Origin of the sequence: Hydrogenophaga sp., assembly GCF_031426985.1 — a bacterium.
Lineage (GTDB): Bacteria > Pseudomonadota > Gammaproteobacteria > Burkholderiales > Burkholderiaceae_C > Hydrogenophaga.
The window spans coordinates 1-56,062 of sequence record NZ_JASJOY010000022.1; the positions used below are offsets into that span (position 1 = coordinate 1).

Below are 56,062 nucleotides of genomic sequence, written 5' to 3' on the forward strand. Positions count from 1 at the left end.
CCGCGCGCGGCACGCAGATCGTGCTGGCCGACCCGCGCCGCACCGACCTGCACCGTCACGCCTGGCGCAGCCTGCAATTCAAGGCCGACACCGACGTGGCCCTGCTCAACGCGATGCTGCACGTGATCATCGAAGAGGGCCTGACCGACGCCGATTTCATTGCCCGACGCGTGGACAACTTCGACGCCATCCGCGAACAGGTGCAGCACACCACGCCCGAGGCCATGTCGCCGATCTGCGGCATCGACCCGCAGACCATCAGAGAGGTGGCGCGCGCCTACGCCACGAGCAAGGCGTCCATGATCCTCTGGGGCATGGGCGTGAGCCAGCACACCCACGGCACCGACAACGTGCGCTGCCTGATCGCGCTGGCCAGCCTCACCGGGCAGATCGGCCGCCCCGGCACCGGCCTGCACCCGCTGCGCGGGCAGAACAACGTGCAAGGAGCGAGCGACGCGGGGCTGATCCCCATGATGTACCCCAACTACCAGCGCGTGAACCACCCCGAGGTGCACGACTGGTTCGAGGCCTTCTGGGACATGGCGCTGGACCCGCAGCCCGGCCTGACCGTGGTGGAAATCCTGCACAAGGCGCATGCGCCGGCCGACGACCCGCAGAAGATCTGGGGCATGTACATCATGGGCGAGAACCCGGCCATGAGCGACCCCGACCTGAACCACGCCCGCGAAGGCCTGGCCGGCCTGCAGCACCTGGTGGTGCAGGACATCTTCATGACCGAAACCGCCTGGCTGGCCGACGTGGTGCTGCCCGCCAGCGCCTGGCCGGAAAAGACCGGCACTGTGACCAACACCGACCGCATGGTGCAGATGGGCCGCCGCGCGCTCGACCTGCCGGGCGATGCGAAGCCCGACCTCTGGATCATTCAGCAAATGGCACAACGCATGGGCCTGGCCTGGAACTACACCGGACCAGAGTCCGGTGTGGCGGCGGTCTACGAAGAGCTGCGACAGGCCATGCACGGCGTGATCGCCGGCATCAGCTGGGAGCGGCTGGAGCGCGAGGGCAGCGTGACCTACCCCTGCCTGAGCGCAGACGACCCGGGCCAGCCCATCGTCTTCAGCGACCATTTCGCCACGGCCGACGGGCGCGTGCAGCTGGTGCCCGCCGCCTTCAAACCCGCGGCGGAAACGCCCGATGCCGACTACCCCTGGGTGCTCATCACCGGCCGCCAGCTGGAGCACTGGCACACCGGCAGCATGACGCGCCGCAGCCAGGTGCTGGACGCGGTGGAGCCGGGCCCGACGGTGAGCCTGAACGGCGCCGAGCTGCAGCGCCTGGGCGTGCAGGCGGGCGATGTGGTGACGGTGCGCTCGCGCCGCGGCAACGTGGTGCTGCGCACGCGGCGCGACGACGGCACGCCGCCGGGCACGGTGTACATCCCCTTCGCCTACGCCGAGGCGGCCGCCAACCTGCTGACCAACCCGGCGCTGGACCCGTTCGGCAAGATCCCCGAGTTCAAGTACTGCGCGGTGCAGGTCAGCGCCGGGGGGGCGCTGCACGGCGGCGTGGGTTACGGCGGGGGTGAGAGTGGCAGCCGCACGCGCACGGTCAACCCGCCGCCGGGCGTGTCGTCCAGCTGAAGCGAGCCGCCGTGCAGGGCGGCCGTTGCGCGCGCGATGGCCAGGCCCAGACCGCTGCCGGTGATGTCGGTCGGGTTCAGCCGCACGAAACGCTCCACGGCGCGTGAGCGGTCCTGTGCGGGGATGCCGGGGCCGTTGTCCGCGATCTCCAGCAACACCCCGTCGGCCTCCCGCCGCAGGCTCACGTCGATCCGGGCGCCGGGCGGGGTGTAACGCAGGGCGTTGTCCAGCAGGTTGTCCAGCAGGGCGCGCAAGGCGACACGGTCGCCGACCAGGGGCGCGGCGTCGGCCTGCACCAGCCCCAGGTCGGTGTCGCGGGCATCGGCCGCGGCGGAAAACGCCACCACCGACTGGCGCACCAGGGCGTCCAGCCGGAGCGCTTCATGGGTGGACGCGCGCTGGTCGGGTTCCAGCCGGGCGAACTGCAGCAGCTGGGCCGTCAGGTGGATGGCGCGCTCGATGCCGGCGTCCAGATCGTCCAGGGCCGTCTGGCGCTCGGCCTCGTGCGCGCGGCGCGCCAGCTGGGCCTGCAGCTTGATGGCTGCCAGCGGCGTGTTCAGTTCGTGAGCGGCGTCGGCCAGGAACTGCCGCTGGCCGGCCAGCAGGTGGTCCAGGCGTGCGAGCAGCTGGTTCAGGGTGTGGGCCAGCGGGGCGACCTCGTCGGGCAGGTCGGAGAGGGCCACGGCGTGCAGCTCGGCCATCTCGCGCTGCCCGATGTCGCGCCGCAGCTGGTCCAGCGGTCGCAGGGCGCGCGAGACCGCTTCGTGGATCAGCACGCCCAGCAGCAGTACCAGCAGCCCCATCGGCAGCAGCAACCAGACCACCAGCGACGACACACCCTGGTTGCGGTCTTGGCGGGTCATGGCCACCTGCACGGTGCGCGTCTCGCGCGGCAGGGTGTACACGCGCCAGGTGTGCGTCCCCCAGACCACAAAATGGTAGCCCGGGGGCTGCAGTGGCGGGCCGTCGTCGAGCACCGACGCGTAGATCAGTTCACCCTTGGTGCTCCAGATCTGGCTGACGAACCGCCCCTCGTCGGGTTCGTCGTCCGCCGGCTCCATGACACTTTCTTCCGGCTCGGGCGGCGACAGCTCGTCGCCGGTGGTGTAGGTCGGTGGCGGGCTGGGCCGCGCGCGCCCCGCCGGGGCCGGCACGGGGGTCTCGTCGTGCCGCAAGACCGTGTGCGCAATCTGTTCGAGGCCGGTGTCCTGGACCTCGTGGAACCCCTGCAATGCCAGCCGGTAGGTCAGCACGCCGACCACCAGGGCCGTGACCAGCAGGGCCGAGATCTGCCACAGCAGCAGCCGCGAGCGGATCGAATTCACTGCACTTCCACCAGCTTGTAGCCCACGCCCCGGACGTTGCGGATCCAGGGCTCACCGAGCTTGCGGCGCAGGTGGTGCAGGTGCACCTCGATGGCGTTGCTGGACACCTCCTGGCCCCAGCCGTAGAGCTTGTTCTCCAGCTGCTCGATCGACAGCACCGCCCCGGGCTTGTGCATCAGCGCGTGCAGCAGGTCGAATTCACGCGGCGACAGGGCCAGGGGCTGACCGGCCAGCAGCGCCGCGCGTTCGATGGGGCGCAGTTCGAGGCGGCCGAGCTGCAGGCTGGGGTGGGCCTGGCCGGCCTGGCGCCGCGCCAGCGCGTGGATGCGCGCCACCAGCTCGTCCAGGTCAAAAGGTTTGGTGAGGTAGTCGTCGGCGCCCTGGTTCAGGCCCATGACGCGGTCGCTCACCGCGTCGCGCGCGGTGACCATGAGCACCGGGGTGTGCTGGCGCTGGCGGCGCATGCGTTGCAGGACCTGCAGGCCGTCGATGTCGGGCAGGCCGATGTCCAGCAGCACCACGTCGTAGCCGGCCGCTTCCAGCGCGCCCAGCGTGTGCTGTCCGGTGCGCACCCAGTCGACCGTGAACCCGGCCTGGGTGAGGGCCTTTTCCATGCCGGAGCCCAGCATGGCGTCGTCTTCGGCAAGCAGCAGTTTCATGGGCAGGGCAGAGAGCGGTGCGGTCTGCGATTGAAACAAAAAAGGCGGGAGTGATCCCGCCTTTTTGATCAGAAGAACCCTGGATCAGGACTTCTTTTCTTCGGCCTTGACTTCTTCCTTGACCTTCTCGGCCTTCTTGGCCTTCTTGGCGTGCTTCACAGCCTTCTTGGGGGCTTCGGCCTTGGCGGCCGGAGCGGCAGCGGTGGCGGCAACTGCGGCCGGAGCAGCAGCGGCGGCGGGCGTGGCAGCGGCCTTGGCGGGGGCAGCGGCCGGGGTCACGGCAGCGGTCGGGGTGCCGGCCGGGGTGGCGGCGCCAGCGGCGAACACGGTCAGGGAAGCGATCAGAGCGACGAGCAGCTTGTTCATTGGGGTTTCCTTTGGAATGTGTCCAGAGGCGGAGCCCCCGTGACCGGTCGCATTGTTCGCATCCAGACTTAGCGATCACTTAATGCCGGCATCCCAAAAAAAAGCGGACCGAAGTCCGCTGTTTTTTGGAGGCCTGCGCCGTTCAGCCGATGTGGCCGAAGCGGGTGCGCAGCGGATCGGGCTGGCCGCCGTTGCCGCCACCGGGCTTGCCGCCGCGGTTCTTGTTGTTGCCACCGCCGCCGCCACTGCGCTTGCCGGCGCGCATCGAGTCGATGCCCGTGCGCAGCGGGTCGGGCTGGCCGCCGGGCGCGGCCGCGCGGGGGCGCGGTTCGCGGATGCGCAGGCTGCCCAGGTGTGCGTTGGCGCCGGGTTGGCGTTCGGCGCGTTCGCCGTCTTCAAAGTCGCGTTCCGGGCGCGGACCACGGTCCTGGCGCGGCGGGCGGTCTTGGCGCTGGCCTTGGCCACCCTGGCCCTGGCCTTGGTTCGGACCCTGGGCTTGCTGGCCCTGGCCACCACCACCGCCACGGCGGCGGCGGTTGCGGTTGTTGGCGCCACCGCCTTCGCCGCGGTCGGCACGCGGGCCCTGGCCGTTGCCGCCACCGGCGTTGTCACGGCGCGGCGGGCGCTCCTGGCCTTCTTCGCCGCTGGCTTGCTGGCCGCCGCCCTGGGGGCGCTGACCACCACGGGCCTTGGGCTGGCTCTCGGTCGCCTTCTTCTCGCGGATGCGGGTCATCATTTCCTGGCGCGCGGCCTTGGCGGCGGCGGCCATCACGTCGCGGCTGGGCGGCTTGCCCGCGCCGCCCCAGATGGTCTGGCGGCCCATGGCGATGGGCTCGGCCTTCTCACCCGGCTCGGGCATGAATTCCTGGAAGATCTCGACCGGAATCTGCTGCTTGGTGAAGCGCTCGATGTCCATCATGAAGCCTTCTTCGTCCAGGCTCACGAGGTTGACGGCTTCACCGCTCTTGCCCGCGCGGCCGGTGCGGCCGATGCGGTGCACATAGTCTTCGCTGACGTTCGGGATCTCGTAGTTGACGACGTGCGGCAGCTCGTCGATGTCGATGCCGCGGGCCGCGATGTCGGTGGCCACCAGGGCGCGGATGTCGCCGCTCTTGAAGTCGGCCAGCGCCTGGGTGCGGGCACCCTGGCTCTTGTTGCCGTGCAGCGCCATGGCCTTGATGCCGTTCTTGGTCAGGAAGTCGGCCACGTTGTTGGCGCCGAACTTGGTGCGCGTGAACACCAGCACCTGGCTCCAGTTGTGCTGGTTGATGATGTGCACCAGCAGGGCCTTCTTCTTGCCGCGGCCCACGGGGTGGATGACCTGGGTGATGCGCTGCACCGTGGTGTTGCGCGGGGTCACCTGGATGCTCTGCGGGTCCTTGAGCAGGTTGTTGGCCAGGTCGCGGATCTCGTCGCTGAAGGTGGCCGAGAACAGCAGGCTCTGCTTGTCCTTGGGCACCAGGGCCAGCACCTTCTTGACGTCGTGGATGAAGCCCATGTCCAGCATGCGGTCGGCTTCGTCGAGCACCAGGATCTGCACCTGCGACAGGTCCAGGAAGCCCTGGCCCTGCAGGTCCAGCAGGCGGCCGGGCGTGGCCACCAGGATGTCGACGCCGCGCTTCATGGCGTTGATCTGCGGGTTCATGCCGACGCCGCCGAAAACGACGGTGGAGGTCAGCGAGAGGTGCTTGCCGTAGACACGCACCGACTCTTCGACCTGGGCCGCGAGTTCACGCGTGGGCGTGAGCACCAGGGCACGGATGGCGACGCCGCCGAAGCGGTTCTTGCCGCGCTCGCCCTGCGAGAGGCGGTGCAGCATGGGCAGGGTGAAGGCGGCGGTCTTGCCGGTGCCGGTCTGGGCACCGCCGAGCAGGTCGCGCCCGGCCAGCACGGCGGGGATCGCCTCGGCCTGGATGGGGGTGGGGGTTTCGTAACCGTGCTCGCGCACGGCTTGCACGATGGCCGGGGCCAGGTTCAGGTCTTCAAAGTTCATTGGCAGTTGGGGCGCCCGTCCAGGGCGCTGGGGGCATCGGCCACTCCCTCAGGCAAGGTGCCAAAGGGCCAGAACGGGCAGATGGATTCAAGGATGGGCGCCACTTGGTGTGCTGTGAACGCCCCAGCGTGATCGCTGGTGCCGGGCCGACTGGAGTGCCCGAACGGCCCGTATTGTCGCACGGCTTGCAGTCTGTCTGCTGGCGGCGGCCGCTCGCCGCCTGGCGGGGCCCGCTGGGCCAGGCCAATTTGATAATGAATGGCTGCCCCGATCGCCCCCCATGTCCGACGTCCTGCACTCGCCCCAGCTGATCCGTTCCGGTGTCGCGAACGACACGGGGCGGCTGCGCCCCACGCTGCAGCACACGCTGGAGGCGGCGCTGTCGATCTCCGACAGCATGATCGACGAGTTGCTGGCCGGCCTGGCCCCCGTTTGCGACCTGGACCGCCCGGGCCCGTTGCCGCTGGGCCTGGAGCTGGTGGACGTGGCGCGGGTCGAACGGCTGATCGCCAGCGCCGACGTCCTCAAGCGCGACTGGCACCAGCAACTGCGCCAGGTGCTCTACCACGGGCCCGGTGGGGGCGACGCGCCGGGGCAGGCCACGGTGCGTTTTGACGACCTGCGCCTGCTGGACGACCGGCAGATCAACGCCAGCATCGAATTCGCCACCGCCGAACAGGCCCTGCTCGCGCCCGCGGCCGAGCCGCTGCCGCGCCTGAACGCACTGGTGAGCAACCTCATGGGCTGGCTGACGGTGCAGCCCGACCTCAACCCGCTGCGGCCGCGCGCCTACGCGACGGCCCTGCGCGCGCTGATGCTGCGCCACGTGCCCGACGCGCAGCAGCGCAGCGCGCTGTTCGTGCCGATGGCCAGCCTCATGGGCGAGAGCCTGCGGCTGGTGTACCGCGAACTCATCCAGTGGCTGCTGGCGCACGGCGTTGAGCCGCTGCAGGCCAGCAACGTGCGCGAGGCGTCGGACCAGCCGCCCAGCCGGGCGGTGGGCCGCACGCTGCTGACGCTGGGCCGGCTGCGCCAGTTGCTGGCCGGGGACCTGAACGCGCCGGCCCCGGGCGGTCCGCTGTTCTTGCAAACGGTGCCGGCCTCCATGGCGGCGCTGGAAGACCTGGACATGATCGAGCCGCTGCTGCAGCGCCTGCGCCAGCGCCCGGCGCACGCCAGCGGCCAGTCCGACGGTTCCACCCCGGCCGAGCCACCCGAACTGCCGGTGGTCAGTGGCCAGCAGCTGGGGCGCCTGCTGGGCCAGGAGGTGGTGCGCCTGATGCTGGAGCACCTCACGCACGACGAACGCCTGCTGCCGGCCATCCGCCAGCAGATCGGCCTGCTGGAGCCGGCGCTGATCCGCCTGTCGCAGGCCGAGCCGCGTTTCTTCAGCGACCGCCTGCACCCGGCGCGCCAGTTGCTCGAAGCGCTGACCCAGCGCAGCCTGGGTTTTCAAAGCCATGCCGACGAGGGGTTTGCCGAGCTGCTGCATTCGCTGGACGTGGCGGTGCGTTCCATCAACCGGGTGCAGGTGTCGGACGAGACGTTTGCCCGCCTGCTGCGGCGCCTGCGCCAGCGCTGGGAACAGGACGACGCCCGCAAGCAGCAGCGCCGCGCCGACGCCGCGCGTGCCCTGATGCACGCCGAGCAGCGCCAGACCCTGGCCGAGCGGCTGGCGGCCGAGCACCGACGGCGCTGGCAGGGCAAGGAGGTGCCCGAGTTCGTGCAGCGCTTCCTGGTCGAGCCCTGGGCCCAGGCCCTGGCCGAGGCGCAGCTGACACCCGCGCCCGCCGGTGCGGCCGCCCAAGCGCTGGACGGTGTGGTCGACGAGCTGATCTGGAGCGTGCAGCCGGCGCTGATCCGCCGCGACGAGGACCGCCTGGGGCGCCTGGTGCCCCGCCTGGTGGCCCAGCTGCACCAGGGGCTCGATCGCATCGGTTACCCGGCCGAGTTGACCGGCACCTTCGTGGACGCGCTGCGGGCCTTGCACGAAAAGGCCTTTGACGTGCCCACGCTGACCCGGGTCCCGTTCGTTGACCTGACCGAGGTGGTGGTGCCCGAGGCCTCGCCGGCGGCGGACATGGGCACGGCACAGGATGATGGGAGCGACCCGCCGGCGGCCGTGACCGCGCCAGCGCATGCGCTCGAACCCCGGCCGGAAACCTTCTGGATCGCGGGACAGGCCGCGGAAGAGGCGGGCTTCGTGGACGCCGCGTCCGGCCCCATGCCGCTGGAGCCGCTGGTGCCCGCCGACCTGGGCCCCGGCGCCTGGGTGGACCTGCAGGTGCAGGGCGAGTGGGTGCGCGCCCAGCTGACCTGGACCAGCCCGCGCGGTGGGCTTTACATGTTCATCTCGTCCCGGGGCCTGGCGCATTCCATGACCCGGCGCACGCTGGACCGCCTGGCCGGGCGGGACGCGCTGCGCATCGTGTCCACCGGCGGGGTGGTCGAACACGCACTGGACGCCGTGGCCCAGCAGGCGCTGCGCAACACCCGCGAAACGCCGCCCGGCGATAATTGACGTTTTTGGCGCCGCCCCTCCCCGATCCGGGCGTCGGGCCGCCGGTCAGCCCCACGGGCTGCAGCGCCCCCTTTCACTCCCACAGACTTGCCATGGCCCAATACGTCTTCTCCATGAACCGTGTCACCAAGACCGTGCCGCCCAAGCGGCAGATCTTGAAGGACGTTTCCATCAGCTTCTTCCCCGGCGCCAAGATCGGCGTGCTGGGCCTCAACGGCTCGGGCAAGTCCACGCTGCTCAAGATCATGGCCGGCATCGACAAGGAGATCGAGGGCGAAGCGATTGCCATGCCGGGCATCCAGATCGGCTACCTGCCGCAGGAACCCCAGCTCAACCCCGACCAGAACGTGCGCCAGGCGGTGGAAGAGGGCATCGGCGGCGCGCTCAAGGCCAAGGCCCGCCTGGACGAGGTGTACGCCGCCTACGCCGAAGAAGACGCCGACTTCGATGCCCTGGCCGCCGAGCAGGCCGAGCTCGAAGCCATCATCGCCGCCAGCGGTTCGGAAAACTCCGACCTGCAGCTGGAACTGGCCGCCGACGCGCTGAACCTGCCGCCCTGGGACGCCACCATCAAGAACCTCTCGGGTGGTGAAAAGCGCCGCGTGGCGCTGTGCCGCCTGCTGCTCTCGCGCCCGGACATGCTGCTGCTCGACGAACCGACCAACCACTTGGACGCCGAATCGGTCGAGTGGCTGGAGCACTTCCTGCAGCGCTTCCCCGGCACCGTGGTCGCCATCACCCACGACCGCTACTTCCTGGACAACGCGGCCGAGTGGATTCTGGAACTCGACCGCGGCCACGGCATCCCGTGGAAGGGCAACTACTCCGACTGGCTGGACCAGAAGGAACGCCGCCTGGAAACCGAGCAGAAGTCCGAAGACGCCCGCACCAAGGCGATGAAGGAAGAACTCAAGTGGGTGCGCTCCAACGCCAAGGGCCGCCAGGCCAAGAGCAAGGCGCGTCTGGCACGCTTCGAGGAACTGAGCGACGTCGAATACCAGAAGCGCAACGAGACCAACGAAATCTTCATCCCGGTGGCCGAGCGCCTGGGCAACCAGGTGATCGAGTTCAACGGCGTGAGCAAGTCCTTCGGCGACCGCGTGCTGATCGACAACCTGAGCTTCTCGGTGCCCCCGGGCGCCATCGTCGGCATCATCGGCCCCAACGGTGCCGGCAAGTCGACCCTGTTCCGCATGATCCAGGGCGTCGAGACGCCGGACTCGGGCTCGGTGACCATTGGCCAGACCGCCAAGCTGGCGTTTGTGGACCAGAGCCGCGAGAGCCTGGACGGCAGCAAGACCGTGTGGCAAGACGTGTCCGGCGGGCTGGACAACATCACCGTGGGCAAGTTCGTCATGCCCTCGCGCGCGTACATCGGCCGCTTCAACTTCAAGGGCAACGACCAGCAGAAGCTGGTGGGCAACCTCTCCGGCGGTGAGCGCGGCCGCCTGCACCTGGCCAAGACCCTGGCCCAGGGCGGCAACGTGCTGATGCTCGACGAACCCTCGAACGACCTGGACGTCGAAACCCTGCGTGCGCTGGAAGAGGCGCTGCTGGAATTCGCCGGCTCGGCCATGGTGATCTCGCACGACCGCTGGTTCCTCGACCGCATCTGCACCCACATCCTGGCCTGCGAAGGCAACTCGCAGTGGTATTTCTTCGACGGCAACTTCTCCGAGTACGAGGCCGACAAGAAGAAGCGCCTGGGCGAAGAGGGCGCTCGTCCGAAGCGCGCGCGCTTCAAATCTATTTGATTGAACGCCCCCCGCGCCGCGCCTTGCGGCGCGTCACCCCCCACTGGGGGGCAATGCCTGCGGCCTGGCGAAGCCAGTTCCGCGGCATTCTCGACTGAAGACACCTCGATCCGGACACGCACATGGAACTCACTGACGACACCGTTTTGGCCGACACCCGCCGCTGGATCGAGAAAGCGGTGATCGGGTTGAATCTGTGCCCGTTCGCGCGTTCGGTGTACGTGAAGAACCAGGTGCGCATCGTGGTCAGCCGGGCGCGGCACCTGGATGCGTTCCTGGACGAGCTGGACCGCGAGCTGGACCTGCTGGTGAACACGCCGGCCGATCAAATCGACACCACGCTGCTGGTGCACCCCACGCTGTTCCCGGACTTCGAGGTCTTCAACGACTTCATGAACGTGGTCGACGACGTGGTGGCCGAGCACGAGCTCGAAGGCGTGATCCAGGTGGCCAACTTCCACCCCCAGTTCCTGTTCGAGGGTGAAGTGGCAGACGACCCCAGCCATTTCACCAACCGCGCACCATACCCCACGCTGCACCTGCTGCGTGAGGACAGCGTCGAGCGCGCCGTGGCCTCCGACGCGGGCGATGCCGAGCAGATCGTGGAGCGCAACATCGCCACGCTGCGCGGGCTGGGTGCCGAGGGCTGGGCGGCGCTGCTGAAGCCCTGAACTGCGGGCTTTTCTGCCCCTGATCGGGGCTTTGTCCCGGGTGGTCGCTGCCCATAATCGTCCGCAAGTCTCCTGTACTTGCCCGGTGAAACGCAGCCACACCCTCCATGAATGCCCGTGCCGAATCCCCTTTTGACGCCTGTCTGAAGGAGGCGCTCGTCCTCTCGGTCGAGTGGGTGCCGCGCTGGCTGGCGGCCCTGCACGACGCCTTGCAGCAGCGCGAGGCCGCCGCCGGCCACCTGCACGACAAACAGGCCTTTGCCCGGGCGCGCAGCGTGCTTGCTTCGCACCGCGCACTGCTGGGTGAACGCTTCCTGTCGTTTCTGGCCGATGCCCTGCACGGCGGCACGGGGCTCGCGCCCCACACACCCGCCACGGCGCGCCCCACCGGCGGCCGCAGCCTGGACAGCCTGAGCTTCGACGACCTGGAACTGATGGACGACCGGCAGGTGCAGGCCACCGTCGAACTGGCGCGGGTGCAGCAGGTGGTGAAGATGGCGGCCGACGAAGAACTGGTCGCCTTCTGTGCGCGCCTGAGCCGCGCCCAGGGCCACGACGTGGTGCGCCACCAGGCCAACCCGCTGCGGCCCGAAGCGGTGGTGGGGGCGCTCATGCGTGCGCTGGGCAGCCTGCACCTGGACGAAGCCGTGCGCGCGCGCTGGCTGCATGTGGGCGCCGTGTCGCTGGGCACCGAACTGCAGAAACTCTACCGCCGCCTGACCGACCAGCTCGACCGCTGGGGTGTGCAGCCGGCCGGTTATGTGGTGGTGCAAAACGTGCCGGGCCGGGCGGCCGTCCCCCTGCCCCCCCAACGCAGCGACAGCGTGCCCGCGGCAGCGCTGACCGGCACCGATGCCGTGCTCACGCTGGACCACCTGCACCAGCTGCTGGTGGGCAACCTGGAACAGAGCGGCCATGGCGTGTCCGATCAGGGCCCCTCGGGTTCGGGGAACGCCATGGTGCGCACGCTCGCGGCCGAGGTGGTCACGCTCATGCTGCGGCGCATCCACGAAGACATGCGCCTGCTCCCGGCGGTGCGCGAACGGGTGCAGGGCCTCAAACCCGCGCTGCTGCAGCTCGCCCGCACCGACCCGCGTTTTTTTGCCGATCGCCTCAACCCGGCGCGGCGCTTGCTGGACGTCATCACCGCCCGCGGCCTGGCCTTCACCAGCGAGCAGGATAGAGGCTTTGCCGACTACGCCCAGCAGCTGCAGGACACGGTGCAGGCGCTGCAGGCGCCCACCCAGAGCCTGCCCGAGCTCTTTCCGCAACTGCTGCTGCGCCTGACCCGCAACGACGTGGTGACGCTGGCGCCCGCGCGCAGCCTGGCCATGCAGACGCTGGTGAAGGTGGAGCAGCGCAACCTGCTGGCCGAACGCGTGGCGAGCGAAATGGCCTCGCGCAACGACTTTTCGCGCGCGCCGGGTGTGGTGCGGCGCTTCCTCAGCGGCCCCTGGGCGCAGGTGGTGGCGCAGGCGCGCATGCGCGCCGCGCAGCAAGAAGGCGCCTCGGCAGCCGACGCGCCCGCGCTGCGCTACATGGACCTGCTGCCCGACCTGTTGTGGTCCAGCCAGCTGGCGCTGGCCAGCTGCAACCGGCCGCGCCTGATCAAGGTCATTCCCGGCCTGCTGCGCACGCTGCGCGAAGGGCTGGACAGCATCGACTACCCGCGCCCGCAGACCGAGGCCTTCTTCCAGGCCCTGATGGGGCTGCACGAAGCGGCCTACAAGACGCAGCGCAACGAGGCCGGCAGCGACCCGGTGCCCAGCCGCCAGGGCGAGCTGTTGCCCGAGCCCTGGGTGCACCCGGGCGAGGTGCGCGACACCGGTTTCCTGGACGACCTGAGCATCGACACCCAGCCGGCCTTTCTGGACACCGAGCGCATGGACAGCGCCTGGCAGCGTTTGCACGCAGCCGACGAGCACCCGGAGGGACCGCTGCCCGTGGGCACCTGGGTGGACCTGCGCGAGGACGATCAGGCGCTGCGCTGCCAGCTGACCTGGGCCAGCCCGCACGGCACCCTGTTCCTGTTCAACGCCGCCAACGGTCGCAGCATCTCGCTGACCCTCAAAGGGCTGGAACGCCTGCAGGCGCTGGGCCGCCTGCGCGTGGTGGCCGACCACGGCGTGGTCGATGACGCGCTGGACGCGGTGGCGCGCGAGGCCCTGCGCAACTCCCGGCAGATCGCCTGCCCGGACTGATCGGGCGGCCGCGGTCGGCGGCCTGTGTCAGCCCTTGCGTTGCAGCTTGTTGCGCACCAGCGCGATGTTGTTGCGCAGCGCGTAGAGCTCGTCGGTGAAGGCCAGCGGCATCACCACCTTCTCCACCTTGGCCTCCATCTCGGCCAGTTCGTCCAGCAGCTGCTGCTCGCTCACACCGTCGGCGGCAGCGGTCTCGTGGCGCTGCTCGATGTCGCGCAGCTCGGCGTACCAGCGGAACACGCGCGAGCGGATGCGGAAGGTGTAGAGCGGCGGGATGATGCGCGAGAGCGGCAGCGCCAGGGCGATGATCAGGCCCATGGCCAGCCACATGCGCTCGATCAGGTTGGCCAGCCAGAACGGCAGGTAGCGCTGCAGGAAGGGCGGGCCGTTCTTGATGGCGCGCACCGCCTCGGGCGAGAGCGGCACCTCGCTGTGTTCCAGGCTGGGGTATTCGCGGGCCCGGTTGAACCAGCTGGCGCCGCCGTGCAGGCTGGTCGCCGTCTGCGCGAACAGCTGCAGGATCGCGGGGTGCGTCTTCGCGCTGGCCAGCAGGCTGGTGGTGGAGGCCACCAGGCGCACGTCGCGTTCGGGAATGTTTTTCGACAGCTCTACCACGCCCTGCGGCATGACCACCGGCGTGAGGTAACCAAAGCGGCGCGAATAGGCCTCGCTCTGCGCAAAGTCCATCAGCCGGATGCCGGGCGACTGCAGCAGCATCTGCACCATCAGCGACTCGGGCGCCGAGGCGAACACCACCGCATCGAGCTCGCCGTCGAGAAACCCCACCGTGGCCGGCGTCTGGGCCAGCTCGCTGAGCTGGAGCTGTTGGCGTTCCACGCGGTTGACGTCCAGCAGGGTGCCGAACAGGCGCGGCACGCCGCTGCCGGCGGTGCCCACGTTGACGCGCCAGTCCCGCAGGTCGGGCAGGCTGGCCACCGTGGGGGTGTGGTTCAGGCGCTGCGCGGCGTCTTCGCGGTAGAACAGCCACAGCGGTTCGACGAACAGGCTGCCGAGCGAGACGATGGATTCTTCGTCGTCGTAGCCGATGTCGGCGCTGCCGCCCTGCACGAAGCCCAGATCGGCCCGGCCGGTGCGCAGCAGTTCCAGGTTGTCGGAAGAGCCTTCGGTGGGCAGCAGTTCAACCGTGATGCCGTAGCGGCGCAGGGCGTCGGCGTAGCGTTTGCCGAACGCGTCGTAGGCGCTTTGTGCGGGGCCGGTGGCCAGCACCACACGTTTGGGCGGGTTGGGGTCCAGCCACCAGTAGGCCAGGCCCAGCAGGGCGATGGTCAGCAGCGCGAAGGGGCCAATGGACACCAGCAGGTCGCGCAGCGAGAGCAGGGTGTAGCGGATGTTGCGGGGCATGCCGCCACCTTAGCACGCACCTGCCTGCGGCCCGTCAGGCAGCGACCCGCGTCAGCGGCGGAGCGTGGGGGCGCCTGCGATCCGGCGCCGGGTCGCCCCAAGCCGGATCAGCCCCCCCCTGGGGGGCAGCGACCCGCGCCAGCGGCGGAGCGTGGGGGCTCAAGTCCTCACATGCGGAAGATGCGCACCGATTCCTGCATCACCTGCGCCTGGGCCTGCAGCGAGCTGGCGGCGGCGGCGAGTTCCTCGACCATGGCCGAGTTCTGCTGCGTGACCGAATCGAGCTGGCCGATGGCCTGGTTGATCTGCGACAGGCCCGACGACTGCTCGCGCGAGGCGCTGGTGATCTCGCTGATCAGGCCGTTGACCTGCTGCACCGCCTCGACCACGTGGCCCATGGTCTTGCCGGCGTTGTTCACGCGGGCACCTCCCTGGGCCACCTGGCTGGCGGATTCGTCGATCAGGGTCTTGATCTCTTTGGCGGCGGTGGACGTGCGCTGCGCCAGGCTGCGCACCTCGGCCGCCACCACCGCAAAGCCCCGGCCCTGCTCGCCCGCGCGGGCCGCTTCCACCGCGGCGTTGAGCGCGAGGATGTTGGTCTGGAACGAGATACCTTCGATGACCTGGATGATGTCGCCGATGCGGCTGGACGAGCGGCTGATGTCGTCCATGGTGCTGATCACGTCGGCCATGGCGGCGTTGCCTTCGCGGGCCACCGCGGCCGCGCGTTCGGACAGGCCGCTGGCTTCGCGCGCCGAGTTGCTGCTGTGTTCCACCGTGCTGGTCAGCTCCTCCATGGACGCGGCGGTTTCCTCCAGGCTGCTGGCCTGCGATTCGGTGCGGGCCGAGAGGTCCTGGTTGCCGCTGGCGATTTCATTGGACGCGACCTGCACGCCTTCGACTTCGCGCCGCACGTCGGAGACGACCGCCTGCAGGTTGACGTTGAGCTGGTTGAGCGCGCGCGCAAGTTCGCCGAACTCGCCGCCCCCCAGGGCGCCGATGCGGGCCGAGAGGTCGCCGGCGGCCATCTGGTTGGCGAAGTCCACGGCGCGCTCCAGCGGTGCCACCATCAGGCGGCGCATGAAGGCAGCGGTGGCGATGGCCAGCACCGCGGTGATGCCCCAGGCCGCCAGGTGCCAGACCTCGGCCATGCCTTCGGTGGCGCTTTCGATGAACTGGATCACAAACGCCATGGCCAGCGCGATGGCGCCGAGTTTCTTGCCCAGGGTGGGGCGCAGCCAGCGCTGCAGGTGGCCACGCCAGCCGGTGCGCACCAGGCGGGCATGGTGCAGGGCGATGGTCGGTCGGCCCGACTCGGCTTCGGTGCGCAGGCGGGTGTACAGCGCCTGGGCCTGTTCGATCTGTTCGCGGCTGGGCTTGGTGCGCACCGACAGGTAGCCGGTGACCTGTCCGTTCTGAACGATGGGGGTGGCGTTGGCCAGCACCCAGTAGTGGTCGCCGTTCTTGCGGCGGTTCTTCACCAGGGCCGACCAGGGCGAACCGCCTTGCAGCGTGGCCCACATGTCGCGGAAGGCTTCCGCGGGCATGTCGGGGTGGCGCACCAGGTTGTGCGGCTGCCCGAGCAGCTCTTCGCGGCTGTAGCCGCTGACGGCGATGAAGGCCGGGTTGCAGTAGGTGATGCGGCTGGTGAGGTCCGTGGTGGAGACCAGGGTGAGGCCATCCGGGACCACGAACTCTTGCTGGCTGACGGGCAGGTTGGTTCTCATGGTGGTTCCGGGAAAAGGGGTGTGTAGTCTTCGTCACCTGGACGACGTTCTTGAAGCCCAGGTCGGTCGGATCGACCAGCGGTGACGAAAGTCTAGGGAAGCCCCGGCGGGCCGACAGCGCGAAAAAAGCCCGGGCGGTGGTGCTGTTCGTGCGCCACCGCCCGGGCTGTACCACCCATGCCTGACGGCCGCGCCGTCCCTGCGTACCTTTGACTTCAGGGCCGCTTTTCGATCTGCAGCACCGTGTAGACGCCCAGCAACTTCTCGGCGGTGAAGCGGACCGGGTCACCCACCGCCAGCCCGGTCAGGCTGGCGGGATCGCGCACCTGGAACACCATGGTCATGGGCGGCATGTCCAGGTTCTTGATGTCGCCGTGCTGGAGGCTGACTTTGCCGGCCGCGGTGTCGATGCGGCGCACGTGCGCATCGGTCCAGGGCAGTTCGGCCGCGGCGGGGGCGCTCGGGGCCGCGGGCGTGTGCGCATGGTCGTGACCCGCGGTCGTCTGGGCCGTGGCTGGCGCGGCCAGCACCAGCAACGCGAGCATGGCACCGCACAGGGCGGTGTTCCGTGAAAGGAAAGGCATGGGAAGGCTCCGAAGGACAACGGGGCGTGATCAGCCGCGGTGGTAGGACTGGTAGACCCGGCTGCTGCCGTCGCGCTGCACCAGCAGCACGTCGTAGGGGTCTTTGCGGCCGCCGTACTCGGGGCCGTCCATGCCGGGGCTGCCCACCGGCATGCCCGGCACGGTGAGCCCGATGGCCGCGGGCTTTTCGGCCAGCAGGCGGCGGATCTCGCGCGTGTTCACATGGCCTTCGACCACGTAGCCGTCGATCAGGGCGGTGTGGCAGGAGCCGTACTTCACCGGCAGGCCCAGGCGCTGGCGCACCGCGGTGTTGCCGGTCTCGAAGACCTGGACCTGGAAGCCGTCGCGCTGGAGGTAGGCGATCCAGTCCTTGCAGCAGCCGCAGCTGGGATCTTTCCAGACCTGCAGCACGGGCAGTGCGGGGGTGGTGGGGGTGGCGGCGCGGGCCGTGAGCGCGGTGGCGCTCAGCAGCGAGGCAGCGCCGATCAGCAGGGAACGTCGTTGCATGGGGTGGTCCATTCAGAACAGAAGGGGCGGGGTTGGGGCGTGGTGCCTAGGAGGCCGGCCTCGACAGGGCCCAGGGTCCGGCAGGCCGTTCGAAGCCGCCGGGCCGCTGGAAGTTCCACCCGATCTCGCGCCGCTGGCCGGCGGGATTGGACCGCCTGCCCCGGCGCAGGGGCAGGGGGCTGGTGTTGCCAGGGCCGCTCAGTGCCCCAGGATCTTGGACAGGAAGTCCTTGCTGCGCTCGTTCTGGGGGTGGTTGAAGAACTCGTCGGGCGTGTTCTGCTCGACCACCTGGCCCTGGTCCATGAAGATCACACGGTCGGCCACGGCTTTGGCAAAGCCCATCTCGTGCGTCACGCACAGCATGGTCATGCCCTGGTCGGCCAGGCCGATCATCACGTCCAGCACCTCCTTGATCATTTCCGGGTCGAGCGCCGAGGTCGGCTCGTCGAACAGCATGATCTTGGGTGTGAGGCACAGCGCACGCGCGATCGCCACGCGCTGCTGCTGACCGCCGGAGAGCTGCAGCGGGTACTTGTTGGCGTGCTCGGCGATGCGCACGCGTTCGAGCTGGTGCATGGCCTTCTCGATCGCCTCGTTGCGCGGCATCTTGGCGACCCAGGTGGGCGAGAGGATCAGGTTCTCCAGCACGGTCAGGTGCGGGAACAGGTTGAACTGCTGGAACACCATGCCCACTTCGCGGCGCACGCGGTCCACGCCCTTGAGGTCGTCGCCGACCACGGTGCCGTCGACGGTGAGCTTGCCTTCCTGGTATTCCTCCAGCGCGTTGATGCAGCGGATCAGTGTGGACTTGCCCGAACCCGACGGGCCGCAGATCACGACCTTCTCGCCCTTGGCGAAGTCGAGGTTGATGTCGCGCAGCACGTGGTAGCCATTGCTGGCGTACCACTTGTTGACGTTTTCGAAGCGGATGATGGGAGCTTCTGGCTGGCTCATGGAGGGCTTTCGGTTGGAAGGTGTTCTGTGGTCAGCGGACTTTGCTGACGGCGGTGCGCTTTTCCACCCAGAGGGAGTAGCGCGACATGGCGAAACAGAACACGAAATAGATCAGCGTGATGAAGAAATAGGCTTCGAGCTTGAACGGGCGCCAGTCGGCGTCGGCGTTGAGCGCCAGGGCCAGCGCGCCGGTGAGTTCGTAGAGCGAGACGATGGTCACCAGCGAGGTGTCCTTGAACATGCCGATGAAGGTGTTCATGAGCGAGGGCACGACCATGGTCAGCGCCTGCGGCAGCACGATCTTGCGCTGTGCCTGCCAGTAGCTCAGGCCCAGGGTCGCGGCCGCCTCGGTCTGGCCCTTGGGCAGGGCCTGCAGACCGCCGCGCACCACCTCGGCCATGTAGGCGGCCGAGAACAGGGTGATCGCCACCAGCACGCGGATCAGCACGTCGATGCTCACGCCCTCGGGCATGAACAGGGGCAGCATGAACGAGGCCATGAACAGCACCGTGATCAGCGGCACGCCGCGGATCAGCTCCACGTACAGCGTGCACAGGGTCTTGATGGCGGGCATGTTGGAGCGGCGCCCCAGCGCCACCAGGATGGACAGCGGAAAGGCCAGGGTCATGCCGATCACGGTCAGCATCACGGTCAGCGGCAGGCCGCCCCACTGGTCGGTGTCCACCGGCGTCAGGCCGAACCAGCCGCCCTTCATGAGGACGAAGTAGAGCGCCAGCATGACGGCCCAGACGGCGGCGAGCCATCGGTTCCAGAAGCGCGGCATGCAGCTCATGGCGACCACGCCGAGCATGAGTGCGGTGGCGATCACCGGGCGCCAGTGTTCAGCCTGCGGGTAGCGGCCCATCACGATGAGGCGGCCTTTTTCCGTGACCACACCCCAGCAGGCGCCAACGCCCCGGGCGTTGTTGCAGGCTTCCAGGTTGGCGCCGAAGACGGCGTTGAACAGCACCCAGTCCATGCTTTTGGCCAAGGTCAGCAGCACGACCGAGAGCAGCAGCAGCGTCATGGCGCTGTTGGTGGGGCTGGAGAACAGGTTGGCCTTGAGCCAGGCCACGATGCCGGTGCGCTGGCCCGGCATCGGGCGTGCGGAAATGTTCTGATGGGTCTGTGACATGGCTATCTTTCCTGGATGGCTGCGCTGGCGTTGAACCAGTTCATCAGTGCCGAGGTGATGAGCGAGAGCGTGAGGTAGACCAGCATCACGATGGACAGGGCCTCGATGGCGCGGCCGGTCTGGTTGAGCGTGGTGTTCGCGATCGACACCAGCTCGGGGTAGCCCACGGCCACGGCGAGCGAGGAGTTCTTGGTCAGGTTCAGGTACTGGCTGGTCAGGGGCGGGATGATCACGCGCAGTGCCTGCGGCAGCACCACCAGGCGCATGGCCTGGCGCTTGTTCAGCCCGAGCGAAGCCGCGGCTTCGTGCTGCCCCAGCGAGACCGAGGCAATGCCCGAGCGCACGATCTCGGCAATGAACGACGCGGTGTACAGCACCAGACCGAGCAGCAGGGAACCGAATTCGGGGCTGAACACGCCGCCGTTTTCGATCTGGAAATCGCCCTTTGTGGGGATCTCCCATCCGGTGGGCGCTCCCCCCGCGAGCCAGCCGGCCACGGCCAGGCCGGCGATCAGGGCCAGCGACAGCCAGAGCACCGGTCGTTGCTGCCCGGTCTGGTCAAAGTGCCGCTGCGCCTTGCGGGCGTAGAGGTAGGCGCCGATCGTCCCCAGCACCAGTCCGACGAGCGCCAGCGTCTGCCCCAGTTGCCACACCGGCCAGGGGAAGGAAAAACCGTTCTTGCTCAGATAGAAGTGCCCGACCTGCCAGGCCTGTTCGAAGTTGGGCAGCAGTTCGGTGAACACGATGTACCAGATCAGCAGCTGCAGGTAGACCGGCACGTTGCGGAAAAACTCGACGTAGCCGTAGCAGAGCTTGCGCACCAGGAAGTTGGCCGAGAAGCGGCCAACGCCGATCAGCGTGCCGACGAGGGTGGCCAGCACGATGCCGATCACGGCCACCTTGAGCGTGTTGAGCAGGCCGATGGAAAACGCGGTCCAGTAGGTGCTCATCACCTCGTAGGGAATCAGCGTCTCGCTGATGTCGAAACCGAACGGCTGACCCATGAAGTCGTAGCCGCTCTGGATGCCGCGCTCGCGCATGTTGCGCAGCGTGTTGCGCACCAGCAGCCAGGCCAGGGTCACCACCGAAACGATGGCCACGATCTGGTAGATGACGCTGCGGCCTTCACGGCTGTGCCAGGAGATCGAGCGCCGCTTTCTGGGCGGCAGTGGCCGCGCGGGTATCAAGGGCAGATGGGACATGGGGTCGTTCCCGGAAGTCGTGGCTAAAAAAATGGCACAAGCGCCCTACGAAACCCGTTCATAGGTCGCTTGTGCCTGCTGCGGCAAGCGCCAGCGTTGGGGGGGATCAGCGCAGCGGGGCTGCGTACATCAGGCCACCCTTGTTCCACTGCGCGTTCTTGCCGCGCGGCAGGTTCAGCGCGGTCTTCGGACCGGCGTTGCGTTCAAAGACTTCACCGTAGTTGCCCACGGCCTTGATCGAGCGGGCCAGCCATTCCTTGTCCAGGCCCAGGTGCTTGCCCAGGTCTTCGGTGGCGCCCAGCATGCGGCCGACTTGCGGGTCGGTGCTCTTCTTCATCTCGTCCACGTTGGCCTGGGTGATGCCGTATTCCTCGGCTTCGATCAGGCCGTTGAGCACCCACTTGGAGATCGCGAAGAACTCGTCGTCACCGCGGCGCACCATCGGGCCCAGGGGCTCTTTGGAGATCAGGTCGGGCAGGATCACATGGGCCGTCGGGTCCTTGGCTTCCTTGGCGCGGATCGAGGCCAGGCCCGATGCGTCGGTGGTGTAGGCCTGGCAACGGCCCGAGAAATAGGCGCCGGTGGAGGCTTCAAGCTTTTCAAACACCACGGCCTTGATGTTCAGGCCATTGGCGCGCGAGAAGTCGGTCAGGTTCTTTTCGGTGGTGGTGCCGGACTGCACGCACACCGTGGCGCCCTTGAGCTGCTTGGCACTGGTGATCTTGCCCTTGTTGACCATGAAGCCCTGGCCGTCGTAGTAGTTCACGCCGACGAAGTTCAGGCCCAGCGATGCGTCGCGCGAGAGGGTGTTGGTGGTGTTGCGCGAGAGCACGTCCACTTCGCCGGACTGCAGGGCGGTGAAGCGCTGCTGGGCGGTCAGGGGCACCCACTTGACTTTGCCGGCATCGCCCAGCACCGCGGCGGCCACGGCCTTGCAGTAGTCCACGTCCATGCCGGTCCAGGCACCGCTGCTGTCGGCGGCGGAGAAGCCGGCCAGGCCCACGTTCACACCACACACCAGCTGTCCGCGCGCCTTGATGGCGTCCAGTGTCTTGCCGGCGTGTGCCGGGGCGGCCGCCAGGGTGGCCATGGCGGCCACGATGGAGGCGGTCAGTTTGAGAGATTTGAAGGACATGCGTTTCTCCTGTTGGTTGAGGGCTGTTGTTGGCGATGCCATGAGACGCTTCTGTGCACCAGAATGGGCTGCATCGGCGGGCAGCGCAGACTGTAGACGGCGCCCCCGGCGCGGGTCATCGGGGTTTACGTGGGAACTTCATGTGATTTATGCATGGGTACATCACCATCGATCCGCGTGCCCACGCCAGCATCCAAGCACGAGGCGTGCCACGGGCAGCTCGTCCCGGTCGCGACATCGGTGCTTTTCTTTTCGCAGCAGGCGCACGTATGCTTTTTCCAAGGTCGCCGCGGGTGGCCGTACAACGACACAGGAGACAGACCCATGCCAGCCGCCGACGCGCCACAGCGCCCCCACCACCGTTTCTGGCCCAAGCGGCTGCCGCATCGCATCACACCACCGGCCACCTCGCTGTGGTTCAACCTGGTGGTCAGCGCCACGCGCTATCCGGACAAGCCGGCCCTGGTCTTCTTCGACAGGTCCACCACCTACCGCGAGCTGCACGACCAGGCCGAGCGCCTGGCCGCGCATCTGCACGCGAACGGCGTGAAGGCCGGTGACCGCGTCATCCTGTTCATGCAGAACTGTCCGCAGTGGGTGGTGGCGCACTACGCCATCCTGCGGGCCAATGCGGTGGTGGTGCCGGTCAACCCGATGAACCGCGCCGAAGAGCTCAAGCACTACATCACCGACCCGGACGTGAAGCTCGCCATCAGCGCGGCCGATCTGGCGAGCGATCTGCTCCAGGCCAATGCCGAGCTGCCCGAGGCGCAGCGCCTGGCACACCTGGTGGTGGCGCATTACCACGACGCCATCGGCCCGCAGGCCGAAATGCCGGCTGCGTGGGAGCCCTGGCTGAAGACGCGCCACCCGCTGCCCGCCATGCCCGGCGGCACTGTGGCCGACTGGGCCGATGCGCTGGCCTGCAGCGCCGCGCCGCCGGTGCACGACCGCATGCCCGAAGACCTGAGCGTGCTGCCCTACACCAGCGGCACCACCGGCCTGCCCAAGGGCTGCGTGCACACCCACGCCAGCCTGATGCACAACGCCGTGGCCGGCCAGCTGTGGACCGGCGGCACGCACGAGAACGTGTCGCTGGTGGTGGTGCCCATGTTCCACATCACCGGCATGGTGGTGGGCATGCATTCGGGCGTCTACACCGGGGCCACGCTGGTCATCATGCCGCGCTGGGACCGCGAGCTCGCGGGGCGCCTGATCTCCAGCTGGAGGGTCACGCACTGGACCAACATCCCCACCATGGTGATCGACCTGCTGGCCAGCCCGCGCTTCGATCAATACGACCTCTCCAGCCTGGTCTTCATCGGCGGCGGCGGCGCCGCCATGCCGCAGGCGGTGGCGCAGCGCCTGTTCGAGCAGTTCGGCCTGCGGTATGCCGAAGGCTATGGCCTGACCGAGACCGCCGCGCCGTCGCACAACAACCCGGCCGACGCCCCCAAGCAGCAGTGCCTGGGCATCCCGTTCCTTAGCGTGGACGCGCGCGTGGTGGACCCCGAAACCCTGCAGGAAATGCCACAGGGCGAGGCCGGTGAAATCATCATCCGCGGCCCGCAGGTGTTCAGCGGCTACTGGAAGCGGCCCGACGCCACGGCGGCGGCCTTCATCGACTTCAACGGACAGAAATTCTTCCGCTCCGGCGACCTCGGGCGCGTGGACGAGGACGGCTATTTCTTCATCACCGACCGCCTCAAACGCATGATCAACGCCAGCGGCTTCAAGGTCTGGCCGGCCGAGGTGGAGGCGCTGATGTTCAAGCACCCGGCCATCGCCGAGGCCTGTGTCATCAGCACCCAGGACGGCTACCGTGGCGAGAGCGTCAAGGCGGTGGTGGTGCTGCGCGAGGCCGCCCGAGGCCAGACCACGGAGCAGGACATCGTGGACTGGTGCCGCGAACACATGGCGGTCTACAAGGCCCCGCGCATGGTGCAGTTCGTCGACGCGCTGCCCAAGAGCGGCAGCGGCAAGGTGATGTGGCGGCTGCTGCAGGAGCAGGAGGCCGCGCCCACCTGAGGGCGCAGGGCCCGCGGCACAATCGGCGCATGAAGCCGATTCCGCATCCCTTGTGGCGCCTCTGGCAACCGCGGAGCCAGCTGTTCTGGCTCGTGTTGCTGGTCAATGCCCTGTCGGCCGTGCTGGTCGCCTACCTGCGGGTCGCGCAGCCCGACGGCGCTGTGCGCTGGGCGGTCAGCCTGCTGGCGTTGACCGACACGCTGCTGGGCTGGTGGCTGCTGCGCCGGCTGTGGCTGGACGGCGCCACGCCGATCGCCGGCCCGAACACCTGAGCGCCGCGGTCGGCGGCGCGCTCAGTCGTCGACGCCGGGGGCCGGCACGATGTGCCGGTAGGCGTGCCAGGTGGCGTGGCCGATCACGGGGCCGACGATGAACAGGCCCAGGAAGGCCGGCAACATCGCCAGCACGATGCTGCCGGTGATCAGCGCACCCCAGAACAGCATCACGCCCGGGTTCTGCACGCAGGCGCGGATGCTGGTCAGGCCGGCCGAGACCGCATCGACCTGGCGGTCCATGATCATGGGGATGGAGATCACGCTGGTCACGAAGATCAGGCCGGCGAACACGCCACCGACCACCGTGTAGGTGATGAGAAACCCGATGTTCTCGGGATCGAACAGCATGGCCAGCAGGTTGGCCTTCTCGGGCATGGTGTTGAAGCTCACCGCGAACACCACCAGCGCCGCGCGGCCCCAGAGCATTTCCAGGATCAGCAGCACGCCGGCAAAGATGGCCATGGTGCTCCGGGTGGGCCGCCACGCCCCCAGCGAGGCGCGCAACGATGGGCGGTGCGTGTGCGTCTGCATGGCCTTGCTGGCGTCGTACAGGCCCAGGCACAGGAAGGGCCCCATGAGCAGAAAGCCCGCGCTCAGGGCCAGCAGGTACTGGGGCGCTCTCTGGAACAGGGCCAGCAGCGCGTGGCCCATGACGAAGAAGCACAGACCGTAGAACAGGCCGATGCGCGGGCAGCGTCGGAAGTCGGCCCAGCCGAGCCGGAGCCACTGGATCGGGTCCGAGAAGCGCAGCTGCGCCAGCGGCAGGGTGAAGAGGGACGACTCGCGTTCGGCCGAACGTTCATCGGCCGCGGGTGAGGGTGTGGTGTCGGTCGGCTCGGGCGGTGTTGCCTCTGTTGCCGCCGCGTGTAGGGCATCTGCCATGGTTGTCTCCGTTCGGGAAACAATATAACCATTGACAAATATCAAGCCGCATATGGTTTACCCCATGGGGTAGCAGGGTCTTGCCGGGCGGCGGCGCCAGATCGGCCGTTGCATCCGCCGTTTTCGGCGGCCCGTCAGTGGGGGTGCGCGCCGCGGTGCGGGCCGCTGTCGCGGTGCCCCGGGGCCTCCGCGCGTTCGCTCATTTCCCGGCGCATGTGCAGCGCCAGCGCCGCGTCCAGCGACTGGGTGTGTTTGGCGAACCAGGCCGCCAATTCGCCGGCCATTTCTCGCACCGGTTGCAGGTCGCCCGCGCGCGCCATGGCCAGGCCCTCGCGCAGCACGTTGAGCACCACCCGGTGCTGCAGGATGTGGTTGTCGGCCGACGCAAAACGCGTCTTGCGCATCCATTCGTCTTCGCGTCCGAAGTGGTGCACGGTGTGGTCGAGCACCGCCGACCAGGCCTGGGGCAGGGCGTCGTCGGGGGCGGTCTGGGCCATGGCCAGCAGGTCCACAAATTCGCGATGGACCTTGTCCATGGGTTCAAAGTCCAGCAGCAGGGCGTCGGACCATTCGACGGTGTTCACAGGGTTCATAGCGGCCTCCTTCGCAATGCGCACAGCTTGACAGTGCGGGGATGGCGCCGTTTTGATCCAGCGCAGAAACTGGGCCGCCTGGCCGGTGAGCCGGCGCCGGTGCGCCGCTACACTGCCGGCCCATGAGCCTGCACGCTTACCCACCCCCCTACGTGCCCCTGAGCGGGCTGGACGACGCCCTGGCCCGCACCGGGTTTGTCCTGTTGAGTGCCGCCGATGTGCGGGGCTGGCTGCGCACCGATGCGGCCGCCCTCGATGCCCTGCACGCCAGCTGGAACGATCTGCCGCCCGACGGATTCCTCAAGGACGGTGGGCGCTACCGGCGCCGGCGCCACAGCTGCTTCGTGGTGGAGGGCGCCGAAGTGCAGCTGGCCCCGCACCGCGCGCACTGGCAGCCGCTGGAATACAACGCGCTGCACGGCGGCATGCAGCGCTGGTTCGAGCCCATGGACGGGGCGGTCGTGGCGTCGCCGCTGTGGCGCACCCTGCTGGGCACCTTGGGCCAGGCGGTGTCGGCCCTGCAAGGCGCGCGGCCCTGGTTTGTGGAGGCCCATCCCTTTCGCATCGACACCACCGACGGCATCGGCCGGCCCACGCCCGAAGGCGCGCACCGCGACGGGGTGGACCTGGTCGCCGTGTTCATGCTCGGGCGCCACGGCATCAAGGGCGGCGAGAGCCGCGTGTTCGAGGCCAACGGCCCCAGCGGCCAGCGCTTCACGCTCAGCGAACCCTGGTCGCTGCTGCTGCTGGACGACGCGCGCGTGATCCACGAGACCACGCCCATCCAGCCGCTGGTGGCCGGCGAGCTGGGCTGGCGCGACACCCTGGTGCTGACCTACCGGCGCGGCGGCTTCCAGGGCGACTGACGGCCGCGTGCCCGGACCCGGCGCGGGGCCGGTGCAAGGTCTTTTCGCGCGGGGGCACGCGCCTGCGGCGCAGCCGGGACAATGGCCCGCACCGCTGGCGCATGGGGCGCCAGTGCCCCCGTTTCCTGCCTGAAAGCCCCCGCCCATGTTGTCCTGGTTCACCGCGGTGCCGTTCGCCGCTGCCGCCGTGCTCGGCCTGTCTTTTGTCGGCATGGCGGGCGCTGGGTGGTGGATGGTGGTGTGCGCCCTGATGCTGGTGGGCGCGGTGATCGCCGCGGTGCACCACGCCGAGGTGGTGGCGCACCGGGTGGGTGAGCCGTTCGGCACCCTGGTGCTGGCAGTGGCCATCACCGTGATCGAGGTGGCGCTGATCGTCTCGATGATGCTGACTGGCGGCCCGGACAAGGCCACCCTGCCGCGCGACACCATCTATTCGGCCGTCATGATCATCTGCACCGGCGTGGTCGGCCTGTGCCTGCTGGTGGGGGGGCTGCGTCACCACGAACAGAACTTCCGCCTCGACGGCTCCAACTCCGCGCTGGCGGCCCTGGTGGCCCTGGCCGGGCTGTCGCTGGTCATGCCCACCTTCACCACCAGCGCCGGGGTGGGGCTGTACACGGTGTCGCAACTGGTGTTCGTGGGCCTGTCGTCCGTGGCCCTGTGGCTGGTGTTCGTGTTCGTGCAGACCGTGCGCCACCGCGACTATTTCCTGCCGCCCTCCGACGCCTCGAACGAGGCCGAGCACGCCCACCCGCCCGGCAACGCGCAGGCCTGGGCCAGCTTTGGCCTGCTGCTGCTGGCACTGGTGTCGGTGGTGGGGCTGGCCAAGCAGCTCTCGCCCAGCATCGAGGCGGGCGTGGCCGCGCTGGGGGCCCCCAAGGCCGTCATCGGCATCGCCATCGCGCTGCTGGTGCTGCTGCCCGAGACCTGGGCCGCCGTCCGCGCCGCGCGCGCCAACCGCCTGCAGACCAGCATGAACCTGGCGCTGGGTTCGGCGCTGGCCAGCATCGGGCTGACCATCCCGGCGGTGGTGACGGCTTCGGTGCTGCTGGGCCTGCCCCTGGTGCTGGGCCTCACGCCCAAGGACCTGGTGCTGCTGGTGCTGACCTTCATGGTCAGCACGCTCACCCTGGCCACCGGCCGCACCAACGTCATGCTGGGTGCCGTGCACCTGGTGCTGTTCGCGGCCTTCCTGTTCCTGTCGCTGGTGCCCTGACGCCGGGGGCCGGTGTCAGGTGTCGATCACCGCGGCGCGCCGGCCTGCGGCGCGCTCGTCCGCGTGGCGGCGGATGTGTGCCGGCAGACGCGCGAGCAGCCAGCGCAGCGCCATCGGCACGATGACCAGGTCGTCGACCATGCCCAGCACGGGGATCATGTCCGGGATCAGGTCGATGGGCGAGAGCAGGTAGAGCACGATGGCTGCCGCGCCGGCCTTGAGCCAGCCCGGCGCTTCCGGGTGCCCCAGCGCGAACCAGAGCCGCTTCGCATCACCGCGCACGGCCAGCCACAACACCGACAGACGTTTCCACATACCTGCACCTCCAGAACACTGGCGGTCCGGAACACCCGGACAGCGCACGGTGTGGGGCGGTAGACCGCAAATGCAGGGGCCGGGTTCCCCCAGGCGCGAGCGAGTGCTAAATCCAGCACACGCCGCGGAACCGGCTTTGCCGGGCCGCTGGCGTGGTCCCCTTTGGGGGGGCGCCGCGCAGCGGCGCAAGGGGGTACCCGATCACCCGATCACATCAAGCACATCATGGCAGGCGCCCATGGTGTGGTAGTCCACCTTGCCGGCCGGGCTCTTCTCGTCCGAGTGCTTGCGGTTGTCGGCCGTGAGGATGCGCCACCAGGCGCCGTGTTCGTGGTCCACGAAATGGCGCCAGGCATAGGCCCACAGGTGCTCGTAGGCGGCCCAGTAGCGCTGCTCGCCGGTGACGGTGGCCAGGCGCGCCGCGGCGGCCAGCGATTCGGCCTGCACCCAGAAATATTTGTCGCTGTCGCAGATGCTGCCGTCGGGTGCGAAGCCGTAGTACAGGCCGCCGTGTTCACCGTCCCAGGCCTTGTGCAGGGCGGTGTCGAAGAAGTGGCGCGCGCGTTCGACCAGGGCCGGGTTCGGGCGGCGTTCGTGCAGTTGCAGCAGCAGCTTGGTCCACTCGGTCAGGTGGCCGGGCTGGAAGCCCCAGGGCCGGAAGATGTTGGTCTTGTCGTCCTTGTTGTAGTCCCAGTCGACCGACCAGTCGGCCCGGTAGTGCTCCCAGACCAGTCCATCGGCCAGGGCGGCCTGCCGCACGGTGATGTGCTCGGCCAGCAGGGCGGCGCGGTCCAGGTAGTGCGCCTCCTGCGTGGCGTCGAAGGCGGCCAGCAGCGCTTCGCACAGGTGCATGTTGGCGTTCTGGCCGCGGTAGGGCAGCAGTTGCCAGTCGGGCGTGGCTTCGTCGGCGTACAGGCCGTGCGCGGGTTCCCAGAAACGCTGTTCCAGCAGATCAAAGGTCTGCGCGATGCCCGCATGCGCCCCGGCCACGCCCGCCATGTGCGCGTGGGCATGGGCCAGCAGCACGAAGGCCAGGCCGTAGGCGTGGTTGGTGCCGTCCAGCACGTGGGCCTTTCCGCTGCGCCAGTCCAGCAGCCAGGCGTAGCCGCCGGATTCGGGGTGGCGGTGGTGTGGCAGGAAGTCGAAGGCCTGTTGCAGCGCCTGGCGCACCAGCTCGCCACCCAGGCCGCGCCGCACCGCCATGCCCAGCGTGACCACGTAGCGGGTGCTGCTGACCAGGTGGCGCGTGTGGGCGTCGTAGACGCTGCCGTCGTCGCGCAGGAAGTGGAACAGGCCGCCGCTGGGGTCGAAGGCGCGCGGCAGGTAGAAGCCCAGCGTGTCTTCGATGTGCGCGCGCAGGAAGGCGGGGCTGCGGAAATCGGGCAAGGGAGTGGCGGGGATCATGCTCAGGCCTCGGTGGATCGTTGTTGCAGCAGCTGGGTGAAGAGACGGTGCTCGCAGTCCGGGTCGCTGCACTTCTCGCAGGTCCAGGGGCGGCGCCCCTGTTCCCAGTCGGGGTCCTGTGTCGTGAGGGACCGCTGGAGCGCGCCGCCGATGGCGCGCAGGGCCTGCTGCACGCGCAGCGCCAGTGGCCCGTACAGCGTCTGGAACGGGATGCCGGCGGCCTGCAGCTCGCGGCGCAGCACGGTGTCGGTGGCGGACCGCAGGGCCGGTCCGTCGCGGAACAGGCCGTCGGGCACCCAGGGCAGGTCCAGCCCCATCAGCAAGGTCAGCCCGTAGCGGTGCTGCTGTGCCATGGCCGCGGGCCAGAGCGAGCGGTCCTCGAAATACAGCTCGCTGTAGGCGGCGATCACCGCCGCGGTGGTGTCGGCCAGCACCACCTGGATCGTCGCGTCCTGGGTGGCGGATTCGATGGCCAGGGTCTGGGCGTTCGCGCGTGCGGCCTGTTCGTGCGCCAGCGGCGCGCGGCCCTGCGCTTCGCACCAGGTGCGCAGCTGTTCGGGGACCAGGGTGCAGGTGAGGCCCTGTGCCCGCAGCAAGGGCTGCAGGGCTTGGGCCAGTGTGGTTTTGCCGGAGGATTCGCCGCCGAGCAGGGTGACGGTCAGGGCCATGACGCGGTGTCAGGGCTTGTTCTGGGCGATCTGGACGAAGATTTCGTTGGGCTTGACCATGCCCAGGTCCTGGCGGGCGAGTTCCTCGACCATGTCCAGACCTTCCTGCAGATCGTTCACTTCGCTGGCGATCTGCTCGTTGCGCTGTTTGGCGTCGCGGTTGGTCAGCTCCAGGTCGGCCAGTGTCTGCTTCATCTGGCCCACCTGCGGCACACTGCCGCGGCCGAACCACAGCTGCGCGTGCAGCACCAGCAGCAGCGCGATCAGGAGGGCAGGGACGAAGCGGTGGGCCACGGAAGTGGTTCAGCTGGGCAGGCCGCAGCGCCGGGCCGCCCCAAGCAAGGCCAGCCCCCTTGGGGGGCAGCGACCCGCGCAGCGGCGGAGCGTGGGGGCGGTCATGGTCTTCATTTCAGGTTGTAGAACGCAGCGCGGCCGGGGTACACGGCCACGTCGCCCAGGTCTTCCTCGATGCGCAGCAGCTGGTTGTACTTGGCCATGCGGTCCGAACGCGAGAGCGAGCCGGTCTTGATCTGGCCGGCGTTGGTGCCCACGGCGATGTCGGAGATGGTGCTGTCTTCGGTCTCGCCCGAGCGGTGGCTGATCACGGCGGTGTAGCCGGCGCGCTTGGCCATCTCGATGGCGGCGAAGGTTTCGGTCAGCGTGCCGATCTGGTTGATCTTGATCAGGATCGAGTTGGCGATGCCCTTGTCGATGCCTTCTTTCAGGATCTTGGTGTTGGTGACGTACAGGTCGTCGCCCACCAGTTGCACCTTTTTGCCCAGGCGCTCGGTCAGCACCTTCCAGCCGTCCCAGTCGCCTTCGGCCATGCCGTCTTCGATGGAGATGATGGGGTACTTGTCGGCCCAGGTGGCCAGCATGTCGGTCCACTGCTCGGCGGTCAGCGCGATGCCGCCTTCGCCTTCGAGCACGTACTTGCCGTCCTTGTAGAACTCGCTGGCGGCGCAGTCCAGGCCCAGGGCGATCTGCTCACCGGCGGTGTAGCCGGCCTTGTCGATGGCCTGCAGGATCAGCTGCAGCGCGGCTTCGTGGTTCTCGACCGACGGGGCAAAGCCGCCTTCGTCACCCACGGCGGTGCTGATGTGCTTGTCGTGCAGGATGGCCTTGAGGGCATGGAACACCTCGGCGCCCCAGCGCAGGGCTTCGCGGAAACTCGGTGCGCCCACGGGGATGATCATCAGCTCCTGCAGGTCCAGCGAGTTGTTGGCGTGCGCGCCACCGTTGATGATGTTCATCATCGGCACGGGCATCTGCACCGCGCTCATGCCGCCGAAATAGCGGTACAGCGGCAGGCCGGCTTCTTCGGCGGCGGCGCGGGCCACGGCCATGGACACGGCCAGCATGGCGTTGGCGCCCAGGCGGCCCTTGTTCTCGGTACCGTCGAGGTCGATCAGGGTCTTGTCCAGGAAGGCCTGCTCGGAAGCGTCCAGGCCCAGCACGGCCTCAGAGATTTCGGTGTTGATGTTCTCGACCGCCTTGAGCACGCCCTTGCCGAGGTAACGGCTCTTGTCGCCGTCGCGCAGTTCGATGGCTTCACGGCTGCCGGTGGAGGCGCCCGACGGCACGGCCGCGCGGCCCATGACGCCGCTTTCCAGCAGCACGTCGCATTCAACGGTGGGGTTGCCGCGGCTGTCCAGCACTTCGCGGCCGACGATGTCAACGATTGCGCTCATGATTTCCTTTCGGTGGATGTTTCAATGACTGTGTTCAAAAGACCGGGGCGCTTACGCCCTCGACCAGGACCATGTTGAAAAATGCGGTGGCGCCCGCCCGCTTGGCACGGGCCTGGCGGTATTGCTCGCCGTCGTAGAAGGCCTTGGCCTGCTCGAAGCTGGGGAAGCGCAGCATGGCGATGCGCGCCGGCTGCCAGTCGCCTTCCATCACCTCGAACCGGCCACCGCGCACCAGGTACTCACCACCCGCGGCTTGCACGGCAGCAGGGGCCTCGGCCATGTACTGCTTGTACTGCTCCAGGTCGCTGATCTGCATGTCGACAATGATGTACGCACTCATTGGAAATTCTCCTCCAGCAGCGGGTTTGTTTTGGTTACGGAATCGAGGGCCACCAGCGTTTCCAGCAGCGCCTTCATGTGCCTCAGCGGCACGGCGTTGGGGCCATCGGACCAGGCTTCGGCCGGCTTGGGGTGGGTTTCCATGAACAGGCCGGCCACGCCGGCGGCGACGCCGGCACGGGCCAGCACCGGCACCATCTCGCGCGCACCACCGCTGGCACCGCCCAGGCCCCCGGGCTTCTGCACCGAATGGGTCACGTCAAACACCACCGGCGCGCCGGACTTGCGCATCTCGGCCAGGCTGGTCATGTCGGCCACGAGGTTGTTGTAGCCAAAGCTCACACCGCGCTCGCAGGCCAGGAAGCGGTCTTCCGACAGGCCTGCCTCGCGCGCGGCGGCGCGGGCCTTGTCGATCACGTTCTTCATGTCCCAGGGCGCGAGGAACTGGCCCTTCTTGATGTTCACCGGTTTGCCCGACTGGGCGACGGCGCGGATGAAATCGGTCTGGCGGCACAGGAAGGCCGGGGTCTGCAGCACGTCGACCACGCTGGCGACCTCGGCCACCTGCGATGCGTCGTGCACGTCGGTCAGGATGGGCAGCTGCAGCTGTTTGCGCACCTCTTCCAGAATCTTCAGACCGGCGTCCAGACCGACCCCGCGCTGGGTGGTGCCCGAGGACCGGTTTGCCTTGTCGAACGAGCCTTTGTAGATCAGCGGGATGCCCAGCGATGTGCAGGCTTCCTTGAGCTGGCCCGCCACATCGAGCGACATCTGCAGCCCTTCGATGGAGCAGGTGCCGGCGATCAGGAAAAACCGTTTGTCCAGTCCGACATCGAATCCGCAGAGTTGCATGGGGGCTCCGGTCAGGCCTTGGCCGCCTGTTGATGGTGTTCTACCGCGGCCTTCACGAAGGCGTTGAACAGCGGGTGGCCGTTCCACGGGGTGGACTTGAACTCGGGGTGGAACTGCACGCCGATGAACCAGGGGTGCACGCTCGATGGCAGCTCGACGATTTCGGTCAGCTGCTCGCGCTGCGTCAGCGCCGAGATCACCAGGCCGGCCTGGCGCAGCTGGTCCAGGTAGTTGACGTTGGCTTCGTAGCGGTGGCGGTGGCGCTCGGTCACCACGTCGCCATAGATGCTGTGCGCCAGCGTGCCAGGGGTCACGTCGGAGCTTTGCGCACCCAGGCGCATGGTGCCGCCCAGGTCGGAGTTGGCGTCGCGCTTCTGGATGCTGCCATCGGCGTCTTTCCACTCTTCGATCAGCGCGATCACCGGGTGCTGGCAGGCGGCATCGAACTCGGTGCTGTTGGCGCCGGCCAGGCCGGCCACGTGGCGCGCGTATTCGATGGTCGCGACCTGCATGCCCAGGCAGATGCCCAGGTAGGGCACCTTGTGTTCGCGGGCGAAGCGGGCGGTGTTGATCTTGCCTTCCACGCCGCGCTGGCCGAAGCCGCCGGGCACCAGGATGGCGTCGTATTTCGCGAGTTTTTCGGCCGCATCCGGGCCTTCCATGGTCTCGGAGTCGACGTGATCGATGCTCACCTTGACGTGGTTGCGCATGCCGGCGTGGCGCAGCGCCTCGTTGACCGACTTGTAGCTGTCCGACAGGTCGACGTATTTGCCGACCATGGCGATCTTCACCTCGCCCTGCGGGTGCTCGGTCTCGTAGACCAGGTCGTCCCAGCGCTTGAGGCTGGTGGGCGGCGTGTTCAGGCGCAGCTTGTCGCAGATCAGGCCGTCCAGGCCCTGCTCGTGCAGCACGCGCGGTACCTTGTAGATGGTGTCCACGTCAGGCATGGAGATCACGCCCCACTGCGCCACGTTGGTGAACAGGCTGATCTTCTCGCGCTCGTCATCCGGGATCAGGCGGTCGGCGCGGCACAGCAGGGCATCGGGCTGGATACCGATCTCGCGCAGCTTCTGCACCGTGTGCTGGGTCGGTTTGGTCTTGAGTTCGCCGGCGGCGGCGATCCACGGCACGTAGGTCAGGTGCACGAAGGCCGCGTTGTTGGGGCCCAGGCGCAGGCTGAGCTGGCGCACGGCTTCCAGGAAGGGCAGGGACTCGATGTCGCCCACGGTGCCGCCGATTTCAACGATGGCCACATCGACCGCGTCGGGCGTGTCGAAGCCGGCGCCGCGCTTGACGAATTCCTGGATCTCGTTAGTGACGTGCGGAATGACCTGCACCGTCTTGCCGAGGTAGTCGCCGCGGCGCTCTTTCTCGAGCACGCTCTTGTAGATCTGGCCGGTGGTGAAGTTGTTGGCCTTCTTCATGCGCGTTTCGATGAAACGCTCGTAGTGGCCGAGGTCGAGGTCGGTTTCTGCGCCGTCGTCGGTGACGAACACCTCGCCGTGCTGGAAGGGCGACATGGTGCCCGGATCCACGTTGATGTACGGGTCGAGCTTGATGAGGGTGACTTTGAGGCCGCGCGATTCGAGGATCGCGGCCAGGGAAGCAGAAGCAATGCCCTTGCCAAGGGAGGACACCACACCGCCGGTGACGAACACAAATTTGGTCATGACTCGGGCGAGCCAGGCGCTCGCAGGAGGTGGAAATGGCGATTATAAAGGGCGCCCCTGTCCGGCCCGGGACCCGGCCATTCCCGCCCGGCAGGCGAAAAACGTTCGAACTGCTACATTGCCGGCCATGAACGATCTCGCTGGAAAACACATCGTCCTGGGCCTGTCGGGTGGCATTGCCTGTTACAAGGCGGCCGAGCTGTGCCGCGCCTTGGTCAAGGACGGCGCCACCGTGCAGGTCGTCATGACCGAGGCGGCCGAACAGTTCATCACCCCGGTGACCATGCAGGCGCTGTCTGGCCGGCCGGTGTTCACCTCGCAGTGGGACGCACGCACCTCGGGCGGGGTCGACAACAACATGGCCCACATCAACCTCAGCCGCGAGGCCGACGCCATTCTGGTGGCGCCGGCCAGTGCCGACTTCATGGCCAAGCTGCTGCACGGCCGGGCCGATGACCTGCTGAGCCTGATGTGCCTGGCGCGGCCGCTGGAGAGGGTGCCGCTGATCCTGGCGCCGGCCATGAACCGCGAGATGTGGGCCCACCCGGCGACCCAGCGCAACGTGACGCAACTGCGCGCCGACGGCAGCACCGTGCTGGACGTGGGCGTGGGCGAACAGGCCTGTGGCGAAACCGGCGACGGCCGCATGCTCGAACCCGATGAACTGCTCTACGAGCTGGTGCGCTTCTTCACCCCCAAGCGGCTGGCGGGGCAACACGTGGTGGTGAGTGCCGGGCCGACGTTTGAAGCCATCGACCCGGTGCGCGGCCTGACCAACCTCTCCAGCGGCAAGATGGGTTTTGCCATCGCCCGCGCGGCGCACGAGGCGGGGGCGCAGGTGACGCTGGTGGCCGGGCCGGTGAGCCTGCCCACGCCGCGCGGCGTGGGGCGCATCAACGTGAAGTCGGCGCTGAACATGCAGAAGACGCTGAACGTGCTGGCGCAGAACGCCACCGTGTTCGTGTCGGCCGCGGCGGTGGCCGACTGGCGGCCTGCGGTGGCCGCCGAGCAGAAGATCAAGAAAGACGGCTCGGGTGCCGTGCCCACGCTCGGCTTCGTGGAGAACCCCGACATCCTGGCCGAGATCGCGGCCACGCCACGTGCGCGCGTCGGCCAGCTGTATTGCGTGGGTTTTGCTGCCGAGAGCCAGGACCTGCTGGCCAACGCCCAGGCCAAGCGCGCGCGCAAGGGCGTGCCGCTGCTGGTGGGCAACATCGGGCCCGACACCTTCGGACAGGACGACAACGCGCTGTTGCTGATCGACGAGCAGGGCAACACCGAACTGCCGCGGGCGTCCAAGCTGGCGCTGGCGCGCCAGCTGGTGGCCGAGATCGCGCGCCGCCTGCCGACGGTCTGAGCTCTGCGCCGGCTTGCCGTGCCCCACGGGCGGGGCGTATCATTTGAATAAGCCTATGCTTATTTTGTGATTCGCACGACCAGGAGACACGCATGACCCGGCCCCCCCACACGCCTTCGATTTCCCCTGCGACGAACCGCCGCGCCTGGCTGCGCATGGCCAGCGGCATGGGCCTGTGCGCGGCGGGGCTGGCGCTGGTGCCCGAGGTGCGCCTGTTCGCCCAGCAGGTGCAGGAATTCATCGAAGGCCCGCCGGTGCCCGACGTGAAACCCGAACAGCTCTCGCCCCATGTGTGGATGGTCTACGCCAAGGAAGGCTTTCCGACGCAGGAAAACCAGGGCCTCATGGCCAGCATCATTTTCGTGATCACGCAAAAGGGCGTGGTGGTGCTGGACACCGGCGCCTCGGTGCAGATCGGGCAGATGGCGATCCGCATGATCAAGACCGTGACACCCCAGCCGGTGATCGCGGTCTTCAACAGCCACTACCACGGTGACCACTGGCTGGGCAACCACGCCTTTGCCGATGCCTTTGGCAAAGACCTGCCCATCCACGCGCTGGCCCACACGCGCGACCAGATCGCCGGGCACGAAGGCAACCTCTGGCGCAGCCTGATGGAGCGCTGGACTAACCAGGCCACGCTGGGCACCAAGGTCGTGGCGCCGAACAAAGTGGTGGAGCACGGCCAGGTGTTCGACTACGGCGACGTGCAGATCAAGCTGCACCACTACGGCCGGGCGCACACGCCGTCGGACCTGTGTTTTGAGATCGTGCAGGACAAGCTCACCTACATCGGCGACATCGCCATGGCCAACCGCATCGCCAACATCGACGACGGGTCGTATCCGGGCACCTTCAAGTACTACGACGCGCTCAAGCAGGCCGCCGGCGAGCAGCTCTGGCTGCCCGGCCACGGCCGCGGCAGCAAAGACCTGCTGGACACCTATGGCACGTTCATGAAGGGCATCTGGGAACCCTGCGTGCAGGCGGTCAAGGACGGCATTGCGCTGGACGGTGCCAAGGCGCTGGTGATGAAAGACCCGCGCGTGGCCAGCCGCGCCAAGACCATGGACGGCTTCGACAGCAACATCGGCAAATACACCAGCCTGGCGTACCTCGAAGCCGAGAAAGAAGCGTTTTAAGCCCACCCCTGCCGCGCTGCGCGCGACCCCCTCCAGGGGGCGACGCCAGTGGCCCGGCCAAGCCGGTTCCACGGCGTCTCTGGATCGGTTCACGCCCGCCGGAGAGCGAACCGTTGCGCACGACAGGGTCTCGGTCGAGAACGCGGTGGAACCGGCTTTGCCGGGCCACACGCGTTGCCCCTTGAGGGGCGGAGCGGCCACACGCAGTGAGCCGGCGATGGGGTGGTCAACGGGCCCGCCGCCGGGCCGCCCCAAGGCAGGCCCAGCCCCCTGGGGGGCAGCGACCCGCGCAGCGGTGGAGCGTGGGGGTCAGTTCTTCCACCAGGGCAGCAGCCGCTTCATGGCGGCCACTTCACCCGGGTGGTCCGGCTGGTAGCCGGGCAGGGCCTGCAGCTGCTGTTGCCAGCGCGCGCTGCGCAGCAGCGTCAGCAGGCTTTGCACGGCGGGCAGTTCCAGCGCCGACTTCAGGCACACCAGCAGATAGCGTTCATCGGTCAGCGGCACGAAGCCCAGGCCCTGCCGCTGCGCGGCGTACTCGGTGCCCAGGCCCACATCGGCTTCGCCGCTGGCCACGGCCTGTGCCACGGCCGCGTGCGAGCTTTCCTCGCGTTCGAACCCGGGCAGGTTTTCGGCGGCGATGCCTTCCTGCGCCAGCAGATCTTCGAGCAACAGCCGGGTGCCGGTGCCGATGGCGCGGTTGACCAGGCGCGCCTGCAGGCGCGCCACGTCGCCCAGCGTGTGCAGCCGCAAGGGGTTGCCGGGGGCGACCATCAGGCCTTGCACGCGACGCGCAAAGCCGATGATCTTGTGCGTGCCCGGCTTGAGCAGCGGGCGGTAGGTGCGAGCGCTGCGGCTGTCGGCGTCGGCAAACGGCTGGGTGTGAAAACCCGCCAGCAGGCAGCGGCCTTCGTTCAGCGCCCGGATCGCGTCCACGCTGCCGGTGAAGCGGATGTCCAGGTGCAGGTTCGGGTGGCCGTCGGCGTGTGCAGCCAGGTCCTGCAGCGCCGCCAGCGCGTGGTCGTGGCTGGCGTAGAGCGTGAGCAGTTCGCTGGGCGCCTGGTCGTCGTCGAAGGCCATGGAAAACGCACGTTCGAGCTCGGCGCGCAGGTGTTCCAGCTGCGGCCCCAGCCGCGCCTGGGCCAGGCGTTCGGCCATCAGCAGCCGCTGGCCGAACGGTGACAGCAGGGCCGCCTGGCCACGCTCCCACACCAGCAGTTCGCGGCCCAGCTGGGTTTCCCAGTCCTTGAGCTGGCCCCAGACGTGCCGGTACGACAGGCCCAGCTGCCGCGCCGCCGCCGAAATGGACCCCCGTTCGTGCACCGCGTGCAGCACGTCCATCATGGGGTTGCTCAGCAACGGCGCGCCGGTGCCGCGCGCCGGGCGCTCGGCGGCCAGGGAGTAGGACATCGCGATGCGTCTCATGGGCCGCAAGTGTGCACCAGCCCCGGCCTATGCAAGGGCCTGCCTATGTTGCCGGGTGCATACCGCGTTGCCACGTACTCACAGATGGCCCGCCGGCCTTTATGCTGCGCCGCAAGATATATGAACAGCTTTTCTGACAGCGTGGCCACCGCACTGGGGCTGGTGGTGTCGGGCGACGCGGCCCTCTGGACCATCGTGTCGCGGTCCCTGGCGGTCAGCGCCACGGCCTGCGTGTTGGCGTGTGCGCTGGGTCTGCTGCTGGGGGCCTGGCTGGCGGTGGCGCGCTTCCCGGGCCGCCCGGTGTTGCTGACCCTGCTCAACACTTTTCTGGCCATCCCGTCCGTGGTCGTGGGCCTGGTGATGTATCTGCTGCTCTCGCGTTCGGGGCCGCTGGGATTCCTGGGCTGGCTGTTCAGCTTCCAGGCCATGGTGCTGGCGCAGGCCATTCTGGTGCTGCCGCTGGTGACCGCGCTCACGCGGCAGGTGGTCGAAGACAGCGACCGCGAGCACGGCGAACAGCTCAGTTCGCTGGGCGCCGGGCGCGCGCTGCGCAGCCTGCTGATGGCCTGGGACGAGCGCTACGCGCTGCTCACCGTGCTCATCACCGCCTTCGGTCGCGCCGTGTCCGAGGTGGGGGCGGTGATGATCGTGGGCGGCAACATCGACGGCTTCACCCGCGTCATGACCACCGCCATCGCGCTGGAAACCAGCAAGGGCGACCTGCCGCTGGCGCTGGGCCTGGGCCTGGTGCTGCTGGGCGTGGTGCTGCTGCTCAACAGCGTGGTGGGCCTGTTGCGCCGCTGGCGCGAGCGGCTCGACGGTGGCGACCTGCGGATGGCCACCACATGAGGGTGGAACTCGCCCCCGTCGGCCTGGCCGGCCCGAACGTCGCGCACGCCGCGCACGCACCCTCGGTGCTGGCGCTGCGTGGCGTGTCCGTGAGCCTGGGGCCGGCGGCCCAGGTCGAGGCCCTGCGCGGCATCACGCTGTCGATCCAGGCCGGCGAACGCGTGGCGCTGGTCGGTCCCAATGGCTGCGGCAAAAGCACCTTGCTGCGCACGCTGCACGGCCTGTTGCCCATCGCGGCCGGCGAACGCGCGGTGCCCCAGGCGTCGCGCATCGCCATGCTGTTCCAGCGGCCGCACATGATGCGCATGTCGGTGCGGCGCAACCTGCAACTGGGCCTGTGGCTCAGCGGCGTGCCATGGGCCCAGACCCGCGACCGCGCCCAGCAGGCGCTGGACCGGGTGCAGCTCACGCACCTTGCCGAGCGCAACGGCCGCGCGCTCTCGGGCGGGCAGCAACAGCGCGTGGCCCTGGCCCGCGCCTGGGCGCTGCAGCCCGACGTGTGGCTGCTCGACGAGCCCACCGCCAGCCTGGACCCGCACGCCAAGCGGGAGGTGGAGTCGCTGATCGCCGACTTCGGCGCCGAGGCCCCCGCGCCCGGCCGCCTGCCGCCCACCCTGGTGTTTGCCAGCCACAACCTGGGCCAGGTCAAGCGCCTGGCCAGTCGCGTGATCTACATCGAGCAGGGGCAGGTGCTGGCCGATCTGCCGATGGACCCGTTTTTCAACCAGGACCTGCTCGAACGCTGTTCGCCGCAGGCCAGTGCATTTGTCAAAGGAGAAACCCCGTGAAATCGTTCGCTACCGCTGCTCACCATCCCCGCCGCACCGTGGTGCGCCTGCTGGCCACCGCCGGGCTGTTGTCGGCCTCGCTGCTCGGCAGCGTCGCCGCGCTGGCGCAGAGCAGCATCGTCGTGGCGTCGACCACGTCCACCGAGCAGTCGGGCCTGTTCGGCTACATGCTGCCGGCCTTCAAGCAGGCCAGCGGCATCGACATCAAGGTCGTGGCCGTGGGCACCGGCCAGGCCATCGACATGGCCCGCCGCGGCGACGCCGACGTGCTGTTTGTGCACGACAAGCTGGCCGAAGAGAAGTTCGTGGCCGACGGCTTTGCCGCCAAGCGCCAGGAGGTCATGTACAACGACTTTGTGCTGATCGGGCCCAAGGCCGACCCGGTCGGCACCAAGGGCAGCGACATCGTGGCCGCGCTCAAGAAGGTGGCGAGCAGCAACGCACCCTTCGTCTCGCGCGGCGACAAGAGCGGCACGCACGCGGCCGAGCTGCGCTACTGGAAGATGACCGACACCGACGCCAACAAGGGTTCGGGGTACAAGGAATGTGGCTGCGGCATGGGCCCGGCACTGAACATCGCGGCCTCCACCGGCGGCTATGTGCTGACCGACCGTGGCACCTGGCTCAACTTCAAGAACCGCGCCGATCTGGCGGTGCTGGTTGAAGGCGACAGGCGCCTGTTCAACCAGTACGGCGTGATGCTGGTGAGCGCCGCCAAGCACCCGCAGGTGAAAACCGCCGAAGGCCAGAAATTCGTCGACTGGGTGACCGGTTCGGCGGGCCAGAAAGCGATCGCCGACTACAAGATCGGCGGCGAGCAGCTGTTTTTCCCGAACGCGGTGAAGTGACCCCCTGCGCTGCCTGAGCGCCCGAGCCTACCGGGCGGCTCATCCGTCGATGCGCGCCGGCAAATCGCCGCCCGGCGGGCCCGGGCGCTCAGGCAGTGGGGGAGGGCGGGCCTCAGCGCACCATCGCCACGCCCTTGATCTGCGCATAGACCGCCCGCCCGGGCGCGATGCCCAGCCGCCCGCACGAGAGCTGGCTGATGCGCGACAGCAGCCGCGTGCCTTGCCCCAGTTGCAGTCCCACCAGCACCTGGCCCGGTCCGTCGTCGCTGATCTCGGTCACCGTGGCCGGCAGGATGTTGAGCACGCTGGTCTGCTCGGGGTGCAGCAGCGACAGGCTCACGTCCCGCGCCTGGATGCGCACCCGCACCGGCGTGCGCTCGGGCAGGGGCGTGCTGCGGGTCTGCGGCAGCAGCAGGGTGCCGCCGTCAAAGCGCAGTTCGCACAGGCCGCTGGTGTTGTGCAGCCCGCAGGTCACGGCCTCGATCAGCGCCGATGCGCCATCGCCGTGCGCCAGCGGCAGATCGGCCCGGGCCATCAGTTCCATCACCGGCCCTTGTGCCCGCACGCGGCCGCGCTCCAGCAGCACCAGGTGGTCGGCCAGTCGCGCCACCTCGTCCAGCGAATGGGTGACGTACACCACCGGGATGTCCAGCGCCTCGTGCAGCTGTTCCAGCCAGGGCAGGATCTCGGCCTTGCGCGCCGCGTCCAGCGCGGCAAGCGGCTCGTCCATCAGCAGCAGGCGCGGGCTGGTGGCCAGGGCGCGGGCGATGGCCACGCGCTGGCGTTCACCGCCCGAGAGCTGGTGCGGCAGCCGCTGCAGCAGGTGGCCAATGCCCAGCAGCTCCAGCCCGTGGCGCCAGTCGTGCCGGCGTTGCGCGGCGGGCGTGCGGTCAAAGCCAAAGCGCAGGTTGCGCTCCACCGTCAGGTGGTCGAACAGGCTGGCCTCCTGGAACACATAGCCCAGCGCGCGCCGGTGCGGGGGCAGGAACACGCCCGCGGCACTGTCCTGCCACACGGCGTCGCCCACCTGCACCCGGCCCTGCGCCCGCGGCTCCAGCCCGGCGAGCACGCGCAGGCAGGTCGTCTTGCCCGAACCCGAGGGGCCGAGCAGCGCGGTGATGCCCCGGCCCGGCAGCGACACGTCCACGTCCAGCGAGAACTCCGCGCGGTCCAGCCGCAGTTGCAGGTGCAGGCCGGCCGTCATGGCGCGCTCCGCCGGCTGCGCTGCTGGTACAGGTGCAGCGCCATCAGGCAGACGAAGGAAAACACCAGCATCACCGCTGCCAGCCGATGCGCGTCGGCGTACTCCAGCGCCTCCACGTGGTCGTAGATCTGCACCGACACCACCCGGGTCACACCCGGGATGTTGCCGCCCACCATCAGCACCACGCCGAACTCGCCCACCGTGTGGGCAAAACTCATGATGGCGCCGGTGACCAGGCCCGGCCGGCACAGCGGCAGCACCACGCTGAAAAACGTGTCCAGCGGCGACGCGCGCAGGCTGGCCGCCACCTCCAGCGGGCGCGGCCCCAGCGCCTCGAACGCGTTGTGCACCGGCTGCACCATGAAAGGCAGCGAATACAGCACCGAGGCCACCACCAGCCCCGGCAGCGTGAACGGCAGCGTGCCCAGTCCCAGCGCCTGCGTCCATTGCCCCACCGGCCCGTTGGGCCCCATCAGCACCAGCAGATAAAAGCCCAGCACCGACGGCGGCAGCACGACGGGCAAGGCCACCACGGTGGCCACCGGCGTCTTCAGCCACGACCGCGTGCGTGCCAGCCACCAGGCCAGCGGTGTGCCCAGCAGCAGCAGGATCAGCGTCGTCAGCGCCGACACCTTCAGCGTCAGCGCGATGGCCTGCCAGTCAGCGGCGGTCAGCAGCATGTTGAACGGCCCTCATCCGTTGGATCGAGCACCCGGCGCACACCGGCGTCGCAGGCGCGCTTCACGGTTGGTACCCATAGGCCGCGATCAGCGCCCGCCCCGACGGGCTTTGCAGCAGCTGCAACAGGGCCAGCGCCGCCTCGTTGCCCGCACCGCGGCGCAGCAGCACCGCGTCCTGGCGGATCGGGCTGTAGAGCTGCGGTGGCACCCGCCACACCGAGCCGCTGCGCAGCCGCCCATTGGCCCACACCTGCGACAGCGCCACGAAACCCACGTCGGCATTGCCGGTGAACACAAAGCCGAAGGCCTGGCCAATGCTCTCGCCCTGCACCAGCTTGGGTGCCAGCACGGCGCTCAGGCCCAGCCGTTCCATCGCCTCCAGCGCGGCCGCGCCATACGGCGCCACCTTGGGCGCGGCGTAGGCCACCTTGCCCAGGTCGGCGCGCCGCAGCACGGCGCCCTGGTCGTCCACCCGGCCCGGCTGGGCCGACCACAGCGCCAGCTGGCCCGTGGCATAGGTGAAGCGGCTGCCCGGCTGCGCCAGGCCGTCCCGCTCCAGCGCCTCGGGCACCTGGGCATTGGCCGCCAGCAACACGTCGAACGGGGCCCCGTTGCGGATCTGCGCGTACAGCTTGCCGGTGGAGCCGAGCGTGACCTTCAGCGTGTGACCGGTGGTCTTGTGCAGTTCGGCCGCCAGCGCCTTGACCGGCTCCGCAAAGTTGGCCGCTACCGCCACCTGGGCCTCGGCCGCATGGGCAGCACCCTGCGCCAGCGCGGCGCACAGCAGGGCGGACAGGCAAGACAGCAGCAGACGCATGGACCCCTCGCAACAGGACCGCCAGCGGGCGGACGGGTGGGATTCGTTATCCCGAAATGGAATAGCGAGTGTAGCGGGTGGTGGGCGGGAGGCGGGTTGGGGTGTGGTCGGCCCATGGTCGTCAGCGATGGTTTTCTCAGCAAACGACCGGTCTGCCTTGGAACGTGACCTGCGCCGACACCGCCAAGAAAGGCCGTGATGGCGGCTGCGGTCGCTCGCGCACGCCGACCAACGATCGCGACCATTTCGGCGCCGAACGGCTGGATCCGATGACCACGAAAGTACCCTCTGGGACCCGGTGGTCGACGACCGCCACATGAGCGCTTCACCGGGAACTTCATGGGCTTGTGGTGCTGTGCCAAGCCGACAGCGACCAAGGCGCATGGAGCAGCAGTGGCCGGCGGCAGCGACATCGCGCTTTGTTGTGACCTTGCTCGCGGTGTCCGAGGACGCTCGCATCGGCAACAGGCAGGGGGTGCCAGCGGCCAGGCAAGGGTTGCACGGCTCGAACGATCCGCAGGCTTCATGCAAAACCACTTGACCCGGATGTTGTTGTCGCTCTATAATTGAGCATCCACTTACTCAAACAAAGTTCAAAGTATGGCCCGTCCCCTGAGCGAGGAAAAGCGCGCAGCCTTGCTTGAGGCTGCGTCGGACCTTGTCGCCAACCTCGGCACTGGCGCCTCCACCGCGAAGATCGCGCAGGCGGCCGGCGTGTCCGAAGGAACCCTGTTCACGTACTTTCCGACCAAGGACGACCTCCTCAATCAATTGTTCGTGGAGATCGAGGCCAAGCTCGCCACGACGATGTTGGCACCGTATCCGGTGGATGTGTCACCTCGAGACCAGCTGTGTCTCGTCTGGAATCGCCTGATCGACTGGGGGCTGGCCCACTCCACATCGCGCAAGGCGCTGCGCCAGTTGAAGGTGTCGGATCGCGTGACGGCAGAGAGCCGCAGCCGCTGCCACGCCATGCTGAGGGACGCACGTGCGATCGTGGAGCGGTGTCTGTCGGGACATGCCGCTCCAGACCGGGTCGCCTTCTACATCGACACGATCCTGTTCGATCTGGCCGACATCACCATCAACGCGATCGCCTCGACGCCCAAGGAAGACAAAGCCATTCGGCAGGCCGGGTTCGACCTTTTCTGGAATGGCTCGGCCGCCTGATTTTTTTTACTCAATAAATGAGTGTTCAATTACTCATGTAAGGAACTTGTATGTCAAATCACAAAGGCTTCACCGAAGCGGATGTCCCCGATCAGTCGGGAAAGAGCTTCATCGTCACAGGCGCCAATGCTGGCGTCGGCTTCGAAGTGACGAGGGTGCTCGCGGCGAGAGGCGCGCGCGTCCTGTTGGGTTGCCGCGACCAGGCGAGGGCCAAGGAAGCCATCGCACGGATTCGGCGCATCACGCCGAGGGCGGATGTCAGCTGGCTCCCGCTGGACCTGGGCGATATCGAGAGCATTCGCGCCGCGGCCAAAGCCGTTGCAGCGGAACCGCGGATGGACGCCCTCATCAACAACGCGGGCATCATGTACCCGCCCCTGACGCGCACCAGGCAAGGGTTCGAGTCGCAGTTCGGGGTCAACCATCTGGGCGTGTTCGCGCTGACCTCGCTGCTCCTGCCCAAGCTGGCCCAAACGCCGGGATCGCGCGTCGTCGTCACGTCGAGCATCGCGCATTTCAAGGGCAAGATCGATTGGGACGACCTCAACGCTGAACACGGTTATTCGAAGGTGGTTCGCTATGGCGGCAGCAAACTGGCCAATGCGCTGTTCTTCTTCGAACTGGATCGTCGCCTGCGCGCGTCAAGGTCCCCCGTCACCGCCGTTGGTGTCCATCCGGGCGTCGCCAGTACCAACCTGGGACGGCATATGGGGCTCGCCCAATGGGCGGGGCCGATCGTCGGCATGCTCCTCAACAGTGCTGACAAAGGCGCATGGCCGGCGCTGCTGGCCGCGACGGGAAGCGTGAAGCCCGGGGGCTACTACGGGCCGATCGGATTCGGCGGCATCCGGGGTGTGGCGGGTGAGGCCAAACGAGCCCCGCGAGCCGAGGACCCGGAACTGGCAAAGCGCTTGTGGGATGTCTCCATCGCCATGACGGGTATCGACCCGGACTTGCCGTCGGTCTGAAGGCTTGCCCAACACCGATGCTAGACACCGAAGCGGCGACTCAAGCGATAGACCAGGAAAAGCTGTGACAGCCGCTTCGGGTGATCGTTGGTCTGCGGCGGATGGGCTTTTGAAACTGGTGGTTGGCGTGGCGATCTTCTGACCGATGGCATGACCGCCAGTGGCCGCTGCCAGCCAGACCACCACCGCCTCAGGGCTTGATGTACCCGTAGTGCTCGCGGAACTGCAGCTGGCCGATGCGCACGACGCCGGACGGGGTGAAGCCGGCGTCCATGACGAACTGCTCTTTCTTCAGGTCGAGCGCGCGCATCGTGAGTTCGCAGATCTCGAACTTCACGCCCCGGGCGACCAGGTCCGAGATCAGCGGGCCGTAGTCGATGTTGGGGTTCTTCTTGTCCTTGGCGCCTTCCTTGAGGAAGTGCACGCCGTCGCCCAGCGCGACCGCCACGATCTGGGTGCCCGGGGCGGTGTCGAGGTAGTTGCGCAGGGTGCGCAGGCCGGCGGTGGCCTGGGTGTCGCTGTTGTCGAAGTGGTAGACCACTTTGTCTTGCGCCAGGGCGGCGCTCATGCCCAGGACGAGGGCGGTGGTGGCGATCAGGCGCTGGATGCGGCGGTTCATGGGGCGTCTCCTTGGCAAAGGTGGATGGATAGCGCCCGCATCGTACGGCCCGGCGCAAGGCCGTGGGGTGGCGTGGAACAATGACCGCATGCCCGACACCGCCGCCCCCCACCTGACCGAAGCCCTGGGCCACGCCATCAGCGACAAGCGCCTGGAGGTGCTGCGCCGCGTGGCGGCGTCGGGCTCGATCTCGCAGGCGGCGCGTGAGGCGGGCATCAGCTACAAGGCGGCCTGGCAGGCCATCGACACGCTGACCAGCCTGAGCGGTGTGGCGCTGGTGGAGCGCACCGTGGGCGGCAGCGGCGGTGGCGGTGCGCGCATCACGCCGCAGGGCCTGCAGCTGCTGGCGCTGGCCGACGAACTGGCCCATGCTCGTGCGGCGGTGCTGGCCCGGTTTGCCGGCGGGCCGGCGCTGGCCGGTGGCCTGGGCCTGCGCACCAGCATGCGCAACCAGCTGCCGTGCGAGGTGCTGGGCAGCGAACCGCTGGCCCCCGATGACCCGATGGTGCTGATCCGCCTGCGCACGGCGGGCGGTGCGGTGCTGACGGCGAGCGTGACGCGCGAGAGCGCCGACCTGCTGGCGCTGCGGCCGGGTGCGTCGGCGCTGGCGCTGTGCAAGGCCACGGCGGTGCAGGTGCAGGCCGGTGCCCTGCCGCTGGGGCCCGCCCACGACGTGAACCGCCTGGGTGGTCGCATCGACCGCATCGCCCATGGCGAGGGGCGCGACGAGGTGGTGATCGGCCTTGACGGGGGCGGGCAGTGGGTGGGGTTTGCGGTGCATCCGTTCACCGCACGCCGCGGCCAGCGGGCCTGGGCGGCCATGGCCACGTCGGCCCTGGTGGTGGGGCTGGGTTGATCGCCTGAGACGGGCGCGTCGCTCTGCGGGTTTGTCCCGCTGGCAAGCAAGTTCATATGAACCTGTGTGCCGTTCCGCGGCGGAGCAGCTGTGCCAGGGCTGCTCTCATTTGTGTTGCACGCGGGGGCAGCACCTGTGCCACGGCACGGTGGTTTTCTCAGATTGAGTCACTTCCGGCGCCTGGCATGGAAGTTGTGGACAGGTGATCAGCCGCTTCGGCTTTTTCACTTGTTCCACCCATTCAGAGGAAGACACGCATGATCTACGCAGCTCCCGGCGCCGCAGGCGCCAAGATCACCTACAAGTCGCAGTACAACAACTTCATCGGCGGTCAGTGGGTGGCCCCGGTCAAGGGCCAGTATTTCGACGTGATCACGCCGGTCAACGGCAAGGTCTACACCCAGGCCGCGCGTTCCACCGCGGAAGACATCGAACTCGCGCTGGACGCTGCGCACGCCGCCGCCGACAAGTGGGGCAAGACCGACGCCGCCACGCGCAGCAACATCCTGCTCAAGATCGCCGACCGCATCGAAGCCAACCTGGAACTGCTGGCCTACGCCGAGACCGTGGACAACGGCAAGGCGATCCGCGAGACGCTGAACGCCGACATCCCGCTGACGGTGGACCACTTCCGTTACTTCGCCGGTGCCCTGCGTGCGCAGGAAGGTGGCATCTCCGAGATCGACGAGAACACCATGGCGTACCACATCCACGAGCCGCTGGGTGTCGTGGGCCAGATCATTCCCTGGAACTTCCCGATCCTGATGGCCGCCTGGAAACTGGCCCCCGCCCTGGGCGCCGGCAACTGCGTGGTGCTCAAGCCGGCCGAGTCCACCCCGATCTCCATCCTGATCCTGGCCGAGCTGATCGCCGACCTGCTGCCCCCGGGCGTGCTGAACATCGTCAACGGTTTCGGCCGCGAAGCCGGCATGCCGCTGGCCACCAGCAAGCGCATCGCCAAGATCGCCTTCACCGGCTCCACCACCACCGGCCGCGTCATCGCCCAGGCCGCCGCCAACAACCTGATCCCGGCCACGCTGGAACTGGGCGGCAAGTCGCCCAACATCTTCTTTGCCGACATCATGGACAAGGACGATGGTTTCCTGGACAAGGCCATCGAAGGTCTGGTGCTGTTCGCGTTCAACCAGGGTGAAGTCTGCACCTGCCCCAGCCGCGCGCTGATCCAGGAAAGCATCTACGACAAGTTCATGGAGCGTGTGCTCCAGCGCGTGGCCGCCATCAAGCACGCCAACCCGCTGGACACCGACAGCATGATGGGCGCCCAGGCGTCCAAAGAGCAGCTGACCAAGATCCTGTCCTACCTGGACCTGGGCAAGCAGGAAGGCGCGCAAGTGCTGGCCGGCGGCGCACAGGCCCACCTGGGCGGCGACCTGGACGGCGGCTACTACGTGCAGCCGACCCTGTTCAAGGGCCACAACAAGATGCGCATCTTCCAGGAAGAGATCTTTGGCCCGGTGCTGGCCGTGACCACCTTCAAGGACGAGGCCGAAGCCCTGGCCATCGCCAACGACACGCTGTACGGTCTGGGTGCCGGCGTCTGGAGCCGCAACGGCAACGTCGCCTACCGCATGGGCCGCGCCATCAAGGCCGGCCGCGTGTGGACCAACTGCTACCACGCCTACCCGGCGCACGCTGCCTTCGGTGGCTACAAGGAATCGGGCATCGGCCGTGAGACCCACAAGATGATGCTGGACCACTACCAGCAGACCAAGAACCTGCTGGTTTCCTACAGCGAGCAAAAGCTGGGCTTCTTCTGATCTGAAAAGACCAGAAGCAGGGTTTGAGGGGAGGCGGGCAACCGCTTCCCCTTTTTTGGCTTTCAGAACAAGGAGACAGACATGGTTGAAAAAGTCGTGGCGACACCGGCAGCGCTGGAGTTGATCGAGTTCCTCAAGACCAAATACGGGCCCGGCCTGATGTTCCACCAGAGCGGCGGCTGCTGCGACAACAGCGCGGCCAACTGCTACCTGCTGGGTGAGATCACCATGGGCCAGGGCGACGTGTTGTTGGGCGTCATCGGCGGTTGCGAGTTCTACATGAGCAAGACGCAGTACGCGACCTGGCGCCACACGCAGCTCATCATCGACGTGATCGAAGGCCACGGCGGCACCTTCTCGCTCGAAGGGCCTGAGGGCAAGGCCTTCCACACCCGCTCGCGCGTGTTCACGCCCGAGGAAATGGCCCAGATCGAAGCCGCCGAGCAGGCCGCCGGGGCCTGAGACAACGTGAGCGAAACCTGCACACCCGCGCGGGGTGCGCAGGCCGCCCGGGCACGCCCGACCGACTCACACCGCCCGTACAGCGGGCGGGTTGTTCCAGCACGGGACACTGGCCGCATGGCATGGAACTTGTAGCGCCAAGGGGGATGCAACAGACCGGCACCGGCCGGCCCCCACGGAGACAAGACATGCCCCGACACCCCACGTTCACCCTGCGGCCCCTGCACGCCGCGCTCTGCATCCTTCTGGCCGGCCCCGCCGGGGCCCAGACCCTGCCGGACGTGGTGGTCAGCGCCAACCGGCAGGAACAGCAGAGCTTCGATGCGCCGGCCTCGATCCACGCCGTGGGGCAGGACGCGATCGAGGCCGCCGGCCCGCGCGTGAACCTGTCCGAATCGCTCAACCGGGTGCCGGGCATCACCGTGCTCAACCGCCAGAACTACGCGCAGGACCTGCAGTTGTCCATCCGCGGCTCCGGCGCCCGATCGCCCTTTGGCATCCGCGGTGCGCGCCTCATCGTCGATGGCATTCCCGCCACCATGCCCGACGGGCAGGGCCAAGCCTCGACCATCAGCCTGCCCTCGGCCCAGCGCATCGAGGTGCTGCGCGGCCCGCTGGCCCAGCTGTACGGCAACTCGGCCGGCGGCGTGGTGCAGGTGTTCACCGCCGACGGCCCCGAGCGGCCCGAGCTGCGCATGAGCGTGGACGCCGGCCCCGATGGCCTGAGCCGCTACGGCCTGCAGGCGGCGGGGCAGAGCGGAGCGGTCAACTACGTGGTGGATGTCAGCGATTTCCAGACCGACGGCTGGCGCGAGAACAGCGCGGCCGAGCGCCAGCACCTCAATGCCAAACTGCGCTGGGACGCGAGCGAGCAGACCCGCGTGACCGTCGTGGCCAATGTGTTTGACCAGCCGGTGTCGGGCGACCCGGTGGGGCTGACGCGCGGGCAGATGGAGGACGACCCGCGCCAGGCGGTGGCCAACGCCACGCTCTACCACGCCGGCAAGGACGTGGCGCAGCGCCAGCTGGGCCTGGTGCTGGACCACCGGCTGGGCGCCGACGCCAGCGTGATGGCCCGGGTGTACGCCGGGCAGCGCGACCTGGACAACCGGCTGTCCATCCCGCTGTTCGTGCAGACCGCGCCCACGGCGTCCGGCGGTGTCGTGCGGCTGGACCGGCAATACAGCGGCGTGGGCCTGCGCTACAGCCGCCGCTTGCCGGCGGGTGACGGGCAGGTGCTGTTCAGCCTGGGGCTGGACCACGAGCGCATGGGCGAGCACCGCCAGGGCTACATCAACAACCTTGGGGTGCAGGGCGATCTCAAGCGCGACGAGCAGGACAGCGTGCACAGCACGGGGGTGTATGCGCAGGCCGACTGGGCCATCAACGAGGACTGGAGCGCGCTGGCCGGCCTGCGCGCCAACCGGGTGGCGTTCCGGGTGAAAGACGCCTTCATCACCGGGGACAACCCGGACGACAGCGGCACGGCCTCGTTCAGCGCCACCAACCCGGTGCTGGGCATCACGCGCCACCTGAGCGCCGACACCAACCTCTACGCCAACATCGGCCGCGGTTTCGAGACCCCGACCTTCACCGAGCTGGCCTACCGCGCCGACGGCAGTGGCCCCAACCTCGGGCTGGGATCGGCCAGCAGCACCCATGCGGAGCTGGGCCTGAAAACCCGGCTGACCGAACAGCAGCGGCTGGACGTGGCGCTGTTCAACATTGCCTCCCGCAACGAGATCGTGGTGGCGTCCAGCAGCGGGGGGCGCACCGTCTACGCCAACGCCGGCAGGACGCGTCGCAGCGGTGTTGAGGTCACGCACAGCGCGCAATGGACGCCCGAATGGCGCAGCCTGCTGGCGCTGTCCACGCTCAAGGCCCAGTTTGCCGAGGCCTTCACCAGCAGCGGCGGGGCCGTGGTGGCCGCGGGCAACCGCATCCCGGGCATCCTGGACCGCACGCTGTTCGCCGAACTGGCCTGGCAGCCGCGCGCCTGGGCCGGCTTCACCGGTGCGCTGGAGCTGGTGCACCGCGGCAGCATGGTGGTCAATGATCTCAACGAAGACCGCACCGATGCCGTCACGCTGTTCAACCTGCGCCTGGGCTGGCAGCAGACGGTCGGCGCCTGGACCCTGCGCGAGACCCTGCGGGTGGACAACCTGACCGACCGCGCCTACGTGGGTTCGGTGATCGTCAACGACGGCAACAAGCGCTACTTCGAGCCCGCGCCGGGGCGCCAGTGGGGCCTGGGCCTGACGGCGACGTACCGCTTCTGAGTGTGAGGGGGCCGATCGCCCTGGGCCCGTCCTTCGACAAGCTCAGGACGATCGGGCCGTCTGCCCTTTGCGCCTTTTACCCTTCGACAAGCTTCGGAAAAGCCAAGCCCAGGTCGAAGGGGGTGAACCGGGCTGCGCCCGGTTCACAGCCCCGGTTTCTGCAGCGCGCGCAGCACCTCGGTCTGGAAGTCCGGCCCCTCGGCCGCGGCCATGAAGGCGTCGATGCGGCCATCAAACCGCACCGTGCCCTGGTGCAGCAGCATCAGGCGGTCGGCGGTTTTGACTTCTTCGATCAGGTGCGTGGCCCAGAGCACGGCCAGGCCCTGGTCGCGGCACAGGCCGCGCACCGTGTCCAGCAGCTGCTGGCGCGAGGCCGGGTCCAGGCCGACGGTGGCCTCGTCCATCAGCAGCACGCGCGGCGCGTGCAACAGGGCGCGCACCAGTTCCACCTTGCGCCGCGTGCCGCCCGAGAGGCTGCGCACCACGGCCTTGGCCTGGTCTTGCAGGCCGATGGCGGCGAGCTGTGTGGCGATGCGTTCGCGCGCCACCGGGCGCGGGAGGCCGTGCAGGTCGGTGTGGAACAGCAGGTTGGCCATGACGCTCAGGTCCAGGTCCAGCGCGCTTTGCTGGAACACCACGCCCAGGCCGGCCAGGGCGCGCGCCGGGTGGCGCCGCATGTCCTGGCCCAGCACTTCGATGCTGCCCTGGTCGGGGGTGAACAGGCCGGTCAGCAGCTGCAGCAGGGTGGACTTGCCGGCCCCGTTGGGCCCCAGCAGGGCCAGCATCTCGCCGGCCTGCAGCGCCACGCTCACCCCTTTGAGCGCGGGTTTGCCGTTGTAGGCCTTGTGCAGATCGCGCGCGCTCAGCACGGCGGGGGTCGGGGCAAGGCTCATGATTTGGGCGGGGCCAGCAGGTTCATGCGCGCCAGCAGTTGCTTCTCGCGTTCCACCATGGCCAGCACAGCCTGGCGGTAGTCGCGGGTGTTGAGGTAGTCGATGGACTGATCGTAGCGGGCCAGCGCGCCCGCGTGGCGTTCGCTGAACATGGCCTTGTGGAAGGCGTCGTGCAGTTTCTGGACCACCGCCGCCGGCGTGCCGGCCGGCGCGGCCAGGCCCCAGGGCGAGGTGTAGACCGCCTGCGGGTAGCCCAGCTCGCGCATGGTCGGCGCGGCGGGCCAGCGCGGGTTGCGCGCGGCGTTGAAGGTGGCCAGCAGGCGCATCTGGCCCTTGTCCACCCAGGGCGCAAAGCCGGTGGAGTTGACCCCGGCCATGATCTGCGCGCCCGCGATGGCCAGCATCTGGTCGGCCGTGCCTTTGTAGGGCACGTGCACGTATTTCACGTTGTGCTGCAGCAGGATCTCTTCCATCGCCAGGTGGGCGGTGGTGCCGATGCCGGTGGAACCCAGGGTCAGTTCGCCCGGGTGTCGCACGGCCCAGTCGACCAGGTCGTGGACCGACTTGAACGGGCTGCTGGCCGGCACCAGCAGGCCGAAGCTCACGCCCGAGACCTGCACGATGGGCGCGAGGTCGGTGACCGGGTCCCAGGGCACGTGGTTCATCAGCGCGTGGCGGTAGACCGTGATCGGCACCTGTCCGATGGTGTGGCCGTCGGGTTCGGCCGCCTTGAGCGCCGGCGCCACCAGCGTGCCGGCGGCGCCGGGTTTGTTGACCACCACCACCGTCTGGCCCAGCAGGGGTTCGGCTTCTTCGGCCAGGATGCGGATGGTCAGGTCCGTCTGGCCACCGGCGGGCCAGGGCACGATCAGCTGCACGGGTTTGCTGGGAAAGGGCGCCTGCGCCCGCGCGGCCGGCCAGACCGACCCCATGGCCAGGGCCGCCGCACCGCCCAGCCAATGCCGGCGCGAACAGCGGGTTGCACCGTCGTGCAACGCATCAAGGGTTTGCCCTGTGTCATTTTTGAACGCTGTGCGCGGCGGGGTGTGTGTCATGGCGGCTGTGGGGTGTTGTGTCGGGCCTGTGGCGGCGGGTGCGGCCCTTGTCTCGCCGGTGTGGGAGGCAAATTCCGTTCCCGTTGCCTGCGGCCCGGCCGCTGGCACCTTTTTTGCACCAGTCCGTGTGCGCAGACCATGCCTGCACGCGGTCCTTGAAGACCGTTTTCACAACAACAGGAGACAAGACCCCATGGCCCCAGGCGCCCCCCGTGCCTTTGCTGGCGTTCGTTGCACCGTTGCGGCCCTGTGTGCCGCCGCGGTCTGCTGGGGCTTCAGCCCGCAGGCCCTGGCCCAGGGCAAGGTCTACGTGTCCAGCGAGAAGGACCACAAGGTCTACGTGTTCAACGCGGCGGGCGAGCGCCAGGCCGCCATCGAGGTGTGCCAGCGTCCGCGCGACATGTCGTTCAGCCCCGATGGCTCGCAGATCTATGTGATCTGCGGCGACAGCAACGCCATGGGGGTGGTGAACCTGGCCAGTGGCCAGCTGACCGGCACCGTGCCGCTGGGCGAAAGCCCGGAGATGTTCGACCTCAGCCCCGACGGCAAGACCGCCTACGTGTCGGTCGAGGACGACAGCGTGCTGGCCGCCTACGACCTGGCCAGCAAGAAACCCTTGTTCGAGGTCAAGACCGGTGGCGAGCCCGAAGGGGTGCTGGTCACGCCCGACGGCAAGACGGCCTACGTCACGTCCGAAGTGGCCAACGTGGTCCACGTGATCGACCTGGGCACGAAGAAGGTGGTCAAGAACATCAAGGTCGGCAAGCGGCCGCGCCGCTTCGCGCTCGTGGCCGGTGGCGGCGAGCTGTGGGTGACCAACGAACTGGACGCCAGCGTGAGCGTGGTGGACACCCGGACCCACACCGAAAAGCAGAAGATCCGGTTCACCGTCAAGGGCATGCGCGAGACCGACATCACGCCCGTGGGCATGACGCTCAGCCCCGACGGCAAGACGATGTGGGTGGGCCTGGGACGCGCCAACCACGTGGTCGAGGTGGACGTGGCCAGCAAGGCGGTCCGGCGCCAGGTGCTGGTCGGCAAACGCGCCTGGGGCATGGGCGTGTCGCCCGACGGCAAGACGCTGTACGTGGCCAACGGCCTGTCGGACGACATGACGCTGATCGACACCGCGTCGGGCAAGGCGATCAGGACCGTGCCGGCTGGTCGCGTGCCACACACCATCCTCGTGAAATGACCCCCCCCCGTTGCTTGCTCGCTGCGCGTAGCCGCATCCCCCCCCAGGGGGGCGCTCCCAGCGGCCCGGCCAAGCCGGTTCTGCGGGAGCCCTGGATGGGTCTGTGGCGCTCTGCCGGTTTGGCGTTGCTGTGTGTGCTTGGTTGGTTTTCTCAGCCGGCATTGGCTGCCACGAAAGTCACCATCGCAGTGGTGTCGCTCGACGGCGATCCGCGCCACGCGCCGCGGCGGCTGGAGAAGGCCTACCCCGGTCACCCGACCGGGCGCGCCATCGATGGCGTGAAGCTGGCGGCCGAGGATTCGGCCTTCGAGCTGGACGCGGCCGGCATCAGCCTGGTGGTCAAGGACGTGGTGCTGCCGAACGTGGCCGGCCTGGCGAAAGCGCTGGCCGATCTGAAAGCGGCCAAGGTGCAGCACATCGTGGCCGACCTGCCGGCGCCCGAGCTGCGCGCGCTGGTGCAGGCCGCACCCGCCGCGCTGGGTGGCGCCATCGTGCTCAACGCTGCGGCCGATGACGACGCGCTGCGCGGCGCCCAGTGCGCCGCCCACCTGCTGCACACCGTGCCCAGCCGCGCCATGCTCAGCGACGCGCTGGCGCAGTACCTGGCGGCGCGCAACTGGCGCAAGGCGCTGGTGCTGCAGGGGCCGCTGCCGGGCGATGCGCTGATGGCCGAGGCCTTCAACCGCTCGGCCAAACGCTACGGCGTCAAGGCCACGGCCAGCAAACCTTTCAAGCTCACCGGCGACCCGCGCGAGCGCGACCTGGGCAATGTGCGCCTGCTCACCGGCAGCGACCGCGAGCACGAGGTGGTGGCGGTGCTCGACAGCGACGGCGAGTTCGCCCGCACCGTGCCCTACGCGACGCAGCTGCCGCGGCCGGTGGTGGGCGCCAACGGCCTGGTGGCCGTGCCCTGGCATCCGCTGTGGGAGCGCAACGGCGGCCCACAGCTCTCACGCCGTTTTGCCAAGGGGGCCTTGCGGCCGATGACGGGCCACGACTGGGCCGCCTGGATGGCCGGGCGGGCCGTGGCCACCGTGCTGGCCGAGCTGCCCAAGGCGCCCATCGCGCAGCAGCTCAAGGCCCTGCGCGGCGGGCCGGTGGCGGTGGACGGTTTCAAGGGGCCGCGCCTGAGCTTCCGCGCCTGGGACGGCCAGTTGCGCCAGCCCATCCTGCTCAGCCATGTG

At 68.5% G+C, this 56,062-nt stretch carries 50 protein-coding genes and 1 pseudogene (1 of these 51 cut by a window edge); 22 read left to right on the plus strand and 29 right to left on the minus strand.

Annotated features, from left to right (window positions below):
- Positions 1 to 1,601 (plus strand): molybdopterin oxidoreductase family protein (locus tag RMP09_RS02910; RefSeq protein WP_310564504.1); only part of this gene is annotated, 1,601 nt, incomplete at its 5' end.
- On the opposite strand, the gene RMP09_RS02915 is transcribed toward RMP09_RS02910, so the two are convergent.
- The 4 genes from RMP09_RS02915 to RMP09_RS02930 form a co-directional block, all read right to left on the minus strand.
- On the minus strand, positions 1,532 to 2,926 hold the full coding sequence (locus RMP09_RS02915) for a HAMP domain-containing sensor histidine kinase (RefSeq protein WP_310564505.1): 1,395 nt from the start codon (positions 2,924 to 2,926) through the stop codon (positions 1,532 to 1,534). The genes RMP09_RS02910 and RMP09_RS02915 overlap by 70 nt on opposite strands.
- The gene (locus RMP09_RS02920; protein ID WP_310564506.1) at positions 2,923 to 3,585 is read right to left on the minus strand and encodes a response regulator transcription factor; all 663 of its coding nucleotides are present in this window, start codon (positions 3,583 to 3,585) and stop codon (positions 2,923 to 2,925) included. The genes RMP09_RS02915 and RMP09_RS02920 overlap by 4 nt, the downstream gene beginning before the upstream one ends.
- 84 nt (positions 3,586 to 3,669) lie before the next feature.
- The gene (locus RMP09_RS02925) at positions 3,670 to 3,951 is read right to left on the minus strand and encodes a hypothetical protein (protein ID WP_310564507.1); all 282 of its coding nucleotides are present in this window, start codon (positions 3,949 to 3,951) and stop codon (positions 3,670 to 3,672) included.
- Between the two features lie 142 nt (positions 3,952 to 4,093).
- Positions 4,094 to 5,944, minus strand: coding sequence for a DEAD/DEAH box helicase (locus RMP09_RS02930; RefSeq protein ID WP_310564508.1), 1,851 nt, complete (start codon positions 5,942 to 5,944; stop codon positions 4,094 to 4,096).
- A 280-nt stretch (positions 5,945 to 6,224) separates the two neighbouring features.
- On the opposite strand from RMP09_RS02930, the gene RMP09_RS02935 reads away from it, so the two are divergent.
- From RMP09_RS02935 to RMP09_RS02950, 4 genes are all read left to right on the plus strand, one after another.
- Positions 6,225 to 8,465 carry a DUF1631 family protein gene (locus RMP09_RS02935; RefSeq protein WP_310564509.1) on the plus strand — a complete coding sequence of 747 codons (2,241 nt, stop codon included), beginning with the start codon at positions 6,225 to 6,227 and terminating at the stop codon, positions 8,463 to 8,465.
- A gap of 92 nt (positions 8,466 to 8,557) precedes the next feature.
- Entirely contained in the window at positions 8,558 to 10,219 is a 1,662-nt protein-coding gene (ettA, locus tag RMP09_RS02940) for an energy-dependent translational throttle protein EttA (RefSeq protein ID WP_310564510.1), read from the plus strand.
- A gap of 122 nt (positions 10,220 to 10,341) precedes the next feature.
- The gene (locus RMP09_RS02945) at positions 10,342 to 10,890 is read left to right on the plus strand and encodes a DUF1415 domain-containing protein (RefSeq protein WP_310564511.1); all 549 of its coding nucleotides are present in this window, start codon (positions 10,342 to 10,344) and stop codon (positions 10,888 to 10,890) included.
- A 107-nt stretch (positions 10,891 to 10,997) separates the two neighbouring features.
- The gene (locus tag RMP09_RS02950) at positions 10,998 to 13,091 is read left to right on the plus strand and encodes a DUF1631 family protein (protein ID WP_310564512.1); all 2,094 of its coding nucleotides are present in this window, start codon (positions 10,998 to 11,000) and stop codon (positions 13,089 to 13,091) included.
- 27 nt (positions 13,092 to 13,118) lie between these two features.
- On the opposite strand, the gene RMP09_RS02955 is transcribed toward RMP09_RS02950, so the two are convergent.
- From RMP09_RS02955 to RMP09_RS02990, 8 genes are all read right to left on the minus strand, one after another.
- Positions 13,119 to 14,453 (minus strand): TAXI family TRAP transporter solute-binding subunit, encoded by a 1,335-nt coding sequence (locus RMP09_RS02955; RefSeq protein ID WP_310564513.1) that lies wholly within the window; start codon positions 14,451 to 14,453, stop codon positions 13,119 to 13,121.
- A gap of 167 nt (positions 14,454 to 14,620) precedes the next feature.
- A complete protein-coding gene (locus tag RMP09_RS02960) occupies positions 14,621 to 16,180 on the minus strand; it encodes a methyl-accepting chemotaxis protein (protein WP_310564514.1) in 1,560 nt (519 codons plus the stop codon).
- Positions 16,181 to 16,395: 215 nt separating this feature from the next.
- On the minus strand, positions 16,396 to 16,764 hold the full coding sequence (locus RMP09_RS02965; protein ID WP_310564515.1) for a copper-binding protein: 369 nt from the start codon (positions 16,762 to 16,764) through the stop codon (positions 16,396 to 16,398).
- Positions 16,765 to 16,794: 30 nt separating this feature from the next.
- Complete coding sequence (locus RMP09_RS02970) at positions 16,795 to 17,271, minus strand: DUF411 domain-containing protein (protein ID WP_310564516.1); 477 nt, start codon at positions 17,269 to 17,271, stop codon at positions 16,795 to 16,797.
- A 198-nt stretch (positions 17,272 to 17,469) separates the two neighbouring features.
- Complete coding sequence (locus RMP09_RS02975) at positions 17,470 to 18,225, minus strand: amino acid ABC transporter ATP-binding protein (protein ID WP_310564517.1); 756 nt, start codon at positions 18,223 to 18,225, stop codon at positions 17,470 to 17,472.
- Positions 18,226 to 18,256: 31 nt separating this feature from the next.
- Entirely contained in the window at positions 18,257 to 19,360 is a 1,104-nt protein-coding gene (locus RMP09_RS02980; RefSeq protein ID WP_310564518.1) for an amino acid ABC transporter permease, read from the minus strand.
- Between the two features lie 2 nt (positions 19,361 to 19,362).
- Positions 19,363 to 20,562: an ABC transporter permease subunit gene (locus tag RMP09_RS02985; RefSeq protein ID WP_310564519.1), complete on the minus strand. Its 1,200-nt coding sequence runs from the start codon at positions 20,560 to 20,562 to the stop codon at positions 19,363 to 19,365.
- Between the two features lie 106 nt (positions 20,563 to 20,668).
- Positions 20,669 to 21,697, minus strand: coding sequence for an amino acid ABC transporter substrate-binding protein (locus RMP09_RS02990; protein ID WP_310564520.1), 1,029 nt, complete (start codon positions 21,695 to 21,697; stop codon positions 20,669 to 20,671).
- Positions 21,698 to 22,021: 324 nt separating this feature from the next.
- On the opposite strand from RMP09_RS02990, the gene RMP09_RS02995 reads away from it, so the two are divergent.
- On the plus strand, positions 22,022 to 23,725 hold the full coding sequence (locus RMP09_RS02995; protein WP_310564521.1) for a long-chain fatty acid--CoA ligase: 1,704 nt from the start codon (positions 22,022 to 22,024) through the stop codon (positions 23,723 to 23,725).
- 29 nt (positions 23,726 to 23,754) lie between these two features.
- Positions 23,755 to 23,997: a hypothetical protein gene (locus RMP09_RS03000; RefSeq protein ID WP_310564522.1), complete on the plus strand. Its 243-nt coding sequence runs from the start codon at positions 23,755 to 23,757 to the stop codon at positions 23,995 to 23,997.
- A gap of 21 nt (positions 23,998 to 24,018) precedes the next feature.
- Here the strand turns inward: RMP09_RS03000 and RMP09_RS03005 are convergent, their stop codons facing one another.
- Together RMP09_RS03005 and RMP09_RS03010 are read right to left on the minus strand one after the other, a co-directional pair.
- The gene (locus RMP09_RS03005; protein ID WP_310564523.1) at positions 24,019 to 24,882 is read right to left on the minus strand and encodes a DUF2189 domain-containing protein; all 864 of its coding nucleotides are present in this window, start codon (positions 24,880 to 24,882) and stop codon (positions 24,019 to 24,021) included.
- 134 nt (positions 24,883 to 25,016) lie between these two features.
- Entirely contained in the window at positions 25,017 to 25,475 is a 459-nt protein-coding gene (locus tag RMP09_RS03010) for a hemerythrin domain-containing protein (RefSeq protein ID WP_310564524.1), read from the minus strand.
- A gap of 122 nt (positions 25,476 to 25,597) precedes the next feature.
- Between RMP09_RS03010 and RMP09_RS03015 the strand changes: the two genes are divergently transcribed.
- Both RMP09_RS03015 and RMP09_RS03020 read left to right on the plus strand, forming a co-directional pair.
- Complete coding sequence (locus tag RMP09_RS03015; protein ID WP_310564526.1) at positions 25,598 to 26,341, plus strand: 2OG-Fe dioxygenase family protein; 744 nt, start codon at positions 25,598 to 25,600, stop codon at positions 26,339 to 26,341.
- 145 nt (positions 26,342 to 26,486) lie between these two features.
- Positions 26,487 to 27,557, plus strand: a complete 1,071-nt coding sequence (locus RMP09_RS03020) for a calcium:proton antiporter (RefSeq protein ID WP_409559675.1) — start codon at positions 26,487 to 26,489, stop codon at positions 27,555 to 27,557.
- Positions 27,558 to 27,572: 15 nt separating this feature from the next.
- On the opposite strand, the gene RMP09_RS03025 is transcribed toward RMP09_RS03020, so the two are convergent.
- From RMP09_RS03025 to RMP09_RS03060, 8 genes are all read right to left on the minus strand, one after another.
- Positions 27,573 to 27,872 carry a YkvA family protein gene (locus RMP09_RS03025; protein ID WP_310564527.1) on the minus strand — a complete coding sequence of 100 codons (300 nt, stop codon included), beginning with the start codon at positions 27,870 to 27,872 and terminating at the stop codon, positions 27,573 to 27,575.
- 201 nt (positions 27,873 to 28,073) lie between these two features.
- The gene (locus RMP09_RS03030; protein WP_310564528.1) at positions 28,074 to 29,276 is read right to left on the minus strand and encodes an AGE family epimerase/isomerase; all 1,203 of its coding nucleotides are present in this window, start codon (positions 29,274 to 29,276) and stop codon (positions 28,074 to 28,076) included.
- 2 nt (positions 29,277 to 29,278) lie between these two features.
- The gene (locus RMP09_RS03035; RefSeq protein ID WP_310564530.1) at positions 29,279 to 29,944 is read right to left on the minus strand and encodes an ATP-binding protein; all 666 of its coding nucleotides are present in this window, start codon (positions 29,942 to 29,944) and stop codon (positions 29,279 to 29,281) included.
- Positions 29,945 to 29,953: 9 nt separating this feature from the next.
- Positions 29,954 to 30,238, minus strand: coding sequence for a septum formation initiator family protein (locus tag RMP09_RS03040; protein ID WP_310564531.1), 285 nt, complete (start codon positions 30,236 to 30,238; stop codon positions 29,954 to 29,956).
- 110 nt (positions 30,239 to 30,348) lie between these two features.
- Positions 30,349 to 31,635, minus strand: a complete 1,287-nt coding sequence (gene eno / locus RMP09_RS03045) for a phosphopyruvate hydratase (protein WP_310564532.1) — start codon at positions 31,633 to 31,635, stop codon at positions 30,349 to 30,351.
- A gap of 34 nt (positions 31,636 to 31,669) precedes the next feature.
- Positions 31,670 to 31,975 (minus strand): DUF1330 domain-containing protein, encoded by a 306-nt coding sequence (locus RMP09_RS03050; protein WP_310564533.1) that lies wholly within the window; start codon positions 31,973 to 31,975, stop codon positions 31,670 to 31,672.
- Positions 31,972 to 32,826 carry a 3-deoxy-8-phosphooctulonate synthase gene (kdsA, locus tag RMP09_RS03055; protein ID WP_310564534.1) on the minus strand — a complete coding sequence of 285 codons (855 nt, stop codon included), beginning with the start codon at positions 32,824 to 32,826 and terminating at the stop codon, positions 31,972 to 31,974. Before kdsA ends, RMP09_RS03050 begins: the two co-directional genes overlap by 4 nt.
- Positions 32,827 to 32,837: 11 nt before the next feature.
- Entirely contained in the window at positions 32,838 to 34,496 is a 1,659-nt protein-coding gene (locus RMP09_RS03060) for a CTP synthase (RefSeq protein ID WP_310564535.1), read from the minus strand.
- A gap of 127 nt (positions 34,497 to 34,623) precedes the next feature.
- Here RMP09_RS03060 and coaBC point away from each other — a divergent pair, with 127 nt between their 5' ends.
- Both coaBC and RMP09_RS03070 read left to right on the plus strand, forming a co-directional pair.
- Positions 34,624 to 35,853 carry a bifunctional phosphopantothenoylcysteine decarboxylase/phosphopantothenate--cysteine ligase CoaBC gene (gene coaBC / locus RMP09_RS03065; RefSeq protein WP_310564536.1) on the plus strand — a complete coding sequence of 410 codons (1,230 nt, stop codon included), beginning with the start codon at positions 34,624 to 34,626 and terminating at the stop codon, positions 35,851 to 35,853.
- A 92-nt stretch (positions 35,854 to 35,945) separates the two neighbouring features.
- On the plus strand, positions 35,946 to 36,995 hold the full coding sequence (locus RMP09_RS03070) for an MBL fold metallo-hydrolase (protein ID WP_310564537.1): 1,050 nt from the start codon (positions 35,946 to 35,948) through the stop codon (positions 36,993 to 36,995).
- Between the two features lie 309 nt (positions 36,996 to 37,304).
- Here RMP09_RS03070 and RMP09_RS03075 read toward each other — a convergent pair whose 3' ends face one another.
- Positions 37,305 to 38,417, minus strand: a complete 1,113-nt coding sequence (locus tag RMP09_RS03075) for a substrate-binding domain-containing protein (protein ID WP_310564538.1) — start codon at positions 38,415 to 38,417, stop codon at positions 37,305 to 37,307.
- A 120-nt stretch (positions 38,418 to 38,537) separates the two neighbouring features.
- Between RMP09_RS03075 and RMP09_RS03080 the strand changes: the two genes are divergently transcribed.
- The 3 genes and pseudogenes from RMP09_RS03080 (at position 38,538) to RMP09_RS03090 (ending at position 40,902) form a co-directional block, all read left to right on the plus strand.
- Positions 38,538 to 39,266, plus strand: coding sequence for an ABC transporter permease (locus RMP09_RS03080; protein WP_310564539.1), 729 nt, complete (start codon positions 38,538 to 38,540; stop codon positions 39,264 to 39,266).
- A gap of 134 nt (positions 39,267 to 39,400) precedes the next feature.
- Positions 39,401 to 40,054 (plus strand): annotated as a pseudogene (locus RMP09_RS03085) (ATP-binding cassette domain-containing protein); the annotation flags it as partial.
- 65 nt (positions 40,055 to 40,119) lie between these two features.
- Entirely contained in the window at positions 40,120 to 40,902 is a 783-nt protein-coding gene (locus tag RMP09_RS03090; RefSeq protein ID WP_310564578.1) for an extracellular solute-binding protein, read from the plus strand.
- A 112-nt stretch (positions 40,903 to 41,014) separates the two neighbouring features.
- Here RMP09_RS03090 and modC read toward each other — a convergent pair whose 3' ends face one another.
- The 3 genes from modC to modA all read right to left on the minus strand — a co-directional run bounded on the left by modC (position 41,015) and on the right by modA (position 43,603).
- Positions 41,015 to 42,106, minus strand: a complete 1,092-nt coding sequence (modC, locus tag RMP09_RS03095) for a molybdenum ABC transporter ATP-binding protein (RefSeq protein WP_310564540.1) — start codon at positions 42,104 to 42,106, stop codon at positions 41,015 to 41,017.
- A complete protein-coding gene (gene modB, locus RMP09_RS03100; RefSeq protein ID WP_310564541.1) occupies positions 42,103 to 42,786 on the minus strand; it encodes a molybdate ABC transporter permease subunit in 684 nt (227 codons plus the stop codon). Before modB ends, modC begins: the two co-directional genes overlap by 4 nt.
- A gap of 61 nt (positions 42,787 to 42,847) precedes the next feature.
- Positions 42,848 to 43,603 (minus strand): molybdate ABC transporter substrate-binding protein, encoded by a 756-nt coding sequence (gene modA, locus RMP09_RS03105; RefSeq protein ID WP_310564542.1) that lies wholly within the window; start codon positions 43,601 to 43,603, stop codon positions 42,848 to 42,850.
- Between the two features lie 600 nt (positions 43,604 to 44,203).
- Here modA and RMP09_RS03110 point away from each other — a divergent pair.
- Together RMP09_RS03110 and RMP09_RS03115 are read left to right on the plus strand one after the other, a co-directional pair.
- On the plus strand, positions 44,204 to 44,773 hold the full coding sequence (locus RMP09_RS03110) for a TetR/AcrR family transcriptional regulator (RefSeq protein WP_310564543.1): 570 nt from the start codon (positions 44,204 to 44,206) through the stop codon (positions 44,771 to 44,773).
- A 50-nt stretch (positions 44,774 to 44,823) separates the two neighbouring features.
- Positions 44,824 to 45,741 carry an oxidoreductase gene (locus RMP09_RS03115; protein WP_310564544.1) on the plus strand — a complete coding sequence of 306 codons (918 nt, stop codon included), beginning with the start codon at positions 44,824 to 44,826 and terminating at the stop codon, positions 45,739 to 45,741.
- Between the two features lie 190 nt (positions 45,742 to 45,931).
- Here the strand turns inward: RMP09_RS03115 and RMP09_RS03120 are convergent, their stop codons facing one another.
- Positions 45,932 to 46,360 (minus strand): DsrE family protein, encoded by a 429-nt coding sequence (locus RMP09_RS03120; protein ID WP_310564545.1) that lies wholly within the window; start codon positions 46,358 to 46,360, stop codon positions 45,932 to 45,934.
- 88 nt (positions 46,361 to 46,448) lie between these two features.
- Here RMP09_RS03120 and RMP09_RS03125 point away from each other — a divergent pair, with 88 nt between their 5' ends.
- The 4 genes from RMP09_RS03125 (at position 46,449) to RMP09_RS03140 (ending at position 51,735) form a co-directional block, all read left to right on the plus strand.
- Positions 46,449 to 47,216 carry a TOBE domain-containing protein gene (locus tag RMP09_RS03125; RefSeq protein WP_310564546.1) on the plus strand — a complete coding sequence of 256 codons (768 nt, stop codon included), beginning with the start codon at positions 46,449 to 46,451 and terminating at the stop codon, positions 47,214 to 47,216.
- Between the two features lie 257 nt (positions 47,217 to 47,473).
- A complete protein-coding gene (gene adh / locus RMP09_RS03130; protein WP_310564547.1) occupies positions 47,474 to 48,994 on the plus strand; it encodes an aldehyde dehydrogenase in 1,521 nt (506 codons plus the stop codon).
- An 81-nt stretch (positions 48,995 to 49,075) separates the two neighbouring features.
- Entirely contained in the window at positions 49,076 to 49,456 is a 381-nt protein-coding gene (locus RMP09_RS03135; RefSeq protein ID WP_310564548.1) for a DUF779 domain-containing protein, read from the plus strand.
- Between the two features lie 188 nt (positions 49,457 to 49,644).
- The gene (locus RMP09_RS03140; protein ID WP_310564549.1) at positions 49,645 to 51,735 is read left to right on the plus strand and encodes a TonB-dependent receptor; all 2,091 of its coding nucleotides are present in this window, start codon (positions 49,645 to 49,647) and stop codon (positions 51,733 to 51,735) included.
- Between the two features lie 143 nt (positions 51,736 to 51,878).
- Here RMP09_RS03140 and RMP09_RS03145 read toward each other — a convergent pair whose 3' ends face one another.
- Positions 51,879 to 52,628: an ATP-binding cassette domain-containing protein gene (locus RMP09_RS03145; RefSeq protein WP_310564550.1), complete on the minus strand. Its 750-nt coding sequence runs from the start codon at positions 52,626 to 52,628 to the stop codon at positions 51,879 to 51,881.
- Positions 52,625 to 53,623 (minus strand): tripartite tricarboxylate transporter substrate binding protein, encoded by a 999-nt coding sequence (locus RMP09_RS03150; protein WP_310564551.1) that lies wholly within the window; start codon positions 53,621 to 53,623, stop codon positions 52,625 to 52,627. The genes RMP09_RS03145 and RMP09_RS03150 overlap by 4 nt, the downstream gene beginning before the upstream one ends.
- A gap of 253 nt (positions 53,624 to 53,876) precedes the next feature.
- Here RMP09_RS03150 and RMP09_RS03155 point away from each other — a divergent pair, with 253 nt between their 5' ends.
- Positions 53,877 to 54,878 (plus strand): PQQ-dependent catabolism-associated beta-propeller protein, encoded by a 1,002-nt coding sequence (locus RMP09_RS03155; RefSeq protein ID WP_310564552.1) that lies wholly within the window; start codon positions 53,877 to 53,879, stop codon positions 54,876 to 54,878.
- A gap of 161 nt (positions 54,879 to 55,039) precedes the next feature.
- Positions 55,040 to 56,062, plus strand: partial view of a branched-chain amino acid ABC transporter substrate-binding protein gene (locus tag RMP09_RS03160; RefSeq protein WP_310564553.1) — the 5' portion only. It continues 108 nt past the right edge of the window; 1,023 of the gene's 1,131 nt are visible here — the first part of the coding sequence; its start codon is at positions 55,040 to 55,042; its stop codon lies beyond the right edge, outside the window.

Bases quoted from the DNA above. Each gene is read 5' to 3' on its own strand.
- RMP09_RS02920 (WP_310564506.1), bottom strand. From the start codon at position 3,585: ATGAAACTGCTGCTTGCCGAAGACGACGCCATGCTGGGCTCCGGCATG.
- RMP09_RS02925 (WP_310564507.1), bottom strand. From the start codon at position 3,951: ATGAACAAGCTGCTCGTCGCTCTGATCGCTTCCCTGACCGTGTTCGCC.
- RMP09_RS02930 (WP_310564508.1), bottom strand. From the start codon at position 5,944: ATGAACTTTGAAGACCTGAACCTGGCCCCGGCCATCGTGCAAGCCGTG.
- RMP09_RS02935 (WP_310564509.1), top strand. From the start codon at position 6,225: ATGTCCGACGTCCTGCACTCGCCCCAGCTGATCCGTTCCGGTGTCGCG.
- ettA (WP_310564510.1), top strand. From the start codon at position 8,558: ATGGCCCAATACGTCTTCTCCATGAACCGTGTCACCAAGACCGTGCCG.
- RMP09_RS02945 (WP_310564511.1), top strand. From the start codon at position 10,342: ATGGAACTCACTGACGACACCGTTTTGGCCGACACCCGCCGCTGGATC.
- RMP09_RS02950 (WP_310564512.1), top strand. From the start codon at position 10,998: ATGAATGCCCGTGCCGAATCCCCTTTTGACGCCTGTCTGAAGGAGGCG.
- RMP09_RS02955 (WP_310564513.1), bottom strand. From the start codon at position 14,453: ATGCCCCGCAACATCCGCTACACCCTGCTCTCGCTGCGCGACCTGCTG.
- RMP09_RS02960 (WP_310564514.1), bottom strand. From the start codon at position 16,180: ATGAGAACCAACCTGCCCGTCAGCCAGCAAGAGTTCGTGGTCCCGGAT.
- RMP09_RS02965 (WP_310564515.1), bottom strand. From the start codon at position 16,764: ATGCCTTTCCTTTCACGGAACACCGCCCTGTGCGGTGCCATGCTCGCG.
- RMP09_RS02970 (WP_310564516.1), bottom strand. From the start codon at position 17,271: ATGCAACGACGTTCCCTGCTGATCGGCGCTGCCTCGCTGCTGAGCGCC.
- RMP09_RS02975 (WP_310564517.1), bottom strand. From the start codon at position 18,225: ATGAGCCAGCCAGAAGCTCCCATCATCCGCTTCGAAAACGTCAACAAG.
- RMP09_RS02980 (WP_310564518.1), bottom strand. From the start codon at position 19,360: ATGTCACAGACCCATCAGAACATTTCCGCACGCCCGATGCCGGGCCAG.
- RMP09_RS02985 (WP_310564519.1), bottom strand. From the start codon at position 20,562: ATGTCCCATCTGCCCTTGATACCCGCGCGGCCACTGCCGCCCAGAAAG.
- RMP09_RS02990 (WP_310564520.1), bottom strand. From the start codon at position 21,697: ATGTCCTTCAAATCTCTCAAACTGACCGCCTCCATCGTGGCCGCCATG.
- RMP09_RS02995 (WP_310564521.1), top strand. From the start codon at position 22,022: ATGCCAGCCGCCGACGCGCCACAGCGCCCCCACCACCGTTTCTGGCCC.
- RMP09_RS03000 (WP_310564522.1), top strand. From the start codon at position 23,755: ATGAAGCCGATTCCGCATCCCTTGTGGCGCCTCTGGCAACCGCGGAGC.
- RMP09_RS03005 (WP_310564523.1), bottom strand. From the start codon at position 24,882: ATGGCAGATGCCCTACACGCGGCGGCAACAGAGGCAACACCGCCCGAG.
- RMP09_RS03010 (WP_310564524.1), bottom strand. From the start codon at position 25,475: ATGAACCCTGTGAACACCGTCGAATGGTCCGACGCCCTGCTGCTGGAC.
- RMP09_RS03015 (WP_310564526.1), top strand. From the start codon at position 25,598: ATGAGCCTGCACGCTTACCCACCCCCCTACGTGCCCCTGAGCGGGCTG.
- RMP09_RS03020 (WP_409559675.1), top strand. From the start codon at position 26,487: ATGTTGTCCTGGTTCACCGCGGTGCCGTTCGCCGCTGCCGCCGTGCTC.
- RMP09_RS03025 (WP_310564527.1), bottom strand. From the start codon at position 27,872: ATGTGGAAACGTCTGTCGGTGTTGTGGCTGGCCGTGCGCGGTGATGCG.
- RMP09_RS03030 (WP_310564528.1), bottom strand. From the start codon at position 29,276: ATGATCCCCGCCACTCCCTTGCCCGATTTCCGCAGCCCCGCCTTCCTG.
- RMP09_RS03035 (WP_310564530.1), bottom strand. From the start codon at position 29,944: ATGGCCCTGACCGTCACCCTGCTCGGCGGCGAATCCTCCGGCAAAACC.
- eno (WP_310564532.1), bottom strand. From the start codon at position 31,635: ATGAGCGCAATCGTTGACATCGTCGGCCGCGAAGTGCTGGACAGCCGC.
- RMP09_RS03050 (WP_310564533.1), bottom strand. From the start codon at position 31,975: ATGAGTGCGTACATCATTGTCGACATGCAGATCAGCGACCTGGAGCAG.
- kdsA (WP_310564534.1), bottom strand. From the start codon at position 32,826: ATGCAACTCTGCGGATTCGATGTCGGACTGGACAAACGGTTTTTCCTG.
- RMP09_RS03060 (WP_310564535.1), bottom strand. From the start codon at position 34,496: ATGACCAAATTTGTGTTCGTCACCGGCGGTGTGGTGTCCTCCCTTGGC.
- coaBC (WP_310564536.1), top strand. From the start codon at position 34,624: ATGAACGATCTCGCTGGAAAACACATCGTCCTGGGCCTGTCGGGTGGC.
- RMP09_RS03070 (WP_310564537.1), top strand. From the start codon at position 35,946: ATGACCCGGCCCCCCCACACGCCTTCGATTTCCCCTGCGACGAACCGC.
- RMP09_RS03075 (WP_310564538.1), bottom strand. From the start codon at position 38,417: ATGAGACGCATCGCGATGTCCTACTCCCTGGCCGCCGAGCGCCCGGCG.
- RMP09_RS03080 (WP_310564539.1), top strand. From the start codon at position 38,538: ATGAACAGCTTTTCTGACAGCGTGGCCACCGCACTGGGGCTGGTGGTG.
- modC (WP_310564540.1), bottom strand. From the start codon at position 42,106: ATGACGGCCGGCCTGCACCTGCAACTGCGGCTGGACCGCGCGGAGTTC.
- modB (WP_310564541.1), bottom strand. From the start codon at position 42,786: ATGCTGCTGACCGCCGCTGACTGGCAGGCCATCGCGCTGACGCTGAAG.
- modA (WP_310564542.1), bottom strand. From the start codon at position 43,603: ATGCGTCTGCTGCTGTCTTGCCTGTCCGCCCTGCTGTGCGCCGCGCTG.
- RMP09_RS03110 (WP_310564543.1), top strand. From the start codon at position 44,204: ATGGCCCGTCCCCTGAGCGAGGAAAAGCGCGCAGCCTTGCTTGAGGCT.
- RMP09_RS03115 (WP_310564544.1), top strand. From the start codon at position 44,824: ATGTCAAATCACAAAGGCTTCACCGAAGCGGATGTCCCCGATCAGTCG.
- RMP09_RS03120 (WP_310564545.1), bottom strand. From the start codon at position 46,360: ATGAACCGCCGCATCCAGCGCCTGATCGCCACCACCGCCCTCGTCCTG.
- RMP09_RS03125 (WP_310564546.1), top strand. From the start codon at position 46,449: ATGCCCGACACCGCCGCCCCCCACCTGACCGAAGCCCTGGGCCACGCC.
- adh (WP_310564547.1), top strand. From the start codon at position 47,474: ATGATCTACGCAGCTCCCGGCGCCGCAGGCGCCAAGATCACCTACAAG.
- RMP09_RS03135 (WP_310564548.1), top strand. From the start codon at position 49,076: ATGGTTGAAAAAGTCGTGGCGACACCGGCAGCGCTGGAGTTGATCGAG.
- RMP09_RS03140 (WP_310564549.1), top strand. From the start codon at position 49,645: ATGCCCCGACACCCCACGTTCACCCTGCGGCCCCTGCACGCCGCGCTC.
- RMP09_RS03145 (WP_310564550.1), bottom strand. From the start codon at position 52,628: ATGAGCCTTGCCCCGACCCCCGCCGTGCTGAGCGCGCGCGATCTGCAC.
- RMP09_RS03155 (WP_310564552.1), top strand. From the start codon at position 53,877: ATGGCCCCAGGCGCCCCCCGTGCCTTTGCTGGCGTTCGTTGCACCGTT.